This window comes from Psychrosphaera sp. B3R10, from assembly GCF_018861025.1.
Lineage (GTDB): Bacteria > Pseudomonadota > Gammaproteobacteria > Enterobacterales > Alteromonadaceae > Psychrosphaera > Psychrosphaera algicola.
Genome location: NZ_JAHKQH010000022.1, coordinates 1 through 57,671, shown reverse-complemented (window position 1 = coordinate 57,671; position 57,671 = coordinate 1). Strand labels below are relative to the sequence as shown.

49 protein-coding genes, 7 tRNA genes and 1 pseudogene (1 of these 57 running past the window's edge) are annotated in these 57,671 nt (G+C 38.2%); 49 read left to right on the top strand and 8 right to left on the bottom strand.

Going from position 1 to position 57,671, the window contains the following annotated elements; all coding sequences use genetic code 11:
- From wecC to KO525_RS07340, 23 genes and pseudogenes are all read left to right on the top strand, one after another.
- On the top strand, positions 1 to 315 hold the final stretch of the coding sequence (wecC, locus tag KO525_RS07450; protein ID WP_215963167.1) for a UDP-N-acetyl-D-mannosamine dehydrogenase. Its footprint begins 960 nt before the window's first position; only the last 315 of its 1,275 coding nucleotides appear in the window; the start codon falls outside the window, past its left edge; the stop codon is at positions 313 to 315.
- Between the two features lie 3 nt (positions 316 to 318).
- Positions 319 to 1,509 (top strand): UDP-N-acetylglucosamine 4,6-dehydratase, encoded by a 1,191-nt coding sequence (locus KO525_RS07445; RefSeq protein WP_215963166.1) that lies wholly within the window; start codon positions 319 to 321, stop codon positions 1,507 to 1,509.
- Between the two features lie 16 nt (positions 1,510 to 1,525).
- Entirely contained in the window at positions 1,526 to 2,662 is a 1,137-nt protein-coding gene (locus tag KO525_RS07440; protein ID WP_215963165.1) for a LegC family aminotransferase, read from the top strand.
- A 12-nt stretch (positions 2,663 to 2,674) separates the two neighbouring features.
- Complete coding sequence (gene neuC / locus KO525_RS07435) at positions 2,675 to 3,820, top strand: UDP-N-acetylglucosamine 2-epimerase (protein ID WP_215963164.1); 1,146 nt, start codon at positions 2,675 to 2,677, stop codon at positions 3,818 to 3,820.
- 4 nt (positions 3,821 to 3,824) lie between these two features.
- Positions 3,825 to 4,895: an N-acetylneuraminate synthase gene (gene neuB / locus KO525_RS07430; protein ID WP_215963163.1), complete on the top strand. Its 1,071-nt coding sequence runs from the start codon at positions 3,825 to 3,827 to the stop codon at positions 4,893 to 4,895.
- Complete coding sequence (locus tag KO525_RS07425; RefSeq protein ID WP_215963162.1) at positions 4,888 to 5,529, top strand: NeuD/PglB/VioB family sugar acetyltransferase; 642 nt, start codon at positions 4,888 to 4,890, stop codon at positions 5,527 to 5,529. The genes neuB and KO525_RS07425 overlap by 8 nt, the downstream gene beginning before the upstream one ends.
- Positions 5,526 to 6,581: a nucleotidyltransferase family protein gene (locus KO525_RS07420; RefSeq protein ID WP_215963161.1), complete on the top strand. Its 1,056-nt coding sequence runs from the start codon at positions 5,526 to 5,528 to the stop codon at positions 6,579 to 6,581. Before KO525_RS07425 ends, KO525_RS07420 begins: the two co-directional genes overlap by 4 nt.
- Positions 6,578 to 7,264 (top strand): cytidylyltransferase domain-containing protein, encoded by a 687-nt coding sequence (locus KO525_RS07415; RefSeq protein WP_215963160.1) that lies wholly within the window; start codon positions 6,578 to 6,580, stop codon positions 7,262 to 7,264. Before KO525_RS07420 ends, KO525_RS07415 begins: the two co-directional genes overlap by 4 nt.
- Positions 7,258 to 8,190 carry a hypothetical protein gene (locus KO525_RS07410; protein ID WP_215963159.1) on the top strand — a complete coding sequence of 311 codons (933 nt, stop codon included), beginning with the start codon at positions 7,258 to 7,260 and terminating at the stop codon, positions 8,188 to 8,190. Before KO525_RS07415 ends, KO525_RS07410 begins: the two co-directional genes overlap by 7 nt.
- Positions 8,191 to 9,534 (top strand): O-antigen ligase, encoded by a 1,344-nt coding sequence (locus KO525_RS07405; RefSeq protein ID WP_215963158.1) that lies wholly within the window; start codon positions 8,191 to 8,193, stop codon positions 9,532 to 9,534.
- A complete protein-coding gene (locus KO525_RS07400; RefSeq protein ID WP_215963157.1) occupies positions 9,531 to 10,778 on the top strand; it encodes a hypothetical protein in 1,248 nt (415 codons plus the stop codon). Before KO525_RS07405 ends, KO525_RS07400 begins: the two co-directional genes overlap by 4 nt.
- 301 nt (positions 10,779 to 11,079) lie before the next feature.
- Entirely contained in the window at positions 11,080 to 12,162 is a 1,083-nt protein-coding gene (locus KO525_RS07395) for a glycosyltransferase family 4 protein (RefSeq protein ID WP_215963156.1), read from the top strand.
- Positions 12,149 to 13,303 carry a hypothetical protein gene (locus tag KO525_RS07390; protein ID WP_215963155.1) on the top strand — a complete coding sequence of 385 codons (1,155 nt, stop codon included), beginning with the start codon at positions 12,149 to 12,151 and terminating at the stop codon, positions 13,301 to 13,303. Before KO525_RS07395 ends, KO525_RS07390 begins: the two co-directional genes overlap by 14 nt.
- Before the next feature lie 340 nt (positions 13,304 to 13,643).
- Positions 13,644 to 13,805: pseudogene (locus KO525_RS19970) on the top strand (DapH/DapD/GlmU-related protein); the annotation flags it as partial.
- On the top strand, positions 13,806 to 15,626 hold the full coding sequence (gene asnB / locus KO525_RS07380; protein ID WP_215963153.1) for an asparagine synthase (glutamine-hydrolyzing): 1,821 nt from the start codon (positions 13,806 to 13,808) through the stop codon (positions 15,624 to 15,626). It abuts the pseudogene before it with no gap.
- Complete coding sequence (locus KO525_RS07375) at positions 15,623 to 16,360, top strand: WecB/TagA/CpsF family glycosyltransferase (RefSeq protein ID WP_215963152.1); 738 nt, start codon at positions 15,623 to 15,625, stop codon at positions 16,358 to 16,360. Before asnB ends, KO525_RS07375 begins: the two co-directional genes overlap by 4 nt.
- Before the next feature lie 12 nt (positions 16,361 to 16,372).
- On the top strand, positions 16,373 to 17,758 hold the full coding sequence (locus tag KO525_RS07370; protein WP_252736667.1) for an undecaprenyl-phosphate glucose phosphotransferase: 1,386 nt from the start codon (positions 16,373 to 16,375) through the stop codon (positions 17,756 to 17,758).
- Between the two features lie 119 nt (positions 17,759 to 17,877).
- Positions 17,878 to 18,783, top strand: a complete 906-nt coding sequence (gene cysD, locus KO525_RS07365) for a sulfate adenylyltransferase subunit CysD (RefSeq protein WP_215963151.1) — start codon at positions 17,878 to 17,880, stop codon at positions 18,781 to 18,783.
- Complete coding sequence (cysN, locus tag KO525_RS07360) at positions 18,783 to 20,204, top strand: sulfate adenylyltransferase subunit CysN (protein ID WP_215963150.1); 1,422 nt, start codon at positions 18,783 to 18,785, stop codon at positions 20,202 to 20,204. Before cysD ends, cysN begins: the two co-directional genes overlap by 1 nt.
- Before the next feature lie 231 nt (positions 20,205 to 20,435).
- Positions 20,436 to 22,163: an SLC13 family permease gene (locus KO525_RS07355; RefSeq protein ID WP_215963149.1), complete on the top strand. Its 1,728-nt coding sequence runs from the start codon at positions 20,436 to 20,438 to the stop codon at positions 22,161 to 22,163.
- A gap of 374 nt (positions 22,164 to 22,537) precedes the next feature.
- The gene (locus KO525_RS07350) at positions 22,538 to 23,896 is read left to right on the top strand and encodes a capsule assembly Wzi family protein (RefSeq protein ID WP_215963148.1); all 1,359 of its coding nucleotides are present in this window, start codon (positions 22,538 to 22,540) and stop codon (positions 23,894 to 23,896) included.
- Positions 23,884 to 24,576: a hypothetical protein gene (locus KO525_RS07345; protein ID WP_215963147.1), complete on the top strand. Its 693-nt coding sequence runs from the start codon at positions 23,884 to 23,886 to the stop codon at positions 24,574 to 24,576. Before KO525_RS07350 ends, KO525_RS07345 begins: the two co-directional genes overlap by 13 nt.
- A gap of 82 nt (positions 24,577 to 24,658) precedes the next feature.
- A complete protein-coding gene (locus KO525_RS07340; protein WP_215963146.1) occupies positions 24,659 to 26,728 on the top strand; it encodes a hypothetical protein in 2,070 nt (689 codons plus the stop codon).
- Between the two features lie 100 nt (positions 26,729 to 26,828).
- Here the strand turns inward: KO525_RS07340 and galU are convergent, their stop codons facing one another.
- Positions 26,829 to 27,719, bottom strand: coding sequence for a UTP--glucose-1-phosphate uridylyltransferase GalU (galU, locus tag KO525_RS07335; protein ID WP_215963145.1), 891 nt, complete (start codon positions 27,717 to 27,719; stop codon positions 26,829 to 26,831).
- Between the two features lie 1,363 nt (positions 27,720 to 29,082).
- On the opposite strand from galU, the gene cysC reads away from it, so the two are divergent.
- Together cysC and KO525_RS07325 are read left to right on the top strand one after the other, a co-directional pair.
- A complete protein-coding gene (cysC, locus tag KO525_RS07330; protein ID WP_215963144.1) occupies positions 29,083 to 29,706 on the top strand; it encodes an adenylyl-sulfate kinase in 624 nt (207 codons plus the stop codon).
- A gap of 28 nt (positions 29,707 to 29,734) precedes the next feature.
- Positions 29,735 to 30,703 carry a DHH family phosphoesterase gene (locus tag KO525_RS07325; RefSeq protein WP_215963143.1) on the top strand — a complete coding sequence of 323 codons (969 nt, stop codon included), beginning with the start codon at positions 29,735 to 29,737 and terminating at the stop codon, positions 30,701 to 30,703.
- A gap of 643 nt (positions 30,704 to 31,346) precedes the next feature.
- Here KO525_RS07325 and KO525_RS07320 read toward each other — a convergent pair.
- The 6 genes from KO525_RS07320 to pspF are packed head-to-tail and all read right to left on the bottom strand — an operon-like array spanning position 31,347 to position 37,756.
- Positions 31,347 to 32,117: an ATP-binding cassette domain-containing protein gene (locus KO525_RS07320; RefSeq protein WP_215963142.1), complete on the bottom strand. Its 771-nt coding sequence runs from the start codon at positions 32,115 to 32,117 to the stop codon at positions 31,347 to 31,349.
- On the bottom strand, positions 32,114 to 33,109 hold the full coding sequence (locus KO525_RS07315) for an oligopeptide/dipeptide ABC transporter ATP-binding protein (protein WP_215963141.1): 996 nt from the start codon (positions 33,107 to 33,109) through the stop codon (positions 32,114 to 32,116). The genes KO525_RS07320 and KO525_RS07315 overlap by 4 nt, the downstream gene beginning before the upstream one ends.
- 8 nt (positions 33,110 to 33,117) lie before the next feature.
- Entirely contained in the window at positions 33,118 to 34,011 is an 894-nt protein-coding gene (locus tag KO525_RS07310) for an ABC transporter permease subunit (RefSeq protein ID WP_215963140.1), read from the bottom strand.
- The gene (locus KO525_RS07305) at positions 33,998 to 35,032 is read right to left on the bottom strand and encodes an ABC transporter permease subunit (protein ID WP_215963176.1); all 1,035 of its coding nucleotides are present in this window, start codon (positions 35,030 to 35,032) and stop codon (positions 33,998 to 34,000) included. Before KO525_RS07305 ends, KO525_RS07310 begins: the two co-directional genes overlap by 14 nt.
- Positions 35,029 to 36,678 carry an ABC transporter substrate-binding protein gene (locus KO525_RS07300; RefSeq protein ID WP_215963139.1) on the bottom strand — a complete coding sequence of 550 codons (1,650 nt, stop codon included), beginning with the start codon at positions 36,676 to 36,678 and terminating at the stop codon, positions 35,029 to 35,031. The genes KO525_RS07305 and KO525_RS07300 overlap by 4 nt, the downstream gene beginning before the upstream one ends.
- Complete coding sequence (gene pspF, locus KO525_RS07295; protein WP_215963138.1) at positions 36,671 to 37,756, bottom strand: phage shock protein operon transcriptional activator; 1,086 nt, start codon at positions 37,754 to 37,756, stop codon at positions 36,671 to 36,673. Before pspF ends, KO525_RS07300 begins: the two co-directional genes overlap by 8 nt.
- Positions 37,757 to 37,941: 185 nt before the next feature.
- On the opposite strand from pspF, the gene pspA reads away from it, so the two are divergent.
- The 3 genes from pspA to pspC are packed head-to-tail and all read left to right on the top strand — an operon-like array spanning position 37,942 to position 39,322.
- Positions 37,942 to 38,610 (top strand): phage shock protein PspA, encoded by a 669-nt coding sequence (pspA, locus tag KO525_RS07290; RefSeq protein WP_215963137.1) that lies wholly within the window; start codon positions 37,942 to 37,944, stop codon positions 38,608 to 38,610.
- A gap of 22 nt (positions 38,611 to 38,632) precedes the next feature.
- Entirely contained in the window at positions 38,633 to 38,872 is a 240-nt protein-coding gene (pspB, locus tag KO525_RS07285; RefSeq protein ID WP_215963136.1) for an envelope stress response membrane protein PspB, read from the top strand.
- A gap of 9 nt (positions 38,873 to 38,881) precedes the next feature.
- Complete coding sequence (gene pspC, locus KO525_RS07280) at positions 38,882 to 39,322, top strand: envelope stress response membrane protein PspC (RefSeq protein ID WP_215963135.1); 441 nt, start codon at positions 38,882 to 38,884, stop codon at positions 39,320 to 39,322.
- 34 nt (positions 39,323 to 39,356) lie between these two features.
- Here pspC and KO525_RS07275 read toward each other — a convergent pair whose 3' ends face one another.
- Positions 39,357 to 39,629, bottom strand: coding sequence for a hypothetical protein (locus KO525_RS07275; protein WP_215963134.1), 273 nt, complete (start codon positions 39,627 to 39,629; stop codon positions 39,357 to 39,359).
- A 476-nt stretch (positions 39,630 to 40,105) separates the two neighbouring features.
- On the opposite strand from KO525_RS07275, the gene KO525_RS07270 reads away from it, so the two are divergent.
- From KO525_RS07270 to KO525_RS07170, 21 genes are all read left to right on the top strand, one after another.
- On the top strand, positions 40,106 to 41,344 hold the full coding sequence (locus KO525_RS07270; protein ID WP_215963133.1) for a PLP-dependent aspartate aminotransferase family protein: 1,239 nt from the start codon (positions 40,106 to 40,108) through the stop codon (positions 41,342 to 41,344).
- Between the two features lie 2 nt (positions 41,345 to 41,346).
- Positions 41,347 to 42,141 carry a phenylalanine 4-monooxygenase gene (gene phhA, locus KO525_RS07265; protein WP_215963132.1) on the top strand — a complete coding sequence of 265 codons (795 nt, stop codon included), beginning with the start codon at positions 41,347 to 41,349 and terminating at the stop codon, positions 42,139 to 42,141.
- A 137-nt stretch (positions 42,142 to 42,278) separates the two neighbouring features.
- Positions 42,279 to 43,844 (top strand): transcriptional regulator TyrR, encoded by a 1,566-nt coding sequence (gene tyrR, locus KO525_RS07260; RefSeq protein WP_215963131.1) that lies wholly within the window; start codon positions 42,279 to 42,281, stop codon positions 43,842 to 43,844.
- A 3-nt stretch (positions 43,845 to 43,847) separates the two neighbouring features.
- Entirely contained in the window at positions 43,848 to 44,486 is a 639-nt protein-coding gene (gene maiA, locus KO525_RS07255) for a maleylacetoacetate isomerase (protein ID WP_215963130.1), read from the top strand.
- A gap of 106 nt (positions 44,487 to 44,592) precedes the next feature.
- On the top strand, positions 44,593 to 45,240 hold the full coding sequence (uvrY, locus tag KO525_RS07250; protein ID WP_215963129.1) for a UvrY/SirA/GacA family response regulator transcription factor: 648 nt from the start codon (positions 44,593 to 44,595) through the stop codon (positions 45,238 to 45,240).
- Between the two features lie 22 nt (positions 45,241 to 45,262).
- Positions 45,263 to 47,089, top strand: a complete 1,827-nt coding sequence (gene uvrC / locus KO525_RS07245; RefSeq protein WP_215963128.1) for an excinuclease ABC subunit UvrC — start codon at positions 45,263 to 45,265, stop codon at positions 47,087 to 47,089.
- A gap of 53 nt (positions 47,090 to 47,142) precedes the next feature.
- Positions 47,143 to 47,736 (top strand): CDP-diacylglycerol--glycerol-3-phosphate 3-phosphatidyltransferase, encoded by a 594-nt coding sequence (pgsA, locus tag KO525_RS07240; protein ID WP_215963127.1) that lies wholly within the window; start codon positions 47,143 to 47,145, stop codon positions 47,734 to 47,736.
- A gap of 146 nt (positions 47,737 to 47,882) precedes the next feature.
- Positions 47,883 to 47,958 (top strand) — tRNA-Gly (locus KO525_RS07235).
- A 15-nt stretch (positions 47,959 to 47,973) separates the two neighbouring features.
- Positions 47,974 to 48,047, top strand: a tRNA-Cys gene (locus KO525_RS07230).
- 24 nt (positions 48,048 to 48,071) lie between these two features.
- A tRNA-Leu gene (locus KO525_RS07225) sits at positions 48,072 to 48,157 on the top strand.
- Positions 48,158 to 48,204: 47 nt separating this feature from the next.
- Positions 48,205 to 48,280, top strand: a tRNA-Gly gene (locus tag KO525_RS07220).
- 39 nt (positions 48,281 to 48,319) lie between these two features.
- A tRNA-Gly gene (locus tag KO525_RS07215) sits at positions 48,320 to 48,395 on the top strand.
- Between the two features lie 63 nt (positions 48,396 to 48,458).
- Positions 48,459 to 48,544 (top strand) — tRNA-Leu (locus KO525_RS07210).
- A gap of 27 nt (positions 48,545 to 48,571) precedes the next feature.
- Positions 48,572 to 48,647, top strand: a tRNA-Gly gene (locus KO525_RS07205).
- A gap of 241 nt (positions 48,648 to 48,888) precedes the next feature.
- Positions 48,889 to 49,611: a YebC/PmpR family DNA-binding transcriptional regulator gene (locus KO525_RS07200; protein ID WP_215963126.1), complete on the top strand. Its 723-nt coding sequence runs from the start codon at positions 48,889 to 48,891 to the stop codon at positions 49,609 to 49,611.
- 407 nt (positions 49,612 to 50,018) lie between these two features.
- Positions 50,019 to 50,807 carry a hypothetical protein gene (locus KO525_RS07195; protein ID WP_215963125.1) on the top strand — a complete coding sequence of 263 codons (789 nt, stop codon included), beginning with the start codon at positions 50,019 to 50,021 and terminating at the stop codon, positions 50,805 to 50,807.
- A gap of 788 nt (positions 50,808 to 51,595) precedes the next feature.
- On the top strand, positions 51,596 to 51,898 hold the full coding sequence (locus KO525_RS07190; protein ID WP_215963124.1) for a hypothetical protein: 303 nt from the start codon (positions 51,596 to 51,598) through the stop codon (positions 51,896 to 51,898).
- 53 nt (positions 51,899 to 51,951) lie between these two features.
- Complete coding sequence (locus KO525_RS07185) at positions 51,952 to 52,530, top strand: CBS domain-containing protein (protein WP_215963123.1); 579 nt, start codon at positions 51,952 to 51,954, stop codon at positions 52,528 to 52,530.
- A 60-nt stretch (positions 52,531 to 52,590) separates the two neighbouring features.
- The gene (locus KO525_RS07180; protein ID WP_215963122.1) at positions 52,591 to 52,872 is read left to right on the top strand and encodes a hypothetical protein; all 282 of its coding nucleotides are present in this window, start codon (positions 52,591 to 52,593) and stop codon (positions 52,870 to 52,872) included.
- Between the two features lie 172 nt (positions 52,873 to 53,044).
- Entirely contained in the window at positions 53,045 to 53,365 is a 321-nt protein-coding gene (locus KO525_RS07175; protein ID WP_215963121.1) for a hypothetical protein, read from the top strand.
- 428 nt (positions 53,366 to 53,793) lie between these two features.
- Positions 53,794 to 57,671: filamentous hemagglutinin N-terminal domain-containing protein (locus KO525_RS07170; RefSeq protein ID WP_215963120.1), on the top strand; the 3,878-nt coding region annotated here is incomplete at its 3' end.

The following is a 57,671-nucleotide window of genomic DNA, read 5'->3' as shown; positions in this document are numbered from 1 at the left end:
AACCTGAACAAAATGGTTTCAGATATTACGATTGCATGCTATGGACTAGCTTTTAAACCTGATATAGATGACATTCGAGAGAGCCCCGCATTGGATATTACTAAAGAAATTTTACAATTTCATAAAGGTAGAGTCGTTGCTGTCGAACCCAATATACCAGAACAATCACCGTTTTTAGCAGGCATCAATCTTGTTACCTTCGAAAGGGCGGAAGTGTTAGCAGATATACATGTATTGTTAGTTGAACATATGCAGTTTAAAACTAATAAACCATCAAGTGGCCTTATGGTCGATACTAAAGGAATTTGGAACTAAATTATGTCTGACATTTTAAATTTGATAGGTCGTAAAAATGAAATGTTTGCTGAAGATATTGCAAAGAATGAATTACATTTACAAAAAACTGTTTCTGAAGCAAAATTTTTGGTAATTGGAGGCGCTGGTTCAATAGGACAAGCTGTAACTAAAGAAATTTTCAAACGGAATCCAAAAAAGTTACATGTTGTAGATATTAGTGAAAATAATATGGTCGAATTGGTCCGAGATATTAGGAGTTCTTTTGGTTATATCTCCGGAGACTTTCAAACATTCGCATTGGACATTGGCTCAGTCGAATATGACGCATTTATTAAGGCTGATGGTCAATTTGATTATGTTTTAAATTTGTCAGCGTTAAAGCATGTTCGCAGTGAGAAAGACCCTTTCACCTTAATGCGTATGATTGATGTGAATATATTAAACACAGCTAAAACTGTAAAACAATCAATTGCGTGTGGTGTTAAAAAATATTTTTGTGTTTCAACTGATAAGGCTGCTAACCCAGTAAATATGATGGGTGCTTCGAAACGAATCATGGAAATGTTTCTTATGAAACATAGTGAAAATATAGATATTTCGACAGCGCGCTTTGCGAATGTTGCATTTTCAGATGGTTCATTGTTACATGGCTTTAACCAGCGACTACAAAAAAATCAACCAATTGTCGCTCCAAATGATGTCAGAAGATATTTTGTAACCCCTCAGGAGTCTGGGGAATTGTGCTTGATGTCTTGTATCTTCGGCGATAATCGAGATATATTTTTCCCAAAATTGAGTGAAGCCTTACATTTAATTTCTTTTTCAGAGATTGCTGTAAAGTACTTAAAAAACAGAGGTTATGAACCTCACCTTTGTGAAACAGAAGAAGAAGCCCGAACTTTAGCAAAAACGTTACCTGCCAAGGGTAAGTGGCCGTGTTTATTTCAAGCTAGTGACACAACCGGAGAAAAGGATTTCGAAGAATTTTTTACTGAAGCTGAAACGCTTGATTTAGAACGCTTTGAAAATCTAGGCGTAATTAAAAATGCGCCTGACTACAATAGTAAATTATTAAATGAATTTGAGTTAGAAATAAGCTTGATGAAAGATAATTGTGAATGGGAAAAAGATAACATTGTTCGATTGTTTTATAAAATGCTTCCACATTTTGGCCATTTAGAAACTGGCAAATATTTAGATGGAAAAATGTAAACTATTGGGGCGTAGTATGAATAAAAGTTTAGTTAAATTCGTTAAAGATATTTATCAAACAAATGAATTTGTTCCTTTACACGCTCCTGCGTTTAATGGCAATGAGAAAAAGTATGTTAATGAAACTATTGAGTCTACATTTGTTTCTAGTGTCGGTAAATTTGTTGATAAATTTGAAATAGACATTGAAAAATTTACTGGTTCTGCAAAAGCAGTAGCAACAGTTAATGGAACTGCCGCATTACATACTGCACTCCATATGGCCAACGTTCGTGCTGGTGACCTTGTTTTAACTCAAGCATTGACTTTTGTTGCGACCTGCAACGCACTCCATCATATGGGCGCTGAACCTGTTTTTATCGATGTGTCGATGGCAAGTTTAGGCTTGTGCCCGGTTGCGCTTGAGGCATATTTAGACGAATACGCACTAATAGATGAACTCGGTGCGTACAACAAGTTAACAAAACAACGATTTAAAGCTGTTGTACCGATGCACACATTTGGTCACCCAGTTGAACTAGATGAACTATTGGTCGTTTGCAATAAATGGAATTTGACATTAGTTGAAGATGCAGCTGAAAGCTTAGGTTCTTTTTATAAAGGAAAACATACTGGTACTATTGGTGAACTAGCTGCTCTCAGTTTTAATGGTAATAAGATAATAACGACTGGCGGTGGCGGTATGGTTTTGTGCAGAACACCTGAGCTAGGCGTTAAAACAAAACATATAACTACAACTGCTAAAGTGCCGCACCCATATGAATTTTTTCATGATGATGCTGGGTTTAATTACCGAATGCCAAACTTGAATGCCGCCTTAGGGTGTGCCCAAATGGAAGTAATAAAGGAATATCTCGTTTTAAAAAGAGAGTTAGCTACTAAGTATGAACACTTTTTTGAAGGGTCAGATTTTAAGTTTGTCAAAGAACCTAGTTATGCGAAATCCAATTATTGGTTAAACGCTGTTATTTGTCCGACATTTGAAGAAAGAGAGAATCTTTTAAGCGAAACGAATAAGTCTAATGTGATGACTAGACCTATTTGGACATTAATGCACAGATTACCTAGTTATAGTGCTTGTGATCGTGGACCCTTAACTAACAGTGAATATTTAGAACAGCGATTAGTAAATATTCCTAGTTCTCCAGTTTAGCGTGAGTATATTATGAAAAATGTTGCTGTATTTACAGGTACTAGGGCTGAATATGGCCTCCTTTATTGGTTAATAAAAGATATTGAGAATGACCCTGAGTTAAAGCTAAATCTACTTGTTTCCGGCACTCATTTGTCTCCGGAATTTGGTTTAACTTTTAAACAAATTGAAGACGATGGTTTCTTTATTGATGAGAAAGTTGAAATGCTACTTTCTTCGGATACGGCAATTGGAGTTGCTAAAAGTATTGGTCTAGGCGTTTTAGGCTATACGGACGCATTAAGTAGAATGCAGCCAGATATTTTAATTGTACTGGGTGACCGGTATGAGGCATTAGCTGTAGCACAAACAGCGATGATACTGAGAGTACCAATTTTGCATCTACATGGTGGTGAGATTACTGAAGGTGCTTACGATGATGCAATCAGGCATGCAATTACTAAATTGAGTTATCTACACGCTACATCAACAGATGAACACAGAAAACGAGTTGTCCAATTGGGCGAAGATCCAACTAGGGTATTTAATGTAGGGGCAATAGGACTAGATTCTATAAAAAGAGCTGACTTCATGTCTATAGAAGAACTTTCTGCTTCTTTATCTTTTAAAATCGACCGCCCCTATTTTATTCTAACTTATCATCCAGTTACTTTAGGAGAAGAATTACCAATTTCTAGTTTTGAAGCAATTTTAGATGCGTTGGATTGTTTTAAAAATTATCAAGTGATTATAACCTACCCCAATGCAGATGACGGTGGTAGAAAAATTATTCCAATGATTGAAGAGTATGCCAATTCAAATGTATCTAGGGTTTTAGCTATACCTTCATTAGGGCATAAAAGGTACTTAAGTGCTGTTAAAAATTGTGCAGCCGTAATTGGTAATTCTTCGAGCGGTATTATAGAAGTTCCCTCGTTTGGCAAACCAACTGTGAATGTAGGTGTGCGCCAAAATGGGCGTTTGGCGGCTAAAAGCGTAATCCATTCAGATATTAAATTTGAAAGTCTGAAAGAAGCAATAAACAAAGCTGTTACAATGCCGAGTGATTCGTCTAGGTTTATCAATCCCTATGGCAAAGGCGATGCAAGTAAGGCAGTAATTGAGATGGTAAAATCTCTTGAATTCAACCCTTGTAAAAAATTTTTTAATATAGAGTAGTATTATGACATTAATTATTGCAGAAGCTGGCGTTAATCATAATGGTAGTGAAGAACTTGCTTTCAAATTAGTCGATGAAGCTTTTGAAGCCGGTGCAGATATTGTAAAATTTCAAACGTTTAAGGCTAAAAACTTAGTTACCGATGATGCAAAGCAAGCCGACTATCAAATTTCTAATACAGGTAAAACAGAATCTCAATACTCAATGCTTAAAAGGCTAGAATTGAGTTTTGAATTCCATCATAAGCTTATTGAGTATTGTAATAGTAAGGGGATCGAATTTTTGTCCACAGCTTTTGATTCAGAAAGTTTATCTTTCTTGGTTGATGAGTTGGGATTAAAACGGCTCAAAATTCCCTCTGGAGAGATTACAAATGCCCCTTTGGTTTTGGATCATGCCCGAACAGGTTGTGAACTAATAGTTTCGACTGGAATGGCAACTATGAGTGAAATTGAGAAAGCACTTTCATTAATTGCATTTGGGTATTTAAATAAATCAGATAACCCTACTGATGAGATGCTAGAAAATGCCTATTTTTCAGAATTAGGTAAAAAGTTGTTAAAAGAAAGAGTGACAATTTTACATTGTACTTCAGAGTATCCTGCGCCGTATGAAGATATAAATTTAAATGCAATGACGACTATAAAAAATGGTTTTAAACTGCCTGTAGGCTATTCAGATCATAGTGAAGGAATTACAGTACCAATTGCCGCTGTAGCAAAGGGGGCTGTTTTAATAGAAAAGCATTTTACATGTGATAAAAACTTACCGGGGCCAGATCATAAAGCCTCTTTAGATCCGGAAGAGCTTACTTCTATGATTAGTGCAATTAGAATTGTAGAAAAAATAATGGGGGACGGTATTAAAGGTCCGAGGCCTTCGGAGTTAAAAAACCGAAGTGTTGTTCGAAAAAGTTTAGTTGCGGCAACAGACATAGTTAAAGGAGAATTAATCACTAGTTCTAGCTTATGTGTTAAAAGACCTGGTGATGGTGTAAGTCCTTATAATTATTGGAAATTAATAAATACATTTGCTAGCAAGGATTATAAAGCGGGAAGTTTGATAGATGAGTAACTTATTGTTACTTGGAGGTGGTGGACATGCCGCAACCTTGGCAGAAATACTACTTGATCAAGGTGAAAATATTGTTGGGGTTGTTGCTCCGGAAATTACCGCTGGGAAAAAAATATTTGTTGAATTTCAACATTTTGTAAACGATACAGATGTATTAAATTTCGACCCTTTAGATACTTTATTGGTTAACGGTATAGGCTCAATGCCAAATAGTAATTTAAGAGAGGGCGTTTACGCTAAGTTTAAAAAGCTAGGCTATTCTTTTGCTACTATTCAAGCTCCTAGCGCAGTTGTGTCAAAATTTTCAGAGATAAGTGAGGGGGCCCAAATTCTTTCAAATGCAGTGATCGGTGTAGATGTGAAAATTGGTGAAAACACTATAATTAATTCTTCTGCGACGGTTGAACATGAGTGTTTTATTGGGAATAATTGCCACATAACGCCAGGTGTGACTCTAAGTGGACAGGTTATCATGGGAGACTCCGTTCATATCGGGACTGGCTCTAATCTTATTAATAACATTAAATTGGGAAGTAATATTGTCATCGGTGTTGGCGCTAATATTACCAAATCAATTGAATCGAATTCTTTGGTCTACGGACAACGAGCAAAAATATTACAGGGTGAGTTATGACTGCAAATTGGAAAAATGTAGTAATTTCAGAAGAAATGTCAATTAAAGGGGCCTTGGCAGTCATCGATAAAGAAGCACTAAGAATTGCATTGGTCGTTTCAAACAATAAATTAATTGGAACAATTACTGATGGCGATATTAGGCGTGGTATTTTAAAGGGGGTTGGGCTTGATGAAGCTGTGACTTTAGTTATGAATAACAATCCCTTCAGTTTAACGAGCGAGATCGACGCCACTACTGTTAAACGTTTAATGCAAGAAAAAAATATACTTTCTGTACCTCTTGTTGATCAAAATGGGGTGTTAGTAGGACTTAGAACTTTAAACGAAACTTTATCTGTTGAGAAAAAAGAAAATCCTGTATTTATTATGGCAGGTGGTTTTGGTACTCGCTTGAGGCCGCTAACGGATAACTGCCCAAAGCCAATGCTAAAAGTTGGTGGACGGCCAATGTTAGAGATTTTAATAGAAAACTTTAAAAAACATGGTTTTTATAAATTTTATATTTCGACGCATTATTTACCAGAAGTAATTGAAGAGTATTTTGGAAATGGTGAAAACTTTGATGTCGACATTGAATATGTTTATGAAGAAAACCCTTTAGGGACGGCTGGGGCATTATCATTACTGCCGGATAATATTCCTAATTTGCCACTTATTATGATAAACGGCGATATTTTAACAAATGTAGACTTCAGTAAAGTGTTAGGTTTTCACTTAAAAAATAAAAGTGATGCAACGATGTGTGTAAGGGACTATGAAATTCAGGTTCCATTTGGTGTAGTTGAAGGTCTCGGGCATGAAATTACTGGAATTGTTGAAAAACCAACTTATCGTTATTTTGTTAACGCTGGAATATATATAGTGTCCAATGAAATAATTAAATCATTGCCTAAAAACGAACGTTTAGATATGCCAAATCTATTTGAAATTAAGAAGAAAGATAAATTCACAGTGCTTAAATTTCCAGTTCACGAATATTGGCTCGATGTTGGAAGACATGCCGATTTTGATAAAGCTCAAACAGATGTTTTTGAATTGGGGTTGTTATGAACCTTGCTATCATACCCGCACGAAAAGGTAGTAAAAGATTACCGAATAAAAATTTATTAGATTTAGCAGGAAAACCATTGATTAAGCACACTATTGATGCTGCGCTAAAAAGCAGTGTAGATGATGTGGTAGTGAGTACAGATTGTGAAGTAATTAGAAACATTGCAATTAAGGCTGGTGCGAAAGTATTGGAACTTCGACCAGATTATTTGTCTAACGATGTAGCTTCTACAATCGATGTTTTACGCTTTGAAATGGAAAAGTATGAGTCCTTGGTTGGCCCAGTTGATGAAATTACATTGTTACAGCCAACATCGCCTCTTAGAAATAATATACACATAGATGAAGCTATTAACTTGTTCAGATCGAATGATGCCGAAATAGTAGTTTCTGTTTGTCCAAATGAACACCCTGCTGATTGGAATTTGTCATTAGGTAAAGGTAATTTAATTGACACGACTAACCTTCGGAATGCCCGGCGTTCACAAGATTATCCGACTAGCTATAGATTGAATGGCGCTATTTATTGTATCGGTAGTAGTTATTTGAAAGAAACTGAATCTATTTTATCTTCATCTAAGTCATATGCTTACGTAATGTCGCCTGGTACTTCAGTAGATATTGATACATTATTTGATTTTAAAGTTGCTAGTTTATTGCTGAGTGACATTAATAAATGTTAGTCAATAGCTATTTAACTAACTTTGAACGAATACTTTACATTAAAGTACAGAACCATATTCAAGAAAAGCATTTTGAGTTTTTGGGCAATTCAATATCTCATGATGTTGAAGTTTGTTCAGTTGAACAATTTGAGCGAATGAATTTAAAAGATGGTGATAATGTATTAATTATTGCGTCGACATCAACTAAAAAATTAAATACGCTATTACATAAAAAAAAATGTAAATACTCATTAACAATAGCTTTGTTTCAGGATGGTGTGAGAATTAGAAGGCGTTTGGGTGCTGTTGCATATATTTATCAGTTAGTCGATTTACTTTTTCCAAGTATCGGGAGTTCTATGTCCCGTACTTACATTAAACCCTTTGTTGACACTTATATCGTTTATACTAATGAAGCAGAGTTAGAGTTAAAACAGTATATATTTATAAAAGATAAAATTAGATGTGTGTCAGTTAATAAGTCATATGATATTGCGCCAATGGTTATTCCATCTTCTTTAGAACGGATCACGTTAATAGACCAACCTGTCGAAATTTATTTTAAAGATAAAACGTCAGAAATATATAATATGCTAAGCGATTATTTCTACATAAATAATACTGAGCTAGTGGTAAATACTCATCCTTCGCCAGAGTACAATGTGTTGAATAGGAGAAGTGTTAATTTTAATAATTCAGAGCTCTACCAGGTCAATAATGTATACATTACGTTTTTTTCTACTTTAGGGTTTGAATTACTTAAGCGTGGACTCCCTGTGTTTTTCCTACGACAGTTTATTCCGAATATATTTAAATTTTCTGAAAAAAACATCTTTATTCTTGATGATTATTGTCAATTGTTTGATAGGATTAGTTTACTCAAAACGATGAGTAAAGATATTATTTATCAGGAACAAACAAAACTAATTAATTGGTACTTTTAGATGCTATTACTAGTTAGTACCTTAATTATCATAATTTATAATATTAGTAGGTCTTATTATTCTAAAGGCCAGCAGTTTGTTCTTCTATTTTTTTCAACATTTTATTTGGTAGCTCCAACGGCGAAAATTTTTGGCGAAAAAGCCTTACCTTTAAATATTCCTTTCTCTCGGTTTGTAATGGTAGCGTTTATCTTTTGCTTGCTTATTAATGTCATTGTATCGATGAAAATAAAGTGGAATAGGCGTAGTAGTAAATTAATTACTATTGTTTTCTTAATATTTTTAAGTACATTGACGACTTCTCTAATCAGAAATAGTTTCAATGTATCTAAGTTGAATTTTACAGCTTTATTAAACAACTTAACTTTCTTTTTCTTTTTGATAGCATCAATTTCAGTTTTTGACTATCAAAAAAGAATAAAAGTAGACTCTAGCAAACTTGTATTAGCGTTGACATCTTTTGTATTGTTTTTCTCTAGCCTATTAGCTCTTTTAACATTTGTTTCATTTGAACCAGTTTATTACATCCATAAGTCATTTTATAACATTCATTTAGGTGGATATGACGGGGATAAATCTTTGTTTTCAATGGTTGAATTGTATAATAGAGTTTATTCCACTTTTTCAGGACCGAATCAGTTTGGATTATTTGCAGTACTATCGTTTATTTTTGTTAATCATTGCTATGCAGAGCGTAAAATATCCAGGCTTTACTTTGTTTTTAGTTTAATTTTTTGTTTTATAGTTTTAGTAACTTCACAATCTCGGACAAGTATCGTAATGTTTTTATTAGCCATCACTTTACTGAATACAAGAAGTTTGAAGAAGGGACTGAAGTTTATACCGTTTTTTCTGGTGGTAACATTAATATCCTTGCCTTTTCTGCCTGAACGTGTGTTTAACATGTTTAGTGCAGAAAATTTTATGGACGAGTTAGACTCACAGAGAATATTTTTTTGGTTGGCAAGTTATAATGAAATGACTTCAAGTACCAGTTCATTGCTCTTAGGTTTTATCGAAAAAATCACTAATAGTACCGAAGGGTTTCATATAGAAAACGGCTATCTTCAACTTATCGCAATTGGTGGGCTATTTCCATTTATTCTGTTGATAATATTTATGGCGATTCTTAATTTTCATTTTAAACAAATTGAAGTCGTGAGCTTACGGCATGCAGCAAGGATAAGTTTACTAATAGTTTTATTGTCAGAGTTTTTAATGGGCAATATATTTAATGTAAAAATATCTACGTACATAGCGATTTTGTTTGCATTTTATTTTACAAGTACCCCGCAATATAATGCCTATTTTTCAAAGTTGTCCTCAAGGCTTTCTGTTAAATGATTAAACTATTGTTAACTGTTACATTAGCGAAGTACCTTAATTCCGCAATTATGTTTTTAATCCCTGTTTTGCTACCGAAATATCTTAATGAGGTTGAAATGGGAATGGTTGCAACATATCAATCATTGTTTACGCTTTTAGTTCCTTTAATCGGTGTAAATACAGCTTCTTATCTTTTAAGGTTTTATGATGGGAGTGAAAAACGCACAAATTTAATAATTTATAGCTCTATTATTATTATATTAGCTGCACTTTTAAGTGTCTTAGCAGTATTAAACATTTCATATCCATATATAAGGGAGATAATTCAGTTTCCTTTGTTATGGACTGCAATTACAGCTTTTAGTGTGTGTATATGGCAAGTTTTGTTTCTATATATTACTTTAATGCAAGTAAAATTAGATGCGAAAAATTATTCAATTACAATATTGGTCAGAAGTTTAGCAATTGTTTTTTGTCTCTACATTCTATTGAATTCTCAAGTAGGTTGGCAAAGTAGAGTTCTTAGTGTTTTATTGGCTGACGTACTGATAGTTCTAGTTTTTCTTTTTGCTAAGAAAGTTACTTTTTCTCTTAAAATTAGAAATGGTCTAAGAATAGCCAAATTAAGTCTAAATTATTGTTTACCACTTGTTCCCCATACTTTAGCAATGTGGGTTCTTTTTTCTATAGACATCTTTTTTATTAATTATTATTTAGGACTAGAGTATTCGGCTGTTTACTTCATAGGTAATATTTTTGCACTCGTTATCGGTATTTTACAGGATGCTATTATTTCTGTAATAACCCCTATATATTTTCAAAGGTTCACTGCGAAATTAATGTCCAAAAAGGACTTTATAATCTATTTATTTGTCTTTTTTACCTTTTTGGCCGTAAGCAGTTTTATTGTTTATTTAATATCACCTTACGTTTTATGGTTTTTATATGGCGAAGACTATGCCGAAGCAACTACTGTAATTCCATATTTATTGGCTGGTTTCGTTTTTAACGGTATATATAAGTATGTTGCTATCATAATATTTTATATAAAAAGAACTAAGTTTATGATTTTATGTAGTTCAATTGCAGCGATTACAAATATATTCCTAAACTACAAATATATTGAAGATGGAATTGTTGGAATAAGTATTTCGACATCGATTTCATTTTTTATTTCATTTATGACCGCATTAATATTAATTTACTATCAAACAAAAAAACTCAATATATTTTCTGTAAAGGAAAAAGTTACTGGAGTGTAATACTTTTACTAAGAGTCGAGATTAATTTAGTTTTCATTGGAGTTAATAGCTTGTCGTTTATGCAAATTGATTATGGCTTTGTCTTACCTCTATTTGGAGTTTTTCCTTTTTTTTTAAGGGGAGTTTCTTTAGCTTTTTAACGTAAAAAACTGTAAGTATTCTAATATTTATTTCTAACTTAATTTTGTGGCTCTGATGGAGGAACTCCTATTTTTTGAAGAAAATAGGAGTTTTTTAAGGTAGTTTAAAAAGTTATTGTCAATTATAATGCCAGCGAAATAAAAATTTAGTTGGAGATGTAGTGAGAGTATTGATAACAACACCAAACCTCAAAGCAGTTGGAGGAGTTTCAAAGTATTTTGATTCATTAAGCTTGGATAGTCATCAAAATATTGATTATTTTAATGTTCAAGGTAGTAACAGTGGCAATTCTCTGGTCAAATTAATTTTGACTATCAGACAATTTTTTATTTTTACTTTTTTTGTTCGGAACTACGAAGTTGTACATATTAATCCATCATTAAATTTCAGGTCAATTTTGCGAGATGGACTTTACGCATTAGTAGCTAAACTATTTAGAAAGAAGTTGGTTATCTTCTTTCACGGTTGGGAAGATGAATTTGAAGATCGGTTGTTAAAAAATGTGCTTTCTAAAAAATTATTTCTATTCGCGTTTAATAATGCAAAACTCTATATTTTACTTGGTAAAACATTTAGATTGAAACTCATTGGATTAGGGGTTGATGTGTCTAACTATGTAATAGAAACGACTGTAGCGGACAACCAATTTATAAATGACTTTGACGTTGAGACTAAATTTAAAAATCAGTTAAAAGGTAAAAAACTTACAATAGGTTTTATGTCAAGAATTGTAGAAGAAAAAGGTATTTTAATAGCTTTAGATTCAGTTAAAAAATTCAAAAATGCTAACCCTGATTTCCCATTTGAATTCCAAGTTGCAGGTGACGGAGAAGCTTTGATGAAGGCTAAGGAATTTGCAAAAGAGAATGAATTGCAAGAAGTAAAGTTCTTAGGCGTACTTGGTGGCAAAGCAAAAGTTGATTTTTTAGAGCAGCAAGATATTTGCCTGTTTCCAACTTATTACGGGGAAGGCTTACCGCTAACTATTTTGGAAGCTATGCTATATGGTGCGGTGATCATTAGCAGGAGAAATGCAGGAATTCCAGATCAGGTGCTAGAGGGGGAAAATGGTTTTTTGACAGAAAGTACTTCTTCAACTGTATTCTCTAAAATTTTGGAGACTGTTGCCTATGACTTTAGTTTACGTACAAGGATTGGGAACAATAATTACATAAAAGCTATAAATAACTATACGAATGAAGAAATTAGTAGCAGGGTGTTGAAACTTTATGACAGCCTTTAATCGTATTAGTAACCTGATTGATAGGGGAGATTTTTTTACTCATGATCCTTACGATTTGTGGAAAACGAAATTAGGGCTTGCAAGTAAACGCCTTTATTTCAAAAATAAAATAGTTGGATTATTACCAGTTGCTTCTTTGACTTTGTTTGACCTTTTTATCAACAATCATTTACGCTTAGGGTATAAGAAACAAGATTACCCTATAGTAAGAGCACAATTGGGTTTAAGTTGTATAAATTTATTCAAAGATAAAACCAGCGATAAATATCTGGCTAAAGCGATTGAGCATGCAGATTGGCTATTGGAAAACTATAACACTAACTTTAAAGGTTGGAGTTGGGGAACAGGTTTTGAAATAGTGATCTCACCGACGTTAACATATAGTCGGGATACTCCTTTTACAACAAATATTCCCTATGTAGTTGAGTTGTTTTATGAATTATTTGAAATTACTCAAAATACAGTATACAAATCTGCTATCCAGAAAGTATTTGAATTTTATGAAATGGAAATTGTTGATGTGTTTTGTGATGAAACACGATTAGCTACTTCTTATGGTCCTTTTAAAGATAGAGTCGTAACTAATTCAGTGTCATATACTTTATATATGTATTCACTTTTTATTGAAGTGTTGGAATTAGATAAAAATATTTACGAAAATAAAATAAAAAAAATGTACAACTTTATTATATCCGTCCAAAGAGAGGATGGAAGTTGGCTTTATGGACCTTTCGATTCCAACTCATTTATAGACTGTTTTCATAGTGCGTTTATACTTAAAAACTTGATAAAATCTGCAAAACACTTTCCATTCATAATGCCTACTAAACATGTAGAAATCGGATACAAATATATAAAAGATAATTTTTATGATGATAATTACAAATTGTTTAAGCGTTTTTCAATAAAAAATAAGCCAAGTTTAATTAAATTCGATCTTTACGATAATGCAGAAATGCTCTATCTCGCTAAGCTTATGGGGGATGAAGATTTGGTTCAACAATTACTTAATGGAATTGAATTGTTTTATAAAAACGAAAGCCTATATTCTACGATTGATATATTTGGAAGTAGAAAAAATGCTGATATGCTTCGTTGGGCATCAGTCCCCTACTTACAGGCCCTTACTTACAATGTTTAAACTAAAGTTGGCTTTTTATTACCTTTTTATTAGTAGATTACCTAATTCAAGATACCTACCTTTTTGCAATAGAATTAGGTGCTGGTATATGGAACGTATTCTTAATTTAATGGCATCAGGAAATAATTTTTTCGAAGATAATGTTTATATAGGAAGTGGTAGTGAAATTTCCGTTGGTAGCCACTGTCAGATAAATGAAAATGTCTTCTTACAATCAGTAGAGATTGGTGATCATGTCATGATTGCTCCTAACGTATCGGTTTTATCTGGTACTCATGAAGTAGCTAGAGTTGATATACCAATGTCGACTCAAGGGACTAAAACTACTGTGAAGTCAATAATTGAATCTGACGTTTGGATAGGTAGAAACGCTATAATTTTGCCGGGTGTTATTATTGGTCGAGGGAGTATTGTTGGAGCAGGTGCCGTTGTAACAAGAAACGTAGAACCCTATACGATAGTTGGTGGCGTGCCTGCTAAGATGATTAAAAGGAGAGTTTAAGTGTGTGGTATAATTGGCCAACTTGGCGGTGACTTTAATGAAGGAAGGCTTGACTCTATCAAGCATAGGGGACCAAATAATTCGAGTTTAGAGACTGTTGATTTTGGTAACGAATTAAAATTGCATTTGGGTCATACTAGATTGTCGATACAAGATCTATCTGATGCAGGTTCTCAACCTATGTATTCTAAATGCGGTCAATATTTAATAGTTTTTAATGGCGAAATTTATAATCACCTAGAGTTAAGAAAAGAACTAGATGGTATTAGTTGGAGCGGGCATAGTGACACTGAGACGATCGTTAACTATTTAGCTCTGAAAGGTATTGATAGTATAATTGATTTTAATGGTATTTTTTCATTTTGTTTTGTTGATTTAAAAAATAGATCCTTATTTTTAGTTAGAGATAGATTTGGTGTAAAGCCTCTTTATTATATAAAAAACGACTCGAGTTTTTCTTTTTCATCTGAACTTCGAGGATTAGATTTTGAAAAGAATCTTGATGTAGATAAATTGGCAACAACAATGTTCTTTAGATATAGTCCGGCACCAAGTACTATTTATGATGGTGTATCTAAACTTTTACCTGGTCATATTTTGAAGCTGTCTATTGAAAAGAACACTTGTGCGCTTGTACCCATGAATTATTTAAGACCTGCAAAACGTAGAATTAGCTTTTCTGGTGCGGTGTCAGAGTATGGGCTGTTATTTGAGCAAGCAATTCAGAGACAAATGCTGTCGGATGTTGAAGTGGGGGTTTTATTAAGTGGTGGAATTGATTCCGCATTAGTTGCATTCTATGCTCAAAAGTATAGCAAAGGAAAGCTAAAAACTTTTACTGTAGGGTTTCATGAAGAAGATGACTCTAACGAGTTGAAAGAAGCAGCTGAGACGGCACGAATATTGGGCACTGAACATTTTGAAATTTTGGTTTCGAAGACTGAATTTCAAGATTCTTTAAGGCACTGTGTTCAAATTGTTGAAGAACCTTTAGCAACCACGTCACTAATTCCGATGTATTTTCTGAATAAATTGGCAAGTAAGTACGTTAACGTTGTGCTGACTGGGCAAGGTGCTGACGAGCCTTTAGGTGGTTATAGACGATATCTTGGTGAAAAGTATGCCGCTATTTTACCAAGTTTTTTAGGAAAACCTTTATCGTCGTTTGCAAGTTCGTTAAACAATAGAAATGTAGCAAAGTTAATATCTTCGTTAGCAAATCATGATAGAACCTCTAGGTTTAATGAACTTTATAGTCTTTTCAGTAAAGAAGAAATAGGTAAGTTGTTAAGTATAGAGAGTGTTGAAGTTGATAATGTAACTGAATATTTTGTTGATTTACTTGATAAGTTAGGTTACTCAGACGTCGAAAATATGATGTCTAATGATTGCCGTAGAAATTTAAGTGACGATTTATTGAATTATACAGACAAGATATCTATGAATTTTTCAGTAGAGGCTAGAGTACCTTTATTAGATAACGATCTTGTTGATTATATAGAATCACTTCCTTTAAAGTTTAAAATTAGAGGTTATCAAGGTAAGTATATTCACAAAAAGTTTGCAGAGACGGTTTTACCAAATGAAATCGTTTATAGGAAGAAAAAGGGATTTAAATCGCCAACAGAGAAGTGGTTTAAAGACAAAGGAGAGGCGTCATTTAAGGAAATATTGTTGAACTCAAGTAGCTTTTGTTCGGTATTTGATAAAGAGTATGTTCATTACCTATTTGAAGAGCACCAATTAGGAAAGAAAAATTTGGAGAAGCAATTGTTCTTTTTAGTTTCGGTGTTTTATCTTTTAGAAGAGGCGTGTAAATGAACGAAATCGTATTTTTGAAATCTAAAATGCATTCAATTTCGATGGAGGAAACTGTTTCAGTTATTGAGGAAAGCTTAAATAAGGGGGGGGTTTTCCAACATGTCGTAGTCAATGTTGCCAAACTTGTAAACATGCAGAAAGATAAAGAGCTTTTTAACTCTGTCCAAGAATGCGATTTGATTAATATAGACGGTCAAGGGGTTGTGTTAGGGGCAAGATTTTGTGGACATGCAATACCTGAACGTGTAGCTGGTGTCGATCTGTTTTATCAGTTATTAGCCCTATCTGAGAAAGAGGGATACCCTATTTTTCTATTAGGGGCTACAGATAGTGTTGTTCAGACAACAAGAATTAACGTTTTGAAGGAATATCCGGACTTGAAGGTAGCGGGAGTTCACCACGGTTACTTTTGGGATGATGAAGAGTCCGTCGTAAATACAATTAAAAGTTCTGGTGCTAAGTTGTTGTTTGTTGCAATTACCTCCCCTAAAAAAGAAAATTTCATAAATAAATGGAAAGATAAATTAGGCGTTAACTTTGTAATGGGAGTTGGTGGTACATTTGACGTGGTTGCAGGTAAAGTTAGTCGTGCACCTTTATGGATGCAGAAATATGGCCTAGAATGGTTGTATAGGGTTATTCAAGAGCCTAGAAGAATGTTTTGGCGGTATTTTTCAACTAATATTAAGTTCGCTTTTTATATTTTGAAAGATAAATTCAGTTCTAGTAACTAATAGTTGTTGAAAATGAAAATAATGCAAAGTGGTATTTTACATGGCAATCAAACACTAATATCAATCGCTCAAAGAGTTTTAGATATTATTGTTATATGTAGCTCGTTATTTTTGGCAGTATATTACGTGTCTGGAGATTGGACCGTAGAGCATACGACATTAGCTGTTGTTGCTGTCATGATATTTCACTTCACAGGTGAATTAGATAATTTGTACATTTCGTGGCGTGGTTTGTCTTTATTGAAAGAGTTAAAAAAAGCAACAATACATTGGTTTGTGTCTGCTTCTTTGATCTATTTGAATTTAATTTTCTTTTTTCCTGAATATTCCCCTGAAGATAATGTCAAGGCGCTTTGGTTTTTTGCTTCGTTAGCATCCTTAAACGGCTATAGAATTGTATTGCGATTATTTTTGAGATATTTGCGAATAAAGGGACATAATACTCGAAATGTTGTCGTAGCCGGAGCAGGTGACTTAGGAAAACATTTAGCTCAGCGGATGATTGAAAACCCTTCATTAGGTATGCATTTTAAGGGATATTATGATGACAAAGAAACTGAACTACCTACTTTAGGAAGTTTGGAACAGATGATTCGAGATTGCAAAGAAGGCGGTATTGATAGGGTTTATATAGCACTCCCAATGAGGGCCGAAACAAGAATTAAATGGCTAATGAAAGAGTTAGCAGACTCGACAGCGTCTGTATTTTTAGTACCTGATATTTTCATGTTTAATATTTTGCACTCACGTAGTGATGTAGTTAGTGGAATACCAACAATCAGTATTTATGATTCACCACTCGACGGCAGTAATGCAATAATAAAGCGACTTGAAGATATAGTTTTTTCAATTTTGATTATTGCCTTAATTTCTCCAATTCTTGTTTTAATTGCACTTGCAGTTAAATTTACATCAAAAGGTCCAATTGTATTTAAGCAACATCGTTATGGGATGGATGGAAAACCAATAAAGGTTTACAAGTTTAGGTCAATGATGGTTATGGAGAATGGAGATAAAGTAACTCAGGCTAAAAAAAATGATAGTCGATTTACTCCAATAGGTCAGTTCATTCGGAAGACAAGTTTAGATGAACTTCCACAGTTTTTGAACGTATTGCAAGGTAGGATGTCAATTGTTGGGCCGAGGCCACACGCAGTAGCACATAATGAAGAATATCGTTCTTTAATTGAAGGTTATATGCTACGTCATAAAGTTAAACCAGGAATTACTGGTTGGGCGCAGATTAATGGCTGGCGTGGTGAAACAGATACACTTGATAAAATGGAAAAAAGAATCGAATATGACCTTGAATATATTCGCAATTGGTCACTCTGGTTTGATATCAAAATAATAGTCGGAACCGTTTTCAAGGGCTTTATAGATAAAAATGCCTATTAAAAGTACTTTTATTATTTGTTTTGTATCTATGTTCTAACAAATTCGAACTTACTAATTTTCATTAAATAGGTTTAAATACCGCTAGTTAATTTTAGCGGTATTTTTTTGAGTGTAATTTAATGAATTATAACCTGACCCACCTTAAACGGCTTGAAGCCGAGTCGATTCACATTATTCGTGAAGTTGCGGCTGAATTCGACAATCCAGTCATGCTTTATTCTGTAGGTAAAGATTCTGCAGTTATGTTGCATCTTGCTCGTAAAGCGTTTTTCCCAGCGAAATTACCATTTCCTTTGTTGCACGTTGACACAAATTGGAAGTTTAAAGAGATGATTGAATTCCGCGATAAAGTGGCGGAAAAATATGATTTCGATTTAATCGTTCATAAAAATCCTGAAGGATTGGCAATGGATATTAATCCATTTGTACATGGTAGCTCTAAACATACAGACATCATGAAAACCCAAGGATTAAAGCAAGCGTTGAATGCTGGCGGATATGATGCTGCATTTGGCGGCGCGCGTCGTGACGAAGAAAAATCCCGAGCCAAAGAACGTATTTATTCATTCCGTGATAAAAATCATGCATGGGATCCTAAAAAGCAACGTCCTGAGCTGTGGAATGTCTTTAATTCCAAAGTTGATAAAGGGGAGAGCATTCGTGTATTCCCATTGTCAAACTGGACAGAATTAGATATCTGGCAGTACATATACTTAGAAAACATCGATATTGTGCCACTATATTATGCGGCTGAACGCCCGGTAGTAAATCGTGATGGCGTAGACATTATGGTCGACGATGAAAGATTGCCACTTGAAGAAGGAGAAACTCCGGAAATGAAGATGGTTCGCTTCCGTACTTTGGGTTGTTATCCTTTAACAGGTGCGGTTGAATCAGAAGCTGCGACGTTACCTGAGATAATTCAAGAGATGTTGTTAACGAAAACATCGGAGCGCCAAGGTCGAATGATAGATCATGATTCAGCCGGCTCGATGGAAAAGAAAAAGATGGAGGGCTACTTCTAATGGCACATCAGTCAGATTTAATTGAACAAAATATAGAAGAGTATCTTCACCAGCACGAAAACAAAGAATTATTGCGTTTTATTACCTGTGGTTCAGTGGATGATGGTAAGAGTACGTTAATTGGTCGATTGCTACACGACTCTAAAATGATCTTTGAAGACCAACTCGCTGCAATTCAAAATGACTCTAAACGTTTTAATACGACAGACGGTGAAATTGATTTAGCATTATTGGTTGATGGCTTACAGTCAGAGCGTGAGCAAGGCATTACAATTGATGTTGCTTATCGCTATTTTTCTACAGATAAACGTAAGTTTATTATTGCAGATACCCCTGGGCATGAGCAATATACCCGTAATATGGCTACCGGTGCCTCAACGGCTGATCTTGCCATTATCTTGATTGATGCGCGTTATGGTGTACAAACACAAACACGTCGTCATAGCTTTATTGTATCGCTATTAGGCTTGCCTAATGTCATCGTTGCAATTAACAAAATGGACTTAATGGATTTCTCTGAAGAAGTTTATGAAGACATTAAAAAACAATATATGGAATTGGCCGATAAACTAAATATTAAAAATATTCAGTTTGCACCGATTTCAGCGTTAAACGGCGATAACGTGGTTAACCGTTCTGAGAAATCTTCTTGGTATCACGGTAAAACATTAATGGAAATGTTGGAAACAACCCCTATTGTAGAGTCATTTAACTTTGAAGATTTCCGTATGCCTGTGCAATACGTCAATCGCCCAAATCTAGATTTCAGAGGGTTCTGTGGAACCTTAGCATCTGGTGTCGTGCGAGTAGGCGATGAAGTTACGGTGTTACCATCAGGAAAGTCTTCTAAAGTAAAAGAAATAGTCACATTTGATGGCAATATTGACGAGGCTTTTGTGCCTATGGCAGTGACAATTACGTTAGAAGACGAAATTGATTGCAGCCGCGGTGATACCATAGTGCATTCTAATAACTTGTCACAGATCACCAGCGATGTTGAAGTTAATTTGATCTGGATGGCTGAACAAGCGTTAGTTCCAAACAAACAATACGACTTTAAATTTGCGACTAAGCAAACGACTGGTTCTATTTCTAATATCGACTTTACCGTTGACGTTAATACAATGGAACGCGGCGAAGCCGTTCGATTAGAATTGAACGAAATTGCTCGATGCCAAGTTTCTTTAAATCACCAAATCGCATTTGACAACTATTTAGATGTGAAAGGAACCGGGGCATTTATTATCATCGACAGATTAACCAATGTGACTATTGGTGCTGGGATGATTGTTGCGAAAGGTCAGGCTTCTGAAAGCAAAGCGGTAACCAATGTGTCTGCTTTTGAAGTAGAATTAAATGCGTTAGTACGTAAACATTTCCCTCATTGGGAAGCAAAAGATATTAGCGATTTGTTTAAGTAAACTGTCGTCTAGTAGGAAGGAAATGGTACTCTTTTGAGTACCATTTTTGTTTTTGCTTCAAAAAGTAAAAAGTAAAAAGTAAAAACACATTGAAGGTTGGCATAAAAGTTGGAACGTTTTACGACAATGTTACTTCATTAAACACAAAAGCTAGTTTCGGAATTGCTCGGCTGTTTTAAGTTATCACGGCCTGAATTAAAAAGTGCTAATGGTTAGAGGTTATTAAATATAGTGACTATTGAACAATGGACAGTGTTGTTAATATTTTTTGCGACGATAGTTGGCTTAATCCGCTTTCAAAAATCGAGCGAACGTGTTTTTGTTTCGTCAGCATTAAGCTGCCTAGCATTTGACCTAGTCACAACCGAACAATTACTTGCCAATGCAACCAACCAAGGGTTGTTAACGTTAATGTTGTTGATAATGTGCAGTTTTGCACTTGAGAGAACCAGCTATTTACGTCGACTGTCTGCAATTCTTTTTGTTAAATCTACACCTCAAACGTATTTTCGAACGTTATTCACTACGTTAGTGTCATCCGCCTTTTTAAATAATACTGCAGTTGTAGCAACATTGTTAAGTCCGATTAAAAATAATCGATATTTAGCACCTAATCGACTGCTTTTACCTGTGTCCTATGCCGCTATTTTGGGGGGAACATTAACCCTTATCGGCACCTCAACAAACTTAATTGTAAACTCTATGTTATTGGAACAAGGACAAACAGGATTTGCCTTTTTTGATTTCTTTTTAGTCGGCATAGCCGCGTCTTTAGCTTGTTTATTAGTTATCTACTTTCGTACCGGTGCGCTGGAAGGAAAGGTTGTTAAACAAGAATTAGCGTCAAGATATTTTGTTGAGGTTGAAGTTCAGCCGGATTCCTTGCTTATTGGCAAAACGGTTAGCGCGAATGGTTTACGTAATTTGGACTCACTCTTTTTAATTGAAATAGTGCGCAAAGGAAGGTTGATAACCCCTGTTACGCCTCAGAATATGATCTACGCCGGTGACAAGCTAATTTTTACAGGAGATGTCACTAAAGTCGGTACTTTAAATCAGTTTGATGGCTTAACATCTTTTGCCCATGAGTCTGGGCTAATCAATGACAATCTTACTGAGGTTGTTATTAGGCCAGGTTCTGCAGTTATTGGCAAAACGTTAAAAACCGCCGGTTTCCGAGCGCGATTTGACGCCGCTGTCGTCGCAATTAGACGAGAAGGTGAGCAGGTCTCAGGTAAGCTAGGTGATGTTGTTATTCAGTCAGGTGATTTTTTGGTTTTAGCAACCGGTAACGATTTTGCGGCGCGTTCAAACATCAGTAAAAACTTCTTTGTCCTTAATGGTAAAAAACTCGAATTTATGTTGTCCGGGGTAAAAGAAAAGTGTGTTGTCATCGGATTTGGGGGCGCCATCGCTACATCCGTTATTTTTGATATTGCGTTGTTAAAATGTTTTATATTCTATATGGCCGCTTTGTTTGCTTGTGGTGCATTAACTATTAACGAAGTAAAAAGACGTTTTCCTTTGGAAATTTGGTTGATTGTATTAAGTGCATTAACTTTGGCTACAACACTGAATAATGTCGGAATTTCAGATCTAATTGCAGAGTTAGTTGCCGAAGGTATTGACCAAAATAATGTTTATTTGGCGCTAGTAATTGTTTATTTTTCAACGTTACTGTTAACTGAGTTAATCACAAACAATGCCGCTGCAGCATTAATATTTCCAATCGCATATTCTGTAGCCATTGGTTTACAAGTAAGTTATTTACCGTTTGTTATGGCAGTGGCATTCGCCGCTAGTGGCAGTTTTATTAGTCCTTATGGTTATCAAACCAATTTAATGGTTTATAATGCGGGGGATTACACGTTAAAAGACTTTGTTCGATTTGGCATACCAGTGTCTATAACCTACAGTGCGGTTGTCCTGTTGTTATTGCCCATAGTATTTCCGTTTTAGAAACTGAAAGTAAAGTCAGAGGGAATTTTTCTACTTTACTGTGTTTTAGCCAAATTGGATGTATGTGTTGTCAAAAATAGCAAGAGCGTAGCTCCGCTTTTTGCACTTTTGCACTTTTGCACTTTTGCACTTTTTTTGAAATTAGTTTTAATTTGGAACCTATTTTGTTGTCTACTAAAAAAACAATGTCCTCCCATTTTTCTAGGCTCTTTAATTCAGCCTCATTACGCTCAATTAGCTTCATAAACAACAATTTTCAAAGTAAAAGTAAGAACCGAATTAATTGTAGTAAATACCATTTGGTTTCCGCATTTTTTCTTTGTTTCGGTTTGAGTTTCCCTAGTATTGGTGCCACGCAATATGTGCCGATGCAAATGACCCAGTTAAATAAAGATATCCATGCTCTTTTTATTGTCACTAATACACAATCGATGCAACGGCCATATGCCGTTTCCCATGTGAAGGACGTATTAAAACATGCTAAAAATCAATATCCTGAGTTGAGTGCTAGAGTCGAACGAGCGTTGACTAAGTTAACAACGCGGCCGGTAGGGTTTGCACAACTGCAATTACGACAGGCGCAAAGCGCCGAATTTGACACGGTGATTCCGAACCAACTCGCCGAGTTGGAAAGTAGCAATGGTCATGCAATGTTTACGGGCAGTTATCAAGTATCAAATTGGATGTCGTTTACTTATGGCGGGATAGCAAATAATAGTTTTGAAGACATCAACTTTTACGAAACGTATTTATCTTTTGGTAATGACAACATTCAGCTCGATGTGGGCTATAAGCAAGATTGGTTATCACCGTTTCAAACCCGTTCAATGTTGTATAGCAATAATGCAAAAACCACACTTTCAGTCGGACTCAAAAACCCAATACCGTTTAAAAATTGGTGGGACCTACAATACAACGTGTTTGTGAAGTCTTTAGAACGTCACGATAATATATACTCAGGAGGGAAGCTTACCTCAGGGACGCCATACGTACTGGCAACTCAGCTAAGTATTCAGCCCTTTAAAGGCACTACAATAGCTTTGAACAGAACGTTTCAATTTGGTGGACGAGGCCAACCGATAAGTTTAGAACAAGTGTGGGGGGCATTTTCAGATGTTGTTGGTAGCGACAATAGCGGAGCGTTAGTAACTTGCGAATCAGGGAATGTTATAGAGTGTGAGTTTGGCAATCAAAGGGCATCCTTAGCGATAGAGCAACGTTTCGGAAGCATAAATGTTTACGGAGAAATCGCAGGGGAGGATACCGCGAGTCATACTAATTTCATGTTGGGGAATATTGCAGTGTCTGGCGGTATTCATTTACCTTTTCTTAAATATGGCACAATGCCTTTATCCTTAACTTACGAAGTTACCGAGCACCAAAGTGGTTGGCATCGACATCATATCTATCAGCAAGGATTTAGAGTTGATAATGTAAGTTTAGGTCACTGGGGAACTAATTATACAGATGGTATTGAGGACGCTTCTGGGCTTTCTCAAACATTACTTATTGACTTATTAACACCCGAGTACGAATTAGGATTTGAATACTTGTTTCATCGCAATAAAAAATCACCCAATCAAACGGCGTTAAATTATGACTATGTGGACTTGCACGATATTCAAGTCACTATAAGTCCCCAATCGTTTAATCAGTTGGAATTGATGTTAGGCATTAAACGAGACGTCTATAACGACACGAGTTGGAGAACAGGTGCTACATGGAGATACTAAGTTCTTTTTATAAAAAACACGCTTTTTCAAAAATGCCGATTACCGCTATCGTAATAAAAAAGGTAGCTCGGGGGTACGTTGATGTTTTATGCTTGTTCAAAACTAAGTTTATTTTTAATTTTTTACTTCTGACTCAATTTGGCGTTGTATCAGCGAATGAAATTGATTCAAACACGTATTCAAATAACAATCTAGAAGTTGCAACTAAACCTTCTCTTACTTTTGACCAAGGTTATGGTTTTGTGATTGAAACAGGCCTTAAAGCGGTTAACAAAAACGTAAAGGGAATAGACGATACAACATTTGACGTCCGGCCTTACATACAACTTGGGCTTTATCGTCCAGTCGCCGATAATTGGCGTGTGGGTTCAGCGATCAATTTTGCCCCTAATATTGTGAATAGCGATACCCCTGCGTTATTCAACTTCAAAATATTGGATATGTTTTATCTTATTGATAATAAACATTCTGTTTCATTTTATGGAGGTGCACAAAGGCAAGCTAGAGAATATACGGCCTGGGGGTACAGTCTTGGATTTGGTTACGGGTATAAACTTGATGCCTATACAATTCGCAGTAACATTAGTTGGGCACGCACAAATACCGACATTGGCGGTCCTGGCTCGGAAACCGGAGCTAAAGATAATTTGGTTTGGTTGAATATCGGGGTAGAATTCTAGTTTATAGCAGAAGCTTTTAACTTTGGCTAAAATGTATTTGTTGATTATAGTTATAATTAACCAAATAAGGATGTTGACCAATATGAAGTTAAATCAAATTTTTAGAGTTTTAACCTTTTATACACTTTTATTCTTTTTAAACGCCTGCAGTGTGTCGGATTCCCCACCACTTGAACCAAGTATTCAAAGTTTTACGGCATCAAGTAAGACTATTGTAGCTGGTGAAACAATTAGACTTTCAGCAAGTTTTATTAATGGCGAGGGAGGGATTAATAATGCAGTTGGCAACATTGTTGCTGGGGAATCGAAAGAGGTAACACCTAGTTCAACAACGACTTACACATTGACCGTTTCAAATTCCGATGGAGTCGCAGTAACGCAAAGTATAACAGTAGTTGTACTTCAGCCCACCATCAATAGGTTTTCAGCTTCCGAATTTACTATCATATCTGGTCAAAGTGTATATTTAAAAGCTCAGTTTTCTAATGGTACTGGAAGTATCGATAATGGGCTAGGTGCGATTAACTCAGGCGTTACTATCAAAGTATCTCCGAGCTCTACAATTGACTACACCCTCACCGTTTTAAACTCAAAAGGTATTTATGTCTCAGAAACAGTAACTATAGAAGTTGTGCCACTCAAATTAGAAATAATAACGCCTAATAAAAATCAAACAATTGGTGAGCGACTTTTAATTACAGCTTCGTTATCTTCTGAATTAGACATTTCTGAAGTCTCTGCCACTGTGAGTGGCTTAACAACCAATCTGATCCATTCCTCTGGTTTGTTTAGAGGCGAAATGAGCTTAAAGGGTGTTTTAGCAGGAGAATATAAATTAGTAGTTAAAGCTGTTGATATTAGAGGACGTTCGGTTTCGAAAGAACATAGTATCAATTTAGACAATCCACCTACGTTGAATGTTTTTGAGCCTATAGAATATAGCGTTTTTGATAGTTCGGTTTCACCAAATATTTCTTGTGAAGACGACATCGGTGATTGTGAAGTAATAATACGAGTTGGAAATAAAGTTCTGGCCTCGGGAGTCAACTTATTCGACGAACCAATCGATTTATATAGTTATGACGGGCAACAACTATTACTTTATATTGAAGCAATAGATAGTTCTAAGCAGAAAACATCAAAAAAACGAACTATTTATGTAGATTACTCAACTAACCTTGTTCGTGTTAAAGATTTTGAAGGTGAGATAATTGATTTTAATGAACAAAAAGTATTGGTTTTGAATAGTTTAGATAGCGGGGATACGCTTAAAATAACTAATGTAAATTCTGAAAAAAGTTATTTAGTTGAGGTTGAACCAAATTTAATGATTTCTCATTCACACAGCTTTTTGACTCAAACCGGCGCTATTTATACTTCTCAGGAGATCGGAGAAACTGTTTTGTCCTCTAAAATCTTTGATTGGAATAACAATCAATTATTTGACCTTGGTCACCCAAACTCTGCAAAATCTCTCGATGTTTCAGGTGGATATGCAATTTGGAGTGTTGGGAGTGATTTATGGTTAAGAGATTTAACGTCAAAACAGAATACGTTAGTTAGTAACACTGCTGGAAATTGGCGTAATTCTGTTGCAGCTAATGGGGTTGTTGGATATTGGTCGTATGATAATCATTATTCCATTGTCAAGTTCGAAGACAATTTAAATTCAACGTTAGTAGCGGATGTTGATTATTGGAATACATATGTGTTGACTGACGGGAAAAATTTTGTTTATCAAAAAATGCAGAAATGTTGCTCGGGTGTGTTTTATGCGAGTGTTTTATTTGATGGAATACACGAGACTTATTTGTCAGATCTAAATCAAAGAAGTTTGCAATTAAACAGTGATTATAGCGTAAATAATGGGTGGATTGCGTTTACTGATTTAGGCAACTTAGGTCAAACAAATATTTGGGCAAGAGACGTAAATGGAACTTTGACGCAGAGAACGTCATATGGTGCAAATAGTTATATTGAAACTCTAGCTTCAAATGGTGACATAATGTTTATTTATGGGAATGAACGTTATTTGAGTAACGCCCAGAGTGAAATTCATAAAGTGAGTAGCTCACTTGGGACCAGTTTCTACTTTAATAATGTCTGGTATATAGCTATTGGGCGTTCTCTGTTTGAAGTAAATATTCAATAAATTATTGTGGTGGAGTTGTTTTTATTCTCAGAAAAGAAAGCCTTGCAAATATCAAGCAAGGCTTTTTATATCAATGTATGGGGGTTAGAAAATTTTAGTATTATTTAATTGTTTTTAAGTAAGCCTTAAAGTCTTCACCAAGCACATTATGTCGCATGCTGTACTCAACAAAGGCTTGCATGTAACCGAGCTTATCACCGCAGTCGTGGTAGCTGCCTTTCATCAGGTAAGCATTAACCGTTTCCCAATCCATTAACGTTGCAATTGCATCGGTCAACTGAATTTCATCGCCGGCGCCGATAGGGGTTTTTTCTAAAATATCCCAAATATCAGCTGATAATACATAACGGCCAACAACTGCTAAGTTAGATGGGGCATCTTCTATATCGGGTTTTTCGACCATAGCACTCATTGTTTTTGACTCGCCAGATTTTATTGCTTGGCCGTCGATATCTGCAATGCCGTATTTACTCACATCTTGTTCTGGTACTTCATCAACCATAACCTGACTGGCTTTGGTTTCTTCAAACAACCTAATCATTTCTGCTAAGTTGTCTTTTTTCAAATTTGAATCGTAGTCATTGATCATTACGTCTGGTAAAACAACTGCAAATGGGTTGTTGCCAACGAGTGGACGAGCACAGGCGATGGCGTGACCTAAACCTTTTGCTTCACCTTGGCGTACGTGCATGATTGTGACGTCTTTTGGACAGATTTTTTGTACTTCTTCGAGTAACTGACGTTTTACTCGTTTCTCTAAAATAGACTCAAGTTCAAAACTTTTATCGAAGTGATTTTCGATACTGTTCTTTGAAGAGTGGGTTACCAGTACTATTTCCTTAATACCGGCAGCGATAATTTCCTGCACAACATACTGAATAATGGGTTTGTCTGCTACAGGGAGCATTTCTTTTGGTATCGCTTTAGACGCAGGCAACATACGTGTACCTAAACCTGCTACTGGGATAATTGCTTTTATTACTTTTTTCATTGAAGTTCCTTAAATGTCCTAGTTCAATGTTTAATTAAAATTATGTGTTAATGAATGTAGTGTCACTAACAAAATGTATTCAATTACGTGAGGTAAGTTGAAACATAAAGTTAAACACCCAATCATTTGGGCTCTGCTGAAGCTACCCCTTCACTACAAAGCGCCTAACATAATTGCGTCGAATTAATTCTTTGAAAGAAAATTATTCACGTGTCAATACTGTACCATTTCTAATTTAAAGTTAAATGACAAATTTTCATCTATCAAATTAAACCAACTCGTGTGGTGAAGTTTTTCTTCCACTTTCAATTTGCTCAAATAATCTGAACAAACCATCATCCAACTAAACAGAAAAACCGTCATCCCCGCAGCTTGTAAAGTTAATCAGTCACGGCGATATTAGGGATCTCCAACCCAGTGTAGAGGAAGTTCATAATTCGCCTTAAATTGGCTCAAAATTTCAGAACAGAAAACGTCATCCCAAAAGAGCCTAAGCGATATTTGGGACCTCCAACCGAGTGCAGAGGAAGCTCATAATTCACCCTACAGGCGGCTGTTTCGACTGCGTCGACCATACTGGTGCGGTGCTTGAAGTTTTCTTTGCCCAGCGGGCGGCTATTTCGACTGCGTCGACCATACTTTTTGCAACAGCCCCAAAAGTAGGCAAAAAGGCCGCTTTCGGCTAAATCCCTAATCCTTATTTAAGATTTATATTATCGTCGAAGACGGAATGTACGCACATCCCTATGCACATTCCTTGCAACGGCGTCCCTGCCGTTCACTTCGAGATATAAATCTCAACTAAGGGGGATTTATACGAAGGAAAAAGTCGCCTGAACTTTCGGTGTGATAAATCTTTATTTTAAAGAAAAAACCGTCATCCCAAAAGAGCCACGGCGATATTAGGGATCTCCAACCCAGTGCAGAGGAAGTTCATAATTCACTTCTAATAGGCTCATAATTTCAGAAAAAACGTTACACCAAATTAAACAGAAAAAACCGTCATCCCCTAGCTTGTAAAATTAGCCAAGCCAAAGCGATATCTAGAACCGCCATCCGCGCGCTGTTTAACAAAGTTGCCCCAAGTAATTAACTTCGTTTTATTTAGTCTATAAATCTAATCTGTTTAGACTTTTTATTTTAGAATAATTAAGCACAATATTTTCTTTCTAAAGCCGCAATATCAGGCGTCAATTAAGTGCAAAAGGAATTTGTTTAGGTACAATCTTGTTTATTCGTGGTTATGAGCCAGTTAAAGAGTTAAGCACATTACATAAGATAACTCTCATTTAGTCTTTAGCATCGACTAATCAAACAATTTATTAGGCAAGTGCCACACACGGATTTATTAAGGACAAAAACAATGACAAATTTAAAAACGGACGCCGCTGTTTCCTCTAATGTTGTATGGCACTTACAAAGTATTTCGGCGGCACAACGTTCAGAAGCTAATGGCCACAAATCTGCTGTACTTTGGTATACGGGGTTAAGTGGTAGCGGTAAATCGACAGTGGCCAATGCGGTTGATCAAAAATTATTCGAACGAGGCTGCCATACCTATGTGCTAGACGGTGATAATGTGCGCCATGGCCTTAATGGTGATTTAACGTTTAGTGACAAAGACCGTGTTGAAAATATTCGTCGAATAGGCGAAGTTAGCAAATTGTTTGTTGATTCCGGCTTATTGGTTTCCACTGCTTTTATTTCTCCATTTGCATCTGACCGTAAGATGGTTAGAGATCAGTTGCCAGCGGATAAGTTTGTTGAAGTGTTTATCGATACACCAATTGAAATCTGTGAACAACGTGACCCGAAGGGCTTATACAAAAAAGCACGTAATGGTGAAATTAAAAACTTTACTGGTATCGACTCTGCGTATGACATACCTGAATCACCAGAAGTGCATTTGAAAACGGCAAATAAATCTATCGAAGCCTGCGCGGACGAAGTTGTAGCTAAGCTTGTTGAACTTGGCTTAATAGATTAGTCGCTAAAAATAAAATAAGAAAAATAATATGACAAATTTCGATGTATTTAATGGTGACGCCGACGGGATTATTTCCCTCGTTCAATTGCGTTTAGCTGCGCCTAAACAAGCAAAACTTATCACTGGAATTAAACGTGATATTGCTCTTGTAAAACAAATTCCGATTGCGGATATTAATGAGCATTCTAGCGTTACGATCCTAGATATTTCGATGGAAAAAAACGCAGACGCGTTACATGCGGTTTTAAAAACAGGTGCATCGGTAATGTATAGTGACCATCATAGGTCTGGCGAAATACCAAATGTGGTGAACCTTAACGCCCATATCGATCTTGACGCAAACACATGCACTGCTTTGATAGTTGACAACTTGTTAGAAGGACAGTTTCATGATTGGGCTATCACGGCAGCGTTTGGTGACAACTTAATAAAAGTGGCCACTGAGCTTTGTAAAAAGCAAGGCTATTCGGCCGAGCAAGTTGAACAGTTAAAAGAATTGGGCACCTTGGTCAATTATAATGGTTATGGTGCAACTACCGACGATTTAGCGTTTCATCCCGCCGACTTATTCAAGCAACTTGTTCAATACTCATCACCGTTCGACTGCATTAAAGATCCAAGTTCAGCCTTTCATACGTTAAAAGGTGCATTCGATTCTGATTTTAATCAAGCGCTGTCTGCAGACGTATTGCACGAATCAGAACTAGCTAAGGCCGTATTATTAGAAGATGCTGCATGGAGCAGAAGAATTAGCGGAACTTACGGGAATCATTTAGCTAATGAAAGCCCTGATACGGCCCACATAGTGGTAACGGTAGTAGATGACGCTCATTATCTCATTAGTCTGCGAGCACCGCTGAATAACAAAACAGGGGCCGGTGATATTTGCGCCACATTTGAAACCGGCGGTGGCCGAGCTGCGGCTGCAGGCATTAATCTTTTACCAAAACAAGACTTACCAAAACTGATCACCGCCGTCGAACGTTACTACGCGTAAGTTTCTGTTGGAAAATAAGGACCAGTGGGGTCAGAGTTGCTGATATTTATAACTTCCTCTGCACTTGGTTGGAGATCCCTAATATCGCTGTGGCTGACTTATATTACAAGCTTTGGGAATGACGGTTTTTATTCTGATTACTATCAGCCAATTTAAGTTGGATTATGAACTTCCTCTGCATTTGGTTGGAGATCCCTAATATCGCTGTGGCTCTTTTGGGATGACGTTTTTTTTCTGAAATTATGAGCCAATTGAAGATGGATTATGAACTTCCTCAGCACTCTGTTGGAGGTTCCAAATATCGCTCCGCTCTTTTGGAATGACGTTTTTCTTTCTGAAATTATGAGCCAATTGAAAGCAAATTATGGCATTCCTCTGAACTTGGTTGGAGATCCCAAATATCGCTAAGGCTCTTTTAGGATGACGTTTTTTATTCTGATTACTGTATGCCAATTAAAAGTGAATTATGAACTTCCTCTGCACTTGGTTGGAGATCCCAAATATCGCTAAGGCTCTTTTAGGATGACGTTTTTCTGGTAGTTGGGATGACGGTTTTTTCTGTTGATTTGGGCTGTTGCAAAAAGTATGGTCGACGCAGTCGAAATAGCCGCCCGCAGGGCAAAGAAAGGCACAAGCCCCGCGTCTACATATCTAACGACGTCAGTAGCTTTCTTGTTTTTGCATGTTGAGGGTCTGTGAAAACGTCCTCAGTGTGACCTTGCTCAATTATCTGGCCATCATCCATCACAATAATTCTATCGCTTAGGTACTTAATCAAAGAGATTTGGTGAGATATTAATACATAGGTCAGTTTGTGAGTTTGTTGTAAGTCTAATAATAAGTTTATAACCTGCGCCCTCAATGATGGATCGAGTGGTGCGAGTGCTTCATCTATAATTACGACTTTAGGATCTAAAATTAACGCGCGTGCTATGCCAATCCGTTGTGCTTGGCCCCCCGAAAACATGTGTGGGTAATAGTCGGCGTGTTCTGGTAACAAGCCTACCATTCTAAGTGCTTGTAATATTTTTTCACGACGCTGTGCTTTATCTAATGTTGTATTAAAGAGCAAAGGTTGTTCAAGTTGATTGCCTATAGGAACCGTAGGGTTAAGGGACTTTTGGGCGTCCTGAAATATCATCCGAATATTTTGGCAAAAGAACTTAGAGTCATCCCACTTAACCACGTCTACATGGTGAAATAATTGCCCAGTATCTGGTTGTTCTGCACCTGCTAATAATCGAGCTATGGTGCTTTTACCAGAACCCGCTTCACCAATAATCGCCAATGTTTCACCAGGGAATAAATGAAAACTAATCGGCCCTATGGTTTTATCTTTACCCTTTTTCAACCAGTGAGATTTGTCTTTGTAACACTTGCTAATGTTCAAAATCGAAAATATCGGAGCCGTCATTTGCTGTCTCCAATCAAAGGGTGGTGACACCTAAAGTACTGACCTTTTAACTTAACTTGTTCTGGCATAGTTACGCAGGCTTTTTGGGCATTGGGGCAACGTGGACCTAAGCGACAGCCAATAGGTAAATGCTGCAATGTAGGAATTGTTCCTTTGAGCGTATATAATTTTTTGCGAATATTATATTCGTGATCCTGAAAATCAGGTTCACTGTCAAATAGGGCTTTTGTATAGGGATGTTTTGGAGACGACAAAACTTTATTTGTCGGGCCACTTTCAATTAATTGGCCACAGTACATAACATTAATACTATCGGCCCAACTGGTGATTGAACTCAAGTTGTGTGTAATAAAAATCATCGCCATGTCTTTCAGTTGATTAAGGCTTTTTAACAGCTTAATCACTTGCAATGAGGTTGAACTTTCCAGCGCGGTGGTTGGCTCGTCTGCAATGAGCAATTTAGGTTCTTTGGCAATGGCCATCGCGATCATTATCTTTTGACAGACACCTTCCGATAGCATGTGCGGATAGCTATTAAACACCGCATTATGATCTTTAATGCCTACTTTATGAAGCAAGTTGATGCACCGTTTTAACCTATGAACTTTATTAGCGTTAAACCAGCCTTTAAACTCGTATTCCGGCAGTGACTCTTCCATTTGTGAAAAGATATCGGCAGTTGGGTCTAAACATCTGCGGGGTTCTTGATAGACAATAGCAATGTTGGAGCTAATGATCTTTCGTCGCTTTTGTTCAGTCATTCGGTTTAAATCTTCGCCCATAAAATGCAGGCGGTCAGCGGTGACATTCCAACGGTTGTTTAATACGCCAACAAGCGCTTTAGCAATTAAACTTTTGCCCGAGCCAGATTCACCAATTAGGCCACTGACTTCACCCATTTTCATGGAGAAATTGGCAGACTCAACGGCTTTAATTGTTTCGTCGTTGGTCTTTAGTTCAATGTTAAGATTTCTAATATCAAGTAAGCGCATTTGGTTCCCTATTGAAGCCGGCGTTCTTTTAACGCATGCCTCAAACCATCACCAACGATGTTAGTGGATAAAATACAAAGGAATAGCAATAAACCCGGTAACATGACTGTCCATGGATTCAAATAAAATACGTCTAAGCTATCCGACACCATAGTGCCAAGTTCTGGTTCTGGCGATTGTGCGCCAATTCCAATAAAGCCTAAAACGGCTATGTCGAGAATGGCCGAAGAAATCGCCATGGTTGAAAATATAATGATGTTTTCAACCAAATTTGGTAACAAAGCGTAATAAAATAAATGTGAAGGTTTGGCGCCATCAAGCTTATAGGCAATAATAAAATCTTTATTTAAGAGCTCTGCGACTTCAGTGCGAATGTGATGAATAAACTGCGGTAGCATCGCGAGTACAACGGCCCAAAACGTATTAGCGATCCCGGGACCTAATATTGCGACAATAACAATGGCAATGAGTAACGAAGGCATTGTTAGCGCGATGTCCAAAATGTGGTTTAAAAAACTAGAGCGAATACCTTTACTAAAACCTGCGAATACACCAATGAGTACCCCTAACGTTAGCGCCATAAAAACAGAAACTATGGCCAATCCGAATGAAAACCCTAATCCGTACAATACCCGAGTAAAGATATCTCGGCCTAGTGCGTCGGTTCCAAACGGAAACGCTATGGTCCCATCTGGGTGCCACGCTGGTGGCGTAAGCAATGACTCAGGATGCTGTGCAAATGGTGAGTAGGGGGCAAGCATAGGCGCAAATATTGCGACTAGAATAAAAAACAAAAATAACCAAGCTGCAACGAGAGAAAAGTGATTACTTTTAAACAAGCGCCATAATTGGTGGATTGGCGACGAGTTGTTAGGACTCGTAAAAAATCTAAATTTTTCCATAACCGTGTCTTCTCGCCAATGGGTCAAAAATCATATAAATAACATCAAATAAGATAGTGGCGACAAAGACCATCCCTGACATCGCTAAAATACCACCTTGTATTGCTGGGTAATCACGTTGATGAATTGCATCGACGAGCCATAAACCAACACCAGGCCAGGAGAAAATAACTTCGGTGACCATAGCAAGCGTGATCAAAGTACCAAAGTGCAGCCCCATCATTTGAATAACGGGCAACAAACCATTTCGTAAACCATGTCGTCGCAACACTTGTATATGAGACAAACCTTTTGCTCTAGCGGCTTTCACATAACTGGTGTTCATCACGTTTTTCATTGACTGGCGTGTTGTTCGTATCAAGACGGTTGTTGGGTAAGCAGCAAGAACAAATGTTGGGATTGCTAGATGGTTAACCGCGTCACCTAGGGCTTCGCGTTTATAACTCACATCAGACAGCAATATGTCGATGATCATAAACCCGGTTACGGTTGGAATGTCATAAACTAAACTTAGACGCCCTGAGATGGGAAACCAGCCTAAATTAATTGAAAAAACCAAAATCATTAACAAAGCTAACCAAAATATAGGCATTGAAAACCCAAATATCGACATAGCCAAGATGGATTTATCTAACCACGGTTTTGTCTCTGACGACGCTAAAATACCTAAAGGTATTGCAACGATAAAGCTATAGATTAATGCAAAGGTCGCGAGTTCAATGGTCGCGGGTAGGGCGTTAAATACCTGATCAAATATACTGGTGCCATTGGTGAAAGACTGACCCCAATTACCGTCAAACATTCGAATTAGGAAATAGAAGTATTGAACAATAACGTTTTGGTCGAGTTTATAGATACGAGCTAGTTCGGTGTATTCTTCGGCGGGGATTTCTCCAATGCCGGTCATATTACTTAGTACATCGCCGGGAAACATATAATTAAGGGAAAATACAAACGTAAAAACTGCGAATGTAATAAAAAATAGTAGCCAAACTTTGCGATAAACGTAATTAAACATTATTTCACCTTCTTAACGGCTTTTGAAAAATCAATGCCGCCATAAGGGTTAATATTAACCTGTTTAATGTAATCTCTGTGCACTTTATGTCTCACGGCATGGGCAATTGGAACCAATGGCGAATGTTCGAATAACACAGCTTCTGCGGCTTGGTAATAGGCCTTTCGTGTGTCGTGGTCTGTTATCGACAGCGCACTTATAATATTGCGGTCAAATTCATCATTACACCAGCCGCTCCGATTTGAGCCAGAAGAAGCCGATGCACAACTTAGCAGCGGACGATAAAAGTTATCCGGATCTGAGTTGTCAGCAAGCCAACCAATTAATACCGAATCATGCTCACCTTTTGCTAATCGCTTACGAAAGGTCCCCCAGTCGTAGGTGATGATGTTTGCTGTTATGTTAATTTTAGCCAAATTTTGCTGAAGAATTTCTGCCATTTTCCCCGCATTTGGATTGTAAACACGTTGTACAGGCATAGCCCAAATATCCATTTCAAAACCATCTTCATAGCCTTCTTGAGCTAACAACTCTTTGGCTTTCTCAAGTGAAAAAGGACGGACGTAGTTTGTATTGTCATAGGCCCACGACGTTGGCGGAACCAAACTATTTGCGGGTTCAGCTAAATCAAAATAAACGGCGTCGATAATAGCTTCTCGGTCAACAATGTAGCTTAGCGCTTTGCGCACATTGGCATTATCAAATGGTGGTACATTGGTATTAAAAGCCCAGTAACTGACATTCATAGACGTCGTTTCAACAATATCTATGCCTTTTTTACTATGTAAATAACCGACATCAGACGCCGTAGGGTAACCCATAACATCACATTCACCGGTTAGTAGTTTTGCTAAGCGTGAACTGTTGTTAGGCGTGATATCAAAAATGATTTGCTGTAATTCGCTGGCGGTTTGCCAATATTTTTCGTGGGCATGATAGCGAATGTGGTGGTCACGGTCATATTGCACAAACTTAAACGGACCGGTTCCAATTGGTTTGGTATCAATTTGGTCCTTATTTTCAGCTGCTTGCAATTGTTCTCCATACTCAGCCGACAATATAACTGCAAAATCCGTGGCCATGTTAGCTAAGAAGGATGCCTGTGGATCAACTAATCGAAATTCGATAGTTAAATCGTCTACCACGATGATTTGTTCAATTAAGTCACTGAGGCCGATGCCTTCAAAAAATGGGTACTGGCCCCCGCCAACATCGTGATAAGGATGGTCTTGGTGCAATATGCGAGAAAAGGTAAACAACACATCTTCACTGGTTAACGTTCGTGTTGGCGTAAAGTAATTGGTGGTGTGAAATTCCACTCCTTTTCGTAGGTAAAATCGGTATCGCATTGCGTCGCTAGAAACGATAACTTTACGTGCAATGTCTGAAACAACTCGGCCATTGGTGGGATCAATTTTAACTAAACGATTGTATATTTGCTGGGATACAGCGTCTATTGTTGTACCAGAAGTTACAAGTTGTGGATTAAAAGTCTCTGGTGAGCCTTCACTACAATATAATAAGGTTTTAGCTGCTAACTTAGAATCATCGTATTGGCCGCAGGCGTTTAGTAAATTACAAAACAATAACAACCACAGTCGTTTGTAATTACCACTTTTTACTACATGGGCCAAAACTGTTTTAATCATCGGAATTTTTATCCAATAAATTGTATTTTTTAAGATAACCACGTAATTGATGATAGGTGACTTCAAGTTGCTCGGCGGTCTTTTTCTGATTGTATTGGCAATGAGAAAGGGCGGTTGTGATTAAATCCACTTCAAATTCTTGACTCGCATCTTTGAAATTAAGCGGGAACGTGTGCTGAGGCTTGGTTGCGACAGGGGGTTGGTCAACTGTATCGTTCGCTGATATGTTAACGATTTCTTTAATCACTTGAGGCGCCGACTGACGGTCTTGTGTCTTGATGCGTTTTTCAGGACGATACGGACTATCAAATGGGTCTAAGACAATTTCATGTACAGGTACATGGGGATTTGCTGAGCGATAAACACTACGTTCAACCACGTTTTTTAACTCTCGTACATTACCAGGCCAATGATAGTCTAATAGTAACTCTTTGGCTCGACGAGAGAAACCACTAAATAGCTCCCAACCCAGTTCTTTTACCATAGAGATGGCAAAATGTTCGGCGAGCACCATAATATCTTCATATCGTTCACGCAGTGGAGGCAAGGTGATTACATCAAACGCTAAACGGTCTAGTAAGTCAGAGCGAAACTCACCCGACTCAGCTAATGCCGGTAAGTCTTCATTGGTAGCACACACCAAGCGTGTATCAATTTTTACTGTTTTAGTGCCCCCGACGCGTTCAAATTCGCCGTATTCTATAACTCGAAGCAACTTCTCTTGCACTAAGCCCGAGGTGTTCGCTAACTCGTCTAAAAACAATGTACCGCTGTTGGCACGTTCAAATCGCCCTTCGTGTCGTTTTCCTGCACCGGTAAATGCGCCGGATTCATGACCAAACAATTCACTTTCTAATAGGTTCTCATTTAAGGCTGCACAGTTAAGGGTAACGTAGTTTTGGTCCCAACGTTGTGAAAGGTAATGCAAGCGGGCTGCGATTAACTCTTTACCGGTTCCCCGTTCACCTATAATAAGAACAGGTTTATTCAAAGGGGCAAGTTGCGATACTTTTTCTAATACTTCTAAAAAACTATTGGCTTGTCCGATTAGATTATCTTTGTTTCTGAATTGGCTCATAATGCAACACTTGGTTAAAATGACTAATTGTTAGTGTATTTTAAAAACAACAAAACTTAAAGTTTTCCCTAAAGAAAATAAAAATTATTATAAAACATCGGGTTACAACTTCTGTAAAAAGTGGCAGGATATCTGAATGTATTACCCCAACTTGATAACAAGTCTTTATAAATGAGGTACGTATTATGGGTATTTTTTCTCGCTTTGCAGACATTGTGAACGCAAATATTAATTCACTTTTAGATAAAGCTGAAGATCCGGAAAAAATGGTCCGGTTGATCATTCAGGAAATGGAAGACACGTTAGTCGAAGTTCGCTCTTCTTCAGCACGCACTTTAGCCGACAAAAAAGATGTGGTAAGACGCATCGACAGACTGAAAGTCGAAACGGCAGATTGGCAGTCTAAAGCGGAATTAGCTTTGTCTAAAGACCGCGAAGACCTTGCTCGTCAAGCATTGTCTGAACGTCAACGTTGTGAAGAAAACGTGGCTATGTTAGACCATGACTTAGAGTCGCTAGACGAACAGGTTAATCGTCTTAAAGATGAAATTGGTCAGTTGCAAACTAAACTTGAAGATGCCAAAGCACGTCAAAAAACAATCTTGATGCGCGGCAAAACAGCCAGTTCACGTTTGAATGTGAAAACTAAACTGAACAGTGGCAAAATTAACGACGCATTGTCTCGATTTGAACAATACGAACGTAAAATTGATAATTTGGAAGCTGAAGTTGAGTCTTACGATTTAGGTAACAAGTCATTAGCAGACGAGTTTGCTGAGTTAGAATCGTCAGATAAAGTGAACAGTGAACTTGAAGCGCTTAAAGCTAAAATGAAAAAAGCGAAGAAAGACTAATAGAGTCTTTGGGGAGTAATTTATGAGCGACGTAGTCGGAATTTTAATCGCGCCAATTATCATCTTCATGATCTTTGTCGCACCGATTTGGCTAATTATGCATTACAGAAGTAAAAAGCAGGTTGGCCAGGGATTAAATGAGAACGAAATTGTTGAACTGCATGAGTTAGCACGAAAAGCCGAAATATTGGGTGAACGTGTTAAAACATTAGAGTCAATATTAGACGTAGAAGCGCCTGATTGGCGCAACAAAAACGCTTAGGAGTAGGGTATGACTAAATCAAATAAACAGCTAAATCGTATTCCTAGCAAAGGTAAAATAGCCGGCGTTTGTGCTGGTGTTGCAGAATACACCGGAATGGAACCATGGTTAGTCAGAATAGTCTGGTTTAGTGGTTTAGTCTTCTCAGGCGGGTTCTTTTTTATCGCTTATGTCGCGTGTTGGTTTATTTTAGACAAAGACGGCACGGTTTCAAGACGCAAGGATGGCCTAAAACAAGCTCAAGACCAATGGCACCGTTTTGATGAAAATGAAGATATCGACCGAGCCGTAGAAGTTAAAAGTAAAGTTTGGCAGTCAGGAGAACCACCAAAACAAGCTTTTAGAGACATTGCGAGACAGTTTGAAGGAATCGAACGCCGAGTTCGCAATATGGAAGGTTACGTTACTTCGAATGAATATACATTGAAACGAGAAATTAATCGTTTGTAGTAACAACCAAGATATTCACAATTTAAGAAATGGCCTAAGGGCCATTTTTTTGTACCTGAAGTTCAGTCACATCAACTGAAAGCGAACTATGAACTTCCTCTGCACTTGGTTGGAGATCCCTAATATCGCCGTGGCTCTTTTGGGATGACGTTTTTTGTTCTGGACTTTTGAGCCAATTTAAAAGTGAATTATGACATTCCTCTGCACTTGGTTGGAGATCCCTAATATCGCCTTGGCTCTTTTGGGATGACGTTTTTTGTTCGGAATTATGAGCTGATTGAAGTTGGATTATGAACTTCCACTGCACTTGGTTGGAGGTTCCAAATATCGCTCCGCTCTTTTGGAATGACGTTTTTTGTTCTGAAATTATGAGCTGATTGAAGTTGGATTATGAACTTCCTCTGCACTTGGTTGGAGGTTCCAAATATCGCTCCGCTCTTTTGGAATGACGTTTTTTTGTTCTGAAATTTTGAGCTGATTTAAAGCGAGTTATGAACGGCCTCTGCACTCGGCATGACTTTTCCTGCTATTCGGCATAACGACTTTTGTTATGGAAATACCACCAAAACCTAACCAGATGTAGTGTTTTTTTGTGTAAGTGTTTGAATTTAATTTAAATAGTAGGCGTGGTGTAACGTAATTATTACAGTGGGTGAGGTAACTATTTTCAAATTAGATTATTAACTCTACTCATTTTTTTGCAAAGTTCGGACTTTAATCACGATTGAATCGATGTGACAAAAGCGTTGCCCAGTTTTGGGCCGTTTTTATTAGAGGCAGAACATGAGCGTCAAAGCGAATAATAATAATATTGAAACCCTATGTATTCACGCTGGCAAAGTGAAAGGTGCCCATCAGGGAGCGCTAACTACGCCTTTATATCAGACCTCAACCTTTGTATTTGAAAGCGCGGAGCAGGGGGCAAGACGTTTTGCTGGTGAAGAAGAAGGCTATATTTATACCAGATTAGGCAATCCAACCACGCGCGAACTTGAATTAAAAATGGCAGCGATGGAAAAAATGGAAGATGCAGCAGCAACAGCGACTGGTATGGCAGCGGTGTCAGGTGCGGTGTTGAGTTTTCTGCAAGCGGGTGACCACGTAATTGTATCAAAAGCCATTTACGGTTGTTCATTTGCATTATTTAATCATCAACTGCCTAAATTTGGTATTGAGGTTACCTTTGTTGATATGGCCGATGATGCAAACTTATTGCCCGCATTAAAACCAAATACCAAAATGTTATTTGCGGAAACTCCAATCAATCCAAATTTAGAAGTGTTAGATCTGGCTAAAATTGGCGCGTTTTGCTTAGAGTACGATCTCATTTCGATTGTCGACAGTACGTTTATGTCTCCAGTGCTTCAAACCCCGGTGGATTTTGGCATCAACATAGTGATCCACAGTGCAACAAAATACTTAAACGGTCACGGTGATGTGGTTGCGGGAATTATTGTTGGCAGCGCTGAGCATATTGAAACTATAAAACTAACCATTCTAAAAGACATTGGTGGCACAATTAGCCCACACGATGCATGGTTAATATTAAGAGGTCTGAAAACCTTGCCAGTAAGGATGGACCGTCATTGCACAAATGGTCAGAAGTTAGCTGAATTCTTAGAGCAACATCCATTAGTGTCAAAAGTTTATTATCCGGGATTGCCATCGCATTCTGGGCATAAATATCTGGGTAAACAAATGCGAGGAGCCGGTGGCGTTGTGGGTTTTGAACTTAATGCAAATCTTGAAGAAGGTGCTCATTTTATTAATTCAGTCGAATTATTTTCAATAGCCGTGAGTCTAGGGGACGCTGAATCTCTAATCCAACACCCGGCATCTATGACACATTCACCGTATACCCAAGAGGAGCGTTTGGCCGCTGGAATTAGCGATGGCCTTATTCGCATTTCAGTTGGGCTAGAGCACGCAGACGACTTAATCGCCGATTTGAACCAAGCATTAAACAAAATTAACGAAGCACGAATGGTAACACCAAGTGCAACTGTATTAGGGTGCAGTTAATCATGAGCAAGCAATCAAGTTACGTTTCTAAGCTGTCGGACGAAACCGGTTTTATTAATTGGACAGACGAAGAAAATCAAATTTGGTCAGAACTAATGGCGCGACAAATGTCGTGCATTGAAGGCAAAGCCTGTGATGAGTTTTTTGCCGGTTTAGATAAATTACAGTTACCGACAGACCGTGTTCCGCAATTAAACGACGTGAGTAAAGTTTTACTCGAAACAACAGGTTGGCAATGTGCTGAAGTGCCGGCATTGATTAATTTTGAAAAATTCTTTCAGTTGTTGGCGGACAAAAAGTTTCCTGTAGCGACATTTATTCGTCGACGTGAACATTTTGATTACCTACAAGAACCCGATGTTTTCCATGAGATATTTGGTCACTGTGCGATGTTAACTAACCCTGACTTTTCTGAATTTACCCATAAATATGGATTGTTGGGACTTCAGGCTACTAAAGAAGAAAGGGTCTTTTTGGCGAGGTTATACTGGTTCACTGTTGAGTTTGGACTAATGCGACAACACGGTGAACTTCGGATCTACGGCGGTGGTATTTTGTCGTCTCCTGGCGAAACCGACTATGCATTAACCGCAACGCAACCTGAGCGATTTGATATGAATATACTGGACGTATTCCGTACGCCATATCGAATTGACATCATGCAACCTAAGTATTTTGTTATCGACGCTATTCATGATCTTTTTGATTTTTCAAAACTGGATCTTATGGAAATGGTTCGAGAAGCAATGAAACTGGGCATGTATGCACCAACTTTCCCGCCAAAGAGCGCAGCATAATTTGTCAGGTGAGCCTTTAGGTTCACCTTTTTGGAATTTATTCTTTACAAAATTGCAATAAAACTCTTTCTCCGTTGTCAATTCACGTTTACAATCCGAAAATATTACGTTTTTGTTTTATCAGTATTGGAGTAACAATGCGGCTACAGATTGCGTGTCAAGACCGTATGGGTTTGGCTAAAGAAATTTTAAACATTCTCGTTGAATACGATATCGACCTAAAAGGTATTGAGTTTGATCAAGCGACTAAATGTTTATATGTGGCATTTCCACAAATAGAGTTTGAAGCGTTTCAGCAAGTCATGGCGGCTATCCGTCGAGTCGATGGGGTAACAGATGTTAAAACCACAAACTTTTTGCCTTATGAACGCGAACACAACGAACTTGTAACCTTGTTGCGAATATTGCCAGATGGCGTTATTTCCATAGATAACAAAGGCAATGTGGTTACGGCCAATCAGGCCGCTTTAATTGACCTAGGTCGCAGCGAGTCTGAAATTGTTGGACAACCTGTGCAGGGGTTGCTTAAAGGGTTTAACTTTTTGAAATGGTTAGAAGGCAAAGAAGTTGTCGGCCAGACATTAAAGTTAACTGGCAATAACGAAGAATTTGTATCCGACATTTTGCCGATAAATGTCACAGATGAAGAAAACAACGTTCGCTTAGCGGGCGCCGTGGTTAACTTAAAATCACACAGTCGCTTAGGTCAACAAATCAACGCATTTAGAGACGACAATAACGAGTCGTTTGCCAATATCTTGGCCAACAGCACCAGTATGCGCCGGGTTATTCGTGAAGCTAAGAAAATGGCTCACCTTGATGCCCCAATACTTATTCAAGGTGAAACGGGTACAGGTAAAGAGCTGATTGCTCGAGCTTGTCATGACGCCAGTGAACGAAATGAAAAGTCGTTTTTAGCCCTAAGTTGTGCGTCATTGCCAGACAATGTTGCCGAATCTGAACTTTTTGGTTACGGCGCTAATGCCTACCCAGGTAGTGGCGAAGAAGGTAAACGTGGCATATTTGAACAAGCGGAAGGTGGAACGGTTTTCCTCGACGAAGTTGGCGAAATGTCCGCAGAGTTACAAACAAAGTTAATTCGCTTTCTACAAGACGGGACTTTCCGTCGTGTTGCTGATGAGAACGAAGTTAAAGTGGACGTGCGTGTAATATGTGCCACTCAAAAAGATTTGGCCAATATGGTTCAAGAACATACATTCCGTGAAGATCTCTACTATCGTTTAAACGTACTAAGTTTGCATATCCCACCATTGCGCGAACGAAAACAAGACATCTTGCCGTTGGCGCAACATTTTGTTCAGCGATTTTCCCATGAGCTGGGCAAACAAGCACCGACATTTTCCAAGTCGTGTTGTGAGTATTTACAAAATTACCCTTGGCCGGGCAATACACGCCAACTTGAAAATTCGGTTTATCGGGCATTAAGCTTGTTGGATTCTGATCTTATTGAAAAAGAAGCGTTGGAACTGCCGACTTATACCAATGAATTTGGTTATTTAGAGCAGGAATTTGAAGGATCGTTAGACCAAGCCGTAAAACGATTTGAAGCGAGCTTATTACGTAAGTTATATCCGGCATATCCAAGCTCTAGACAATTAGCCAAAAAACTTGGATTGAGCCATACAGCGATTGCTAATAAACTTCGTGAATACGGTATTAACAAAAAAAGTATCAAGGTTTAAGTTATGACATTGTTTGGGTATTGGCGTTCATCAGCCGCTTATCGAGTACGTATTGCGCTCAATTTAAAAGGCCTGCAATACGAACAAAAATCAGTACATTTGATTAAAGATGGCGGTCAGCAACATGCTGAGGATTATGCAGATTTAAACCCAAATAAGTTAGTCCCGACGCTGGTGGATGGAGAGTTTACGCTCAATCAATCATTGGCTATATTGGAGTATTTAGAGATAAAATACCCCAACATAAACTTGTTGCCAGCTAACTTAGCCGACAACATCAAATGCCGAGCCTTAGCGTTGGATTTGGCCTGTGATATTCATCCGCTTAACAATTTGCGGGTTTTGCAATATCTCACAGGGCCGTTGGCGCAAAGCGAAGAACAAAAAATGCAGTGGTATTTTAATTGGTTAGAGGTTGGCTTTACTGCATTTGAAAAAAGCATTAATAAAGTTGCAGGTAATTTTTGTTTTGGTGACCATGTCAGTTGGGCCGATTTATGTTTGATACCTCAGGTTTATAATGCAGAACGGTTTAACTTTGATATGTCGCCGTATCCATTGATACAGCGGGTTGTCGCCCATTGCAGAACATTGGACGCATTTACAAAAGCGGCGCCAGAAAATCAACCTGACGCCGTTTAAATGTCCAATTAAGCTAAAGTTTAGAACAGTGTTTGATTTATCATTGTTGCCTTAGTTTAGTTTTGTGGTAATTTTGTTTTCGATTTTTTAGATAGAGGGTTTGCCATTGATCAATGTATTGTTAGTTGACGATCATGAATTAGTCCGTACCGGTATAAGTCGGATAGTTAATGATGTTCGTGGATTAAATGTTGTTGGTGAAGCCTCATCAGGCGAAGAAGCGTTTCAGTTTTGTCGCACTCATACACCAGACGTTGTTTTAATGGACATGAACATGCCGGGGATTGGTGGTTTAGAAGCGACCAAAAAAATTATTCGATATTGCCCTGATGTGAAAGTGGTGATGTTAACAGTTCACACGGAAGATCCATTTCCATCAAAAGTCATGCAAATTGGCGCCCATGGGTTTTTAACCAAGATGACCCGCCCCGATGAGATGATCCAGGCGATTCGTTCTGTGCATGTTGGTCAGCGTTTTATTGCCCCAGAAATTGCTCAGCAGATGGCATTGAGCCAGTTAAATGGCGAAAAAAATGATAAACCATTTGAATTGCTATCTGAGCGTGAATTGCAAATTATGTTGATGATCACCAAAGGCGAAAAAGTCCAAGATATTGCCGAACAACTTAATTTAAGCTCTAAAACCGTCAATAGTTATCGCTACCGAATGTTTGAAAAACTCAATGTCGGCAACGACGTTGAACTTACCCATATGGCGATACGACATCGCATGCTCGACATGGAAAAACTCTAACCGCCACTATTGATTTTAAGCCATGGTTGAATTTGACTCAAAAGCCTTTCTAAATACGGTAACCTCACGTCCTGGGGTTTACCGTATGTACGATAATGATCAAACGGTCATTTATGTTGGTAAAGCAAAAAATTTAAAAAACCGCCTTACCAGTTACTTCCGAAAGGACGTCGACAGCGTAAAAACGCGCGCCTTAGTAAACCAAATAAATAACATCGAATTCACGGTTACCGACTCTGAAACCGAAGCACTGATTTTAGAAAACAACCTGATTAAAGAGTATCAACCTAAGTACAATATTTTGCTTAGAGATGATAAGTCGTATCCATATATTTTAGTCACTGATCACAAACATCCCCGCATTGCGATGCACCGTGGCGCCAAACGCCACAAAGGCGATTATTATGGCCCGTTTCCAAGTGCTGGTGCGGTTTGGCAATCGCTTAGGATCATGCAGAAAGTTTTTCCAGTGAGACAATGTGAAGATAATTTTTATAAAGTTCGAAGTCGGCCATGTTTACAACATCAACTAAAACGGTGTTCTGCCCCATGTGTTGAAGGTTATGTCACCGATCAGCAATACAGTGACCAAATCGATTTAGTTAAACAATTTCTCACGGGGAAAAGCCAGGCAGTTATCGATACATTAATCGGTAAGATGGAAGCCGCCAGTGTTGACTTAAACTTTGAAGAAGCCGCGTTTTTTCGTGACCAAATAATGGCGCTACGCAAAGTCACTGAGCAACAAAATGTCAGTGGTAATATCGACGAAATCGATGTTATTGCGGTGAGTATCGATAAGGGATTGGCATCGGCTCACGTTTTGTACATTCGAGATCAAAAAGTCCTTGGTAGCAAAAATTATTCACCAAAAGTGCCACCTAATAGCGAACCGAGTGAAATTGTCACGTCTTTTATTAGCCAGTTTTATTTAAATGGCATGGGCGGTCAAAATATTCCGAAACTCATTGTTGTCCCAGAAATTGCCGATGACATTGAAGAACTGCAAAAAGCGATTGCTTTAGAGCGAGACGCAAAGGTTGAATTAGTTAAGCCTCAACGAGGTGAGAAGTTTAAATATTATCGATTGGCGCAAAAAAATGCCGATATTGACCTTGCAGGTAAACTAGCCGATGGACGTGCAATTAGCAGTAAATACAAAGAATTGTGTGAACTGTTAAAAATCACTCAAATTAATCGAATGGAATGTTTTGATATCAGTCACACATTTGGCGAATATCCTATAGCATCTTGTGTGGTTTTTGGCCCTGAAGGTCCTAATAAATCTGAGTACCGACGTTATAATGTGAAAGGCGTAAAGGGCGGTGATGACTACGGTGCAATGGAATTTGCCATGAAAAAACGATTTGGCAAAGTATCATCAATCGATAATATCCCCGACATCTTATTTATCGACGGTGGTAAAGGTCAGCTTAACAAGGCAGAAGCCTTTTTTGCCGATTGGCAATTGGAAAAAGCTCCTATCATTGTGGGCATTGCCAAAGGAGAGGGCAGAAAGCCAGGTCTTGAGACTTTATATTTAAATGGCGGTGAAATTGAAGTTCATTTGCCAAAGGCCTCATCTGCATTGCATCTTATCCAACATATTCGGGATGAGTCCCATCGGTTCGCAATCACAGGGCACCGTGCAAAACGCGGTAAGGCCAAAACACACTCTGTACTGCAAGATATACCGGGGGTTGGTGCAAAACGCCGACAGGCGATTTTAAAGAACTTTGGTGGCCTGCAGGGCGTTATGGCAGCGACCGAAAAACAACTGAGTCAAGTCTCTGGTATCAGCCAAGAAATGGCAACTGAAATCCATAGCTTCTTGCATGATAAGGATTAAATAGGCATCATCGTAAGAGCCGACAATAACCATTCAATATGTAGTATTTTTTTATGTGGAATATTCCCAATATAATAACGTCTTTTCGAATTACCCTTATTCCTGTCTTGGTGGTGTTTTATTACCTCCCTGCAGTTCAGTATGAATGGAAGTACTTTGCTACGGCATTTGTATTTTGGTTTGCCGCAATTACCGACGCTCTAGACGGTTATTTGGCAAGAAAATTAGATCAGTCGACGCCATTTGGTGCGTTTTTTGACCCTGTAGCGGACAAAGTTATGGTCGCAGTGGCGTTAGTCATTGTGGTCGATGATTACTCAAATATGTGGGTTACCGTGCCTGCCGCGATAATAATTGGTCGTGAAATTGCAATATCAGCCCTGCGAGAGTGGATGGCTGAAATGGGCAATCGCGATTATGTTGCGGTGAGTATGGTGGGCAAGTATAAAACAGCTGCTCAAATGTTAGCGGTTATCGGCTTATTGTGGCACCCAAATGAATTTTGGGTTTTTGAAGGTTGGTTGTTAGGGCCGCTTTTAGATTTTGCAACGTATGCATTTTTATATTCTGCAACCGCCCTAACTATTTGGTCATTGGTGATTTACTTTAAGGCTGCTTGGCCATTTATTTCTGGCAAAAAAGCTTAATTTCAAGCCATATCAGTTAAAATTTCATCAAACAGACTGAAAAAGTCATTTTTATTTAAAATAGATATTGACTCAAAAAGGTTTGAATGTAGAATGCGTCTCCGTTGTCAGCGATGACAATGTGAAGTCAAAGTTTAGCATTTTATGCGAGTATAGCTCAGCTGGTAGAGCGATACCTTGCCAAGGTATAGGTCACGAGTTCGAACCTCGTTACTCGCTCCAAATGTTTTACTAAATGGCGGGTTGGCAGAGTGGCTATGCAGCGGATTGCAAATCCGTGGACCTCGGTTCGACTCCGGGACCCGCCTCCATGATTTCAGGTTTTAAAAAGTGTCGCCCGGATGGTGGAATTGGTAGACACAAGGGATTTAAAATCCCTCGCTCATAGAGTGTGACGGTTCAAGTCCGTCTCCGGGCACCATTCTTTCGTAAGGTAACTTACAGAGGAATGGGCAAAACATACGGAGTGCGAGTATAGCTCAGCTGGTAGAGCGATACCTTGCCAAGGTATAGGTCACGAGTTCGAGCCTCGTTACTCGCTCCAATTTTTTAAAACAGGCACCAGGCACAAGTAATACGGAGTGCGAGTATAGCTCAGCTGGTAGAGCGATACCTTGCCAAGGTATAGGTCACGAGTTCGAGCCTCGTTACTCGCTCCAAACTTCTTTTGGATAACAAGAGAGAGTTGGTACCGCCAACTATAAAAAACTGCCCAACAAATTGCCCGGGTGGTGGAATCGGTAGACACAAGGGATTTAAAATCCCTCGCTCATAGAGTGTGACGGTTCAAGTCCGTCCCCGGGCACCATTTCCCTTTTGGGAAATACAAAGGATTGCGAGTATAGCTCAGCTGGTAGAGCGATACCTTGCCAAGGTATAGGTCACGAGTTCGAGCCTCGTTACTCGCTCCAATTTTTTCGATAGTTTTGTCAAAATTGGGATTCATCTGCAATCTTCTTAATCTCACATACAATAATCAATTCTAATTTTTAGTTATAAATCTTTGATAAAATCAAATTAACTCGGCTTTTTTACGCTGTAGTGATTTAAATTTGTCGCAAAATAGATTACTTTAGCCACCTTTCAATTTTTAGATAACACCTTATGTTGATGTGTTGTCAGTAGTCAGAATTTAAATAAGAAGAGTTAGTCATGGGAAGAGCATTCCAAAACCGTAAAGATTCAATGGCCAAAACGGCTGCAATGAAAACTAAAATATATTCTAAATACGGCAAAGAAATATATGTCGTTGCCAAAAATGGCGGTTCTGACCCAGACGGAAATCTAGCACTTCGCAGCTTAATGGACCGAGCTAAAAAAGATCAGGTACCTGCGCACGTAATTAAAAATGCCTTAGATAAGGCCCTAGGCGGCGCTGGTGAAGATTATTCAGCGGCTCGATACGAAGGCTTTGGTCCAGGTGGTTGTATGGTCATAGTGGATTGTCTTACCGATAACAACAACCGAACTATCATGGAAGTTAGAAATAGCTTTACTAAAACAAACAGTAAATTAGGTGCTCAGGGATCTGCTGCACATATGTTTGACCACGTTGCGATTTTCCAATTTGACGGTGACGACGAAGATGTGGTACTCGAAGCGCTAATGAACGCGGATGCCGACGCTAACGAAATTGAAGTTGAAGATGGTAAGGTCACCGTTATTGCGCCGCATACTGAGTTTAATAAAGTTAAAGTCGCCCTTGAAGAAGCGTTTGAAGGCATTGACTTCGATACTCAGGAAATCTCTTGGGAACCTCAAACAATGACAACGGTATCAGGCGATGATGTTGCTGTGTTTGATAAATTTATGGATATGCTGAATGATTGCGAAGATGTACAAGATGTTTATCACAATGCAGAAGTTGAACGCTAATTTTTTATAGTAATTAAGTTGTTTAAAGTGATTCACTAATACCTTTAAACTAACTAAGTTAATTGTTGCTAAATAGTTAATTAAGAGCTGCTATTTGACTTTAAGAAGCCCTGCCGGTTGGCAGGGCTTTTTTGTATTCAGATTTCAACTGGCTCAAAAGCTCAAAACAAAAACCGTCATCCCAAAGCTTGTAAAATTAGTCAGCCACAGCAATATTAGGGTTTTCCAACCAAGTGCTGGGGAAACTACAAATTTCAGCGATGCTTACCCCATAGAAATGTTTAAACTTGATATCTAGCAATGAGTTAAGTAATTTGTTACAAATATAAAATAGTTAATAATAAACAATTTTCACATATAAAATAGTGGTTTGGAATGTAATGGTTGTGTATCTAAAAGGAAATTTGATGAAAAAAATACTAGTTACAAGTTTTAGCTTAGCGTTATCTTGGTCTGTGCAAAGCTCGGAAGTGGAAATATATTACAAAAACTTTTCCTTAACAGATACAGTAACGAATGAGGTCGCCCAAGGTATTAATGCCGTTGGTATCGAGGGGAACTTGTTTAATACTTTTTATTTTGAGTACGAAGCGCCACAGGGGAATGAACCAAGTAATCTATCTGACTATGTAAATAGAGTTACGGAACTCGAAGATTACAATGAAAAGATTACCGCTGGTTTAAAGCCATTAGCATTTCTCGATAGTGATCTGTTAAGTAACCTTTATGTCGAATATTCTAAAGACGTTTATCAGTTACAACATGAATCATATTCAAAGTATTACCTGCAAGAGCAGTTGTTTCTTGGGCGTTTTAGTACCAGTGAATCCACGGGCATAGGCGTGAGTTATGGGGTATTTCTTCATAATAATAAAAGAGAAATCATAAGTAACAGCAATGATTATTCGTCTGAAGAAGTTAAAGATGCTTATGGCCTTATGGTGCAATATAAAAGTATATTTATCCCATACCAGAATGGTTCGCCTTCAGGTTTTAGTCGTTATGGCACTGGGATCTTGATTGACGATATCAAAATTCAGTATCAATTTGCCGGTGGCGACGATTATTTTTATAGTGCCGGAATTGGGTTAGCCCATAGAAGTAAAGGTTTGAATTGGCACATTAAAGCAATTCTGGAAGGCACGACAGACACGGCAGTCGTTAAGTCTATTGCAGGTATTAGTTATAGCTTTTAAAGCTTAAAACAAGTTATGACGTTTCACAGGTGCATGTCGAATATTGCTCGACAGTTATAGAGTTACTATAGGTGTTGGGCATTTGGTTTTAATTGCTTTATTTAGTTACAAAAAACGTCCTCTGCACTTTGAAGGAGATCTCAAATATCGCTTCGCGATTTTGAGATGACGGGGAACATAAAAAACCGTCATACCCGTAGCTTGTAAAATTAGTCAGCCACAGCGATATTTGGAACCTCCAACCGGGTGCAGAAGAATGTCATAATCCACCTTAAATTTGCTCATAATAGTCAGAACAAAAAGTCATTGTTGAGCACAATTAAACGGAAAAAACGTCATCCCAAAAGAGCCACGGCGATATTAGGGATCTCCAACCAAGTGCAGAGGAACGTCTTAATCCACCCTAAATTGGCTCATAATTTCAGAAAGAAAAACGTCATCCCCTAGCTAGTAATAAGAGTCAGCCACAGAGATATTTTAACTAGCTAACTGTTGTCCCAGGAGTAAAGTTAGCAACACGTATTATCGCCATTAGATACATATTTGTTTGTGGGGGTTGGAATGGCTGATAATTGTTCCCATATAAGCTTTACAATAAATTTTAAAACGTTTATATAGTAAAAACGCATTGAGCTAGCTTGTGCAATTGGGAAGCCGAGGTAGGCTTTTTTATTCATATTTTGGTTAATAGATTTAACATCAACTACACTAATAGAATTAGTTAACTGTGTAGTTACGGATTTAGTTTAAATCCTATCTATTTTGATTTGTAGCGATATGGAAAGTAAATGAGATTAATCTCGAGTTATTTATTTCTAGCCTTTATATTAATTGCGAACTTCCCAAGTTCGCAAGGCGGCAGCTATGGTCATCAATATCAAATACTAGAGACAACAATTAATGCCACTTTATCATGTGATATTGATTCTCTTGGCTCTGAAGAATTTGAAGACAAGTTCTTTTTATCGAAGTTTGATTTTGAGTTGTCAGCACAATGTTGCACTTCTCCTGCTTCTATCATCACTTTTCACAACCCTCCAACTCAACGAGATTATTTAATCCGCGCACCACCTCTTTCTTTGACTAGTTAATCTGTATTTGGGAAAAACTCCCGACAATTATTAATTATATTAGGTACAAAGAAATGAATAAATTATCGTTTTTATCATGCGATCGCGTGTCGCAAATAGAATGGCCTTGCCAATCATTAGCCGTTTCTATGCATAGTAAAGCTACAGAAATCACAACTGACTTTAAGCTAAACAGCCCACTTGTAATCGACTCAAACACGAAGGCGGTCGAAGCTGAATACATTATGAAAAAAGCTCATGTTAAATTACAACTCGTGTTAGATGAGCACAGTAATTTTATTGGAACATTGAGTTTTAATGATTTAAATAATCAAGAAATCGTAAAAAAGGTCGCACGAGGTGACGTTAGATCGGAACTTCGTGTCGCCGACTTTATGCGCTTTAAAGCGCATTTGAAATCGATTGATTGGGCTACGTTAGAACAAACATCGATTCGATCCCTCGTTCAAACTTTAGCAAGCTGCACAGAGCAACATATCTTAGTGACAGATAATGATGGCAATACGTTAAGGGGATTAATTTCTGCCTCTGATGTTGCAAGAGCATTACATCTTGATGTCGACTTAAATCTGCCAGTTAGCTTTAGATTAGTAAATAACGCAATTCATATTTTAGACAAACATGCAGCTTAAGTATTTAAAAATAAAGGAGTTCTCTCCCAAAAGACAAAATTGTCTTTTGGGAGGGGGTGTATGAACGTCATTGTTTTGCAATATGCCAGTTCACGTGCCGACCTTATTAGAAATTCAGCAAGGACATTAGCCAATAAATTTAAAGCCGCCCAAACGACCGTCGAAGTGGTGTGCTCATATATAGACAATGAAAATGTATATATGAGTAAAATTAGTTTATTTAATAATGGGACCTTGCTCAATTGCAGTATGGGAGTCGATAGCGATGAACTGACAGCTTTTGAGATAGCGGTAAATTCTATACGAGCAATTAGTCCTCTTGGCAAGTCGTGGACGATCTAATTTGTCCACTATCTTGCCAAATTCGTATTTTTAAACGACTCAATATCGCTCTGTTTTAGAAAATAAAATGTCTTACATATTGTCGTGGAGCGTGCACAACACATGCTTTTAACTAATGAAAAATTAACATTTATGAGTGTTGGGTGTTAATCATTTCAATAAAAGGATAATTATGACTAATTCTAAATGCCCTGAATGCAGTAAGAACGTAGGTTGGAATCGACTATTTTTATCATCGGATATGAAGTTATTTAGTTGTAAAAATTGCTCTGCGTTACTAAAAATAAAACGAAAATTTAGTGACAGACAAATTATCTATAGCGCATTGCCATTCTATGTATTAGCAACATTCAATATTGTTTTAGAACAATCGCTGTTTTCCCTGCTACTTTTTATTGTCGTTAACATTATTTGGGCGTCGCTTTTTATTCGATTTACAAGCGTTGAAATTGCAAACTCAGTCGACTCTAATGCGAGTAGTACGTTGGAATAATCAAAACTGGTCCTGAACAATACTTAAGGTTATGTAAATGAAGGGGGCAGTTTGACCGTTTTACATTATGTTTGACGCATTTTTGCCTTTTTAATCGCAGTCTAAACCTAATTAACGTTAGGTTAAATTGGATCTCCTTGTCAGAATTAGGCAAATAGGTTGGTTGTTTTTTAGACTGTTTAGTTAAGATCTTCATTATTGATAGAACTTATTGCTCTACCATTTAATCCCTATTTTATTTTAAATTGCTTCAAAGCGAGTAAAACCGCGTTTGTCTTCTATTTTACTTAAAATTAATTTTGTGTGTTTAGTGAGTTGTTAAATCCTGAGTAAATTTAGACGTTTGCGAATTCTATGATCTCTATCTATTTTTTCATTAGTTGAAATTTTTTTAGCTATATCCGTAATAGTAGAGTGAAGGACATACCATGTCAGCCTTAAATATCCGCCCTGAAAATTCAAAACTTGTTAAAACGACCATTGCCATTGCTGTGTCAGCAGCATTGATCCCAAACGCATTTGCTGGTGAAACAGTCGATTTAACGAATAGTACGGTTAATTCAACGACAAACGGCGCGACAGTGTCGGGGGATAAATCGACAGTGACCGTTCTTAATGGACAGACCATTATTAACTGGGACACGTTTGGCCTCGCAAATACCGAGTCTATCGATTTTAACAATAGCCAAGGCACGATGACAGGGACTGTCGTATTGAACAGGGTCATTGGTTCCGACTCCTCATTAATTGACGGTACAGTGACCACTTCCAATATTGAATCTTTAATTTTTGCCAATGCTAATGGCATCACTGTTGGGGATAACTTTGTCAATACGGGGGCCGGTACGAGTAACTTGTTGTTTTCAACAAAAGACATTTCAAGTTTGAGCGGTTATGACTCTGCAGCTGATAATTTTGGATTGACGTTAGGCACAGACAATAATGCTGATCTGATCGTAAATGGCACGATCAGCACCATAGAGCCGGCAAACTATAAATTAGGATTGGTTTCTGGCAACGACGTTATCATAGGCGCGAGTGGTGACGATGGCGACAAAATAGCGACAAGTTTTTTGACCATTACAGCTGACGGAGCAGTGAATGGCGCCAATAGTACATTAGATGTAGATGGCGAAGTGTCGATAAGTGCGGGCGGCGACGTATCGATTAACACCATTAAATCAGCGCCATTATTTATTGATGCCGGTGGCAACATCACAGTTGATCAGCAACAAGGTGTGCTAGAAGTCGGTCAGTTAGAAGGGGCGAATATAGACATTACGGCATCGCAAGTCATTGTAGAAGGTTCCGTGGAATTAAACTTGCCAATAACGGCAACAACGGATGCACAGGTTGCGACAAATACGTCTTTTTCAGGCGACGAAAACTTTATATCCAACGGAACGATCACGATAAACAGTAACGACATTGCATCAAATGACTTGACCGTTGGCTCAAGCGGTAATGCACTTTCTATCAAATCTACAGGTGGCACGCTTACTACGACAGGAGCAACCGTTGGCGATTTATACTTTGAACTTGATGGTAGCTTAAACCTTGGTGACGTCGCTACAGATGGCGATATTGAAATCACAGAACAAGCCGGGGCAACATCATCTTTGAACCAAACGGGCACAATATCTCTTAATACATCAGGTGCTTCGGTACTTGATTTTTCAGGTGTGGATGTCACAGGATTAGATGTTACGAAAACCGGCGGTAGCCTTACAGTTAATGCTAATGATCTTACATTTGGCGACACAATAAACGTAACTGGCAATACATTAACCTTAGATGCTAGTGGAACAATAACAGGCGTGGCTGGTAATGATGTAACGGCCAATAAACTTGTATTAGATGGTGGTGCTAGTACGGCTGGGGATTTAGATACAACGGTTGGGGTATTGGATCTAACCGATGTTAGTTCGGTTAATGTGGTTAATAGTGGCGACATATCCATTGGTGCGTCAAACATCAGTGGTGATGCCACTGTTGATGTCGCAGCAGGCGATGACATATTGGTGAACAACTTGGTTGATATTGAGTCCGGTGGTTCGCTTATTTTAACTTCAGGCGACAGTGCGGGCGAAATTACCATAAGTGGTGCCATTACAGGTGATGACGCAACGTTGACACTTGAGTCTGACAATTTAACCATTAATAGCGCTATTAATACTTCAACGACAAACATATACACACAAACAGCTAATGGCACGATTGATTTAGAAAACTCATTAAATGCTAGCAGTACATTGGAACTGGGCGCGGCAAGTGTCACAAACTTATTTAGCGACTCCGCTGGTTTAGACCGAACAATAAATATAGGTGAAGCCGGAAATACAGGCGCGGTGACTATTTCAGAAACAATTACAAATAGTAATGCAGAATTAAACATTACAGGCGGGAACGTCTCTATTTCGGCGGCAACGACCACCGATAGCCTAACCGTAGAATCCAGCGGTACAACGACGAGTACCGGTAAACTCACTGCAAATGAAATATCAATAACGGCTTCTGGCGATGTAAATATCGTCACCGCGGCGACGGATATTGAAGTTGACGCAGGAGCTGGCGACATAACCATTTTAGAAGATGATGATATTAATCTGCACGATATTGTCACAACGAGTACCAATTCAACAGCGCTAGACATCACGTCAACAGCTGGCTCAATTACTTCAGAAGACGCAACATCAATAGGTGTCACAGGTGGTGAAATAGCACTTTCGGCAGGCAACGACATCGATGTCAATGTAACAGGCAATTCAACATTTAATTCGTTGTCTGATGGTGGTGATATTACGATTACATCAGATACCTCAAATGTGACATTTGGTGATGATGTGGGTGACACAGGTACCTTGTCTGTTACCGGACTCACGATTAACTCTGCAAATAATATAGATACCGGTGATGACGCAATAACGATTTCCGGTGATCTTGATCTAACAGCTGGTTCTGCACTTTTGGTCGGTGGTGCGATTTCTGCCACAGGCAGTGTTGATCTTTCTGGTGGCACAGTAGAAGCTGCTGCGATTACATCGGACTCAGATACAAGCGGTGGCGATGGTGACATTACGCTTTCAGCAGCAACAGACTTTACACTAAATGGTTCAGTAACCAGTAATAACAGTGACATAACGGTTAAAGGCAATAGTGACAGTGTGACCTTAGATCTAGGAACAGCAGGTTCTGGCAATCTAAACTTGACCCAGAGCGAATTGGATCTATTACAAGCCGGAACGGGTGAAATTACGTTTGGAATGGAAACCGGTGGCGCGATTTCAATCGACGGTGTCGATCTTAATACAACAACCACTCACGCTGGCATTAACGTTTTAACGGCGGGCGCACTGACGACTCAAAATGCATTGGATTTAGGTAGTGACGCACTAACAATTGCTGCTGATAGCATTGTGAATACAGGCAGTACCGTGATCACTGCGGGTGATGTTGAATTAGTGGTGACTAATGACGCAGATTTGAGTGGAATTAATCTTATTTCCGGTTCAGTTTCTGGAACCACAGGTGGCGCTTTATCTGTTAATAATGGTCAAGGACTTGATTTTGGCGTGACGACAGCCGATTCGATTTCTTCAACAATTACGGGCGCTGGTGGCATAACTGACTCTGGAACAATAACTACGGGGGACGTGACGTTAGCAACGTCAGCCACCAACGGCTCAGTAATATTAGATGATGACAGCAACGCGCTAAGTGGCACAGTTACGATAGCGGCGGGCACAGGTGACATCACGCTGGATAATGATGCGACGGATTTAGCCTTAGTGGTCACGAGCGGTAATGATGTGACGATAGAAGATGCGGGCATGGTTGACCTGCAAGGGTCGGTAGGCAATAACTTATTGGTGAGCAGCTCAACGGGTATCACTGATAGCGGCACATTAATGGTGGCGGGTACGACAGGATTAACCACCACAGGCGATGGCAGTGTGGTGCTTGATGGCGATACAAATGCCTTAACGGGTGTGGTGACGGTATCAAGTGGCGCGGGCGATATTACGCTGGATAATGGCACAACGGCACTGAGCTTGGTAAGCACATCAAGTGGCATGGTGACGATAGAAGATGCGGCGGCATTGGCGGTTGAAGGGTCAATGGGCAGCTTTGTTGTGACAGAAGCCGACAGTGTAACGGACAGCGGTGCGTTAGCGATAACAGGGGCGAGTACGATAGATACGAGCGGCGCCAATGGCTCGGTGATATTGGATGAAGATACGAATGCGTTAGGCGGCACGGTGACGGTGAGCAGTGGCTCAGGGGCGGTGACGTTAGACAATAATAC

Bases quoted from the DNA above. Each gene is read 5' to 3' on its own strand.
- KO525_RS07445 (WP_215963166.1), top strand. From the start codon at position 319: ATGTCTGACATTTTAAATTTGATAGGTCGTAAAAATGAAATGTTTGCT.
- KO525_RS07440 (WP_215963165.1), top strand. From the start codon at position 1,526: ATGAATAAAAGTTTAGTTAAATTCGTTAAAGATATTTATCAAACAAAT.
- neuC (WP_215963164.1), top strand. From the start codon at position 2,675: ATGAAAAATGTTGCTGTATTTACAGGTACTAGGGCTGAATATGGCCTC.
- neuB (WP_215963163.1), top strand. From the start codon at position 3,825: ATGACATTAATTATTGCAGAAGCTGGCGTTAATCATAATGGTAGTGAA.
- KO525_RS07425 (WP_215963162.1), top strand. From the start codon at position 4,888: ATGAGTAACTTATTGTTACTTGGAGGTGGTGGACATGCCGCAACCTTG.
- KO525_RS07420 (WP_215963161.1), top strand. From the start codon at position 5,526: ATGACTGCAAATTGGAAAAATGTAGTAATTTCAGAAGAAATGTCAATT.
- KO525_RS07415 (WP_215963160.1), top strand. From the start codon at position 6,578: ATGAACCTTGCTATCATACCCGCACGAAAAGGTAGTAAAAGATTACCG.
- KO525_RS07410 (WP_215963159.1), top strand. From the start codon at position 7,258: ATGTTAGTCAATAGCTATTTAACTAACTTTGAACGAATACTTTACATT.
- KO525_RS07405 (WP_215963158.1), top strand. From the start codon at position 8,191: ATGCTATTACTAGTTAGTACCTTAATTATCATAATTTATAATATTAGT.
- KO525_RS07400 (WP_215963157.1), top strand. From the start codon at position 9,531: ATGATTAAACTATTGTTAACTGTTACATTAGCGAAGTACCTTAATTCC.
- KO525_RS07390 (WP_215963155.1), top strand. From the start codon at position 12,149: ATGACAGCCTTTAATCGTATTAGTAACCTGATTGATAGGGGAGATTTT.
- KO525_RS07375 (WP_215963152.1), top strand. From the start codon at position 15,623: ATGAACGAAATCGTATTTTTGAAATCTAAAATGCATTCAATTTCGATG.
- KO525_RS07370 (WP_252736667.1), top strand. From the start codon at position 16,373: ATGAAAATAATGCAAAGTGGTATTTTACATGGCAATCAAACACTAATA.
- cysD (WP_215963151.1), top strand. From the start codon at position 17,878: ATGAATTATAACCTGACCCACCTTAAACGGCTTGAAGCCGAGTCGATT.
- cysN (WP_215963150.1), top strand. From the start codon at position 18,783: ATGGCACATCAGTCAGATTTAATTGAACAAAATATAGAAGAGTATCTT.
- KO525_RS07350 (WP_215963148.1), top strand. From the start codon at position 22,538: ATGACCCAGTTAAATAAAGATATCCATGCTCTTTTTATTGTCACTAAT.
- KO525_RS07345 (WP_215963147.1), top strand. From the start codon at position 23,884: ATGGAGATACTAAGTTCTTTTTATAAAAAACACGCTTTTTCAAAAATG.
- KO525_RS07340 (WP_215963146.1), top strand. From the start codon at position 24,659: ATGAAGTTAAATCAAATTTTTAGAGTTTTAACCTTTTATACACTTTTA.
- galU (WP_215963145.1), bottom strand. From the start codon at position 27,719: ATGAAAAAAGTAATAAAAGCAATTATCCCAGTAGCAGGTTTAGGTACA.
- cysC (WP_215963144.1), top strand. From the start codon at position 29,083: ATGACAAATTTAAAAACGGACGCCGCTGTTTCCTCTAATGTTGTATGG.
- KO525_RS07325 (WP_215963143.1), top strand. From the start codon at position 29,735: ATGACAAATTTCGATGTATTTAATGGTGACGCCGACGGGATTATTTCC.
- KO525_RS07320 (WP_215963142.1), bottom strand. From the start codon at position 32,117: ATGACGGCTCCGATATTTTCGATTTTGAACATTAGCAAGTGTTACAAA.
- KO525_RS07315 (WP_215963141.1), bottom strand. From the start codon at position 33,109: ATGCGCTTACTTGATATTAGAAATCTTAACATTGAACTAAAGACCAAC.
- KO525_RS07310 (WP_215963140.1), bottom strand. From the start codon at position 34,011: ATGGAAAAATTTAGATTTTTTACGAGTCCTAACAACTCGTCGCCAATC.
- KO525_RS07300 (WP_215963139.1), bottom strand. From the start codon at position 36,678: ATGATTAAAACAGTTTTGGCCCATGTAGTAAAAAGTGGTAATTACAAA.
- pspF (WP_215963138.1), bottom strand. From the start codon at position 37,756: ATGAGCCAATTCAGAAACAAAGATAATCTAATCGGACAAGCCAATAGT.
- pspA (WP_215963137.1), top strand. From the start codon at position 37,942: ATGGGTATTTTTTCTCGCTTTGCAGACATTGTGAACGCAAATATTAAT.
- pspB (WP_215963136.1), top strand. From the start codon at position 38,633: ATGAGCGACGTAGTCGGAATTTTAATCGCGCCAATTATCATCTTCATG.
- pspC (WP_215963135.1), top strand. From the start codon at position 38,882: ATGACTAAATCAAATAAACAGCTAAATCGTATTCCTAGCAAAGGTAAA.
- KO525_RS07270 (WP_215963133.1), top strand. From the start codon at position 40,106: ATGAGCGTCAAAGCGAATAATAATAATATTGAAACCCTATGTATTCAC.
- phhA (WP_215963132.1), top strand. From the start codon at position 41,347: ATGAGCAAGCAATCAAGTTACGTTTCTAAGCTGTCGGACGAAACCGGT.
- tyrR (WP_215963131.1), top strand. From the start codon at position 42,279: ATGCGGCTACAGATTGCGTGTCAAGACCGTATGGGTTTGGCTAAAGAA.
- maiA (WP_215963130.1), top strand. From the start codon at position 43,848: ATGACATTGTTTGGGTATTGGCGTTCATCAGCCGCTTATCGAGTACGT.
- uvrC (WP_215963128.1), top strand. From the start codon at position 45,263: ATGGTTGAATTTGACTCAAAAGCCTTTCTAAATACGGTAACCTCACGT.
- pgsA (WP_215963127.1), top strand. From the start codon at position 47,143: ATGTGGAATATTCCCAATATAATAACGTCTTTTCGAATTACCCTTATT.
- KO525_RS07200 (WP_215963126.1), top strand. From the start codon at position 48,889: ATGGGAAGAGCATTCCAAAACCGTAAAGATTCAATGGCCAAAACGGCT.
- KO525_RS07195 (WP_215963125.1), top strand. From the start codon at position 50,019: ATGAAAAAAATACTAGTTACAAGTTTTAGCTTAGCGTTATCTTGGTCT.
- KO525_RS07190 (WP_215963124.1), top strand. From the start codon at position 51,596: ATGAGATTAATCTCGAGTTATTTATTTCTAGCCTTTATATTAATTGCG.
- KO525_RS07185 (WP_215963123.1), top strand. From the start codon at position 51,952: ATGAATAAATTATCGTTTTTATCATGCGATCGCGTGTCGCAAATAGAA.
- KO525_RS07180 (WP_215963122.1), top strand. From the start codon at position 52,591: ATGAACGTCATTGTTTTGCAATATGCCAGTTCACGTGCCGACCTTATT.
- KO525_RS07175 (WP_215963121.1), top strand. From the start codon at position 53,045: ATGACTAATTCTAAATGCCCTGAATGCAGTAAGAACGTAGGTTGGAAT.